The sequence below is a fragment of the Mesorhizobium sp. M0830 genome, assembly GCF_040319965.1.
GTDB lineage: Bacteria > Pseudomonadota > Alphaproteobacteria > Rhizobiales > Rhizobiaceae > Mesorhizobium.
In genome coordinates, this window is the sequence record NZ_JAMYOR010000002.1 from 1 (window position 1) to 57,671 (window position 57,671).

The following is a 57,671-nucleotide window of genomic DNA, read 5'->3' on the forward strand; positions in this document are numbered from 1 at the left end:
CCTTTCCCGCTTTTGTGTCTGCTCCTCCCGCCCCCGCCCCTGGGCCTCGCTGGCCCCGTCCCTCCCCCCCGTTTTCGGTGTGGCCCCCCCCCCCCCGGCAGGCAGATGAGGTGCAGCGCGAACCTGTCGAGGCATGGCGCCGCCCCTCATCCGGCCCTATCGGGCCACCTTCTCCCCGTGAACGGGGAGAAGGAAGAAAAGGCGCTTACTTCTTGTTCTTCGCCAACCAGTCCTGCTGTTCCTTGGTCAGGAAGGCAGCCCATTGGTCGGCGACATCCTTGGCCGTCTTCTGGCCAAGAAGCACTTCCTGGAAGTTCTTGATCGCCACCTGGTCGACGAAGTTGCCGAGATTCTCCAGATGCGTCGGCGGCGTCACCATTTCATATTTGGAGCTGTCGCTCAGCTCCGTGAACCAGCCCTTGAACTGCTCGGTCTTGAAATGGGGATCCTGGTCGGCGCCGTTGTGGATCGGGACGACCCCGACTTCCTTGGCCCATTCCAGATTGTCCTTCGGCGACAAAAGCGTCGCCATCAGCTTCCAGGCGTCGTCCTTGTGCTGCGAGTTGGCAAACATCGCCCAGCCGGCATAGCCGAGTGTCGGATAAGACTTACCGCTCGGCCCGACCGGCAATGGCGCCACGGCGAAGTCGTCGGCGCTCATCTTGTCGGCAATGCCGAGCAGCGCGTCCGGATCCTGGTTGAGCATGGCGCAGGTGCCGGAATAGAAGCCGGTGACCGTTTCGTTGAAGCCCCAGCTCACCGAATCCTTCGGCGCCAGGCCGTCCTTGTACATGTCGGCCAGCATCTGCAGGCCCTTGACCGAACCTTCTTCGTTGATCGTCGAGGTGCCGTCCTCGTTGAAGTAGCCACCCTTGCCGGCGGCGATGTTCATGAACATGTGCATGCCGTTGAAGGCGCCCGGCCCGCCGCGCAGGCAGTAGCCGTACTTGCCCGGGATCGCGGAAATCTTCTTGGCATCGGCGATGAAATCATCGAGCGTCGCCGGCGGGCCATCGAGGCCGGCCTGCTTGAACAATTTCTTGTTCCAGAACAGCGCGTTCACATAGTAGCCGTAAGGGATCATGTACTGGGTGTTGTTGACGGTCGAGCCGAACTGTTTGGCACGGTCGCCGAGCGTCTTGGCGTCGTCCCATTTGGCCATGTAGGGCCCGAGATCCTCAAGCTGGGCATTGTTGGCATAGAGGCCCATCCAGCGTTCCGGCATTTCGACGATGTCAGGCGTATCGCCGGCCTGCACCATGGTCAGGAATTTCTCGAAGGCCTGGCCCCAGGGCAGCGAGATCAGCTCGACCTTGACGCCGGGATTGGCCGTCTCGAACTCGGCGATCTGCTTCTTCAGGAATTCGGTGCGCGGTGGGCTGGTGATGACTTCGACCATTTTCAGGGTCGAATCGGCCAAAGCGCTTCCGGCGGAAATCGCCAGTCCCGCAACGGTAGCAAGCATGACGGTCAGTTTTTTCATGTTCAAGACTCCCATTTTGAACCCGCATGTTATTTTCTGGCTTTTTCGAAGGCCTGGGCGACGTCAGCCCATAGATCCTCGACACTCTCCAATCCGACATTGAAGCGGATGGTTCGGGGGCTGACGCCGAAGCGCGCCATCGAATTCAGGCCCGGCGTCTGCTCCAGCGACGCCTTGGCCGGTACGACCAGGCTTTCATGCCCGCCCCAGCTGACGCCGATGCGGAAATATTTCAGCGCGTCGACGAAGATGGGAATGTCGATATCGTCCGTCACCTCGAAGGAGAACAATCCGGCATAGCCTGCCAGCGTCGCCTTGCCCGGATGGTTCGAATAGACGGGGTGATTGACCCGCTCGACATTGCCATGAGCCTTCAGCCGTTCGGCGATGGTCAGGCCACTCTTCATGTGATGCGGCAAGCGCAGCGGCAGTGTGCGCAGGCCGCGCAGCAGCAGCCAGGCCTCGAACGGCGACAGCTTGCCGCCGAGATAGGAATAGGTCTGCTCGTTGATGTGCTTGATATGAGCAGCGGAACCCGCCACCACGCCGGCCACGGTGTCGCTGTGGCCGCCGAGATATTTCGAGGCCGAGTGCAGCACCAGATCAACGCCATGCGTAATCGGTTTCTGGAACACCGGCGTCGCCCAGGAATTGTCGATCGTGGTGACGATGCCTTGCTCCTTGGCCAGCCGCGTCAGATGCGCGATGTCCTGCACCTCGAACATCATCGAGGTCGGGCTTTCCAGGTAGAGCAGCTTGGCGCCGGGAAGAGCTGCCGTGACCGCATCGGGGTCGGAACCGTCGACGTAATCGACCCTGATGTTGAGCCGCGGCAACAGCCGCTCGAACAGCCGATAGGCATCGCCATAGCAATTGCGCACCGCCACGATGCGCTCGCCGGCACCGACAAAGGCAAGCACCGTGGCGCTGATCGCTGCCATGCCGCTGGAAAAGCCGCGCGCCGCCTCGGCACCCTCGAGTGCGGCCACACGCGCCTCGAACTCCATCACCGTCGGATTGTCGCCGCGCGAATAGATCGGCTGCTTTCGTTTGCCGGCAAAAGTGTCGGCCATTTCGGCATAGTTGGCGAAGGTAAACAGCGAGGTTTGATAGATCGGCGGCACCACGGCACCCCCGGGGAACGGCTCGTCATGCGCCAGCAATGTCGCCGCCTCGGCAAGATAGTCGTGATCGAAACCGGATGGATGCTCGTTCATGTCTGGCTCGAAAGCTTGAGTTTGGCGGCACCGCGCTTCAAATCATCCTCGACGGTGGCGATCAGCTTGAGCGCCTCGGCACGGGCGCCCTGCGGGTCGCGGGCGGCGATGCGTTCATAGATGGTTCGGTGATAGGGAAAGCTGGCGTGGCCGAAATCACGAACGCCCAGCGGATGCTCCCAGAAGCGATGGAACAATTCATGCATGGCGGCGATGATCTGCTCGAACAGCGGATTGCCCGAGACCCGGTAGATCGCCTGGTGGAACTCCCAATCCTCTTCCGACGACATGCCTTCGCGCGTGCGGAACGCCTGCTCCATGATGTCGAGCTTGCGCGCGATCTCGGCGATATCGGTCTGGCTCGCACGTTCGGCGCAAAGGGCCGCGGCTTCCGCTTCCAGCGCCCGGCGGATCTCCAGTGTCTGCATCAGGCTGGTAAAATCATTGCCGCCCGCCAGCGTCAGCGGCATGTGCAACATGTCGGGTGAGACGGCCGCCTTGAGGTAAGTCCCGCTGCCTTGCCGGCGCTCGACGAGGCCGAGCCCTTCCCAGCGAGTCAGCGCCTCGCGCACCGTATTGCGGCTGACTTTCAGCCGCTCGGCCAGGATACGCTCGGTCGGAAGTCTCTCGCCGGGCTGCAAGGCCTCGGCGCGAACAAATCCCACCAACGCCTTCAGCACGGCGTCATCGCGCGCCGTCGTCTGAATGGGTGGCAGGCTGTTCTGGTCCACACTCCCTCCAAGTGGTCCAATGGTCCAACCAATTTCTGCATAGATGAAAGATCCTGTCAATCGATTGTCAGGACATCCGTCCGTTTTCATGCTGTTGACGGTTGAGACAATCCGTTTCAGCAGGTCGTGCCAGCCAGTTCCAGCCTTCTGCTAATCCACAGCGGCAGGCGTCACTCCCGCTTTGCGCACCTTGGTTCGGGCGGTTTTACGGGAGCCGGGTCTTGCCGCAAGCCCCTTGTGCGCCATATGTATGAAATGGAGGGGTACCCCGATGTTCGGTTGCCACGAAAAAGCTTGTCGCGCCATCCATAGCGACTAAGGAACGGCCGTCGCCGCGCCAAGACAGTACCAGATCTTCACACGCAAAAAAGCAGAGCCCCGTCTTTGGTACGGAGCTCTGCTGTTCTTTTGGAAGGAAGGGGGCCGGACGGCGTTTGGCAGCGGTACGAGGAGGCCACTATGTGCCAGCGCCGGCCGGCCGACCCCACGGACCCAGGAGATGCGGCGGACCTGAGCATCATGGGGTATTCCTGGAGATCGGAGCCGGTTGTCTATCCTCGTGCCGACTTCGTCTTGGCCTTCACACTTGCGCAAGAGCTTATGAAAATCAACAGTTTCTTAACCAAGGCTCGCGAATCGCTTGGATTAAGGTAAACGGGTAACCCTGTCGGCTTGACTGGATAATTGGGGCTGAACCGGTTATGCCGCCTTGGCAACGACTCGGTTGCGGCCGCCGCTCTTGGCTTCGTAGAGCGCGACGTCGGCACGCTTCATCAGCGCCGCCACCGTATCTACCCCCTTCAGCACCGACGACACGCCGACGCTGACGGTGACTTCGATCTTCGTGCCGTCCTGGCCGATGGCAAAAGGCGCTTGGGCGATTTCGGCGCGAATGCGTTCGGCCACCTTCTCGGCCACCGCGCCTTCGGTGTCCGGCATCACCACGACGAACTCCTCGCCGCCAAAGCGGCAGGCAAGGTCGATACCCCTGACATTCTTGCGCAGCCGTCGCGCAAATTCCCGCAACACCTCGTCGCCGCCGTCATGGCCGTGCGTGTCGTTGATCGCTTTGAAGCGGTCGAGGTCGGTGATCATCACCGACAGCGGCCGGCGCCGCGCCACGGCGCGATCGAACAATGTCTGCAGATGGCTGTCGAGATAGCGGCGGTTGTGCAGCCCGGTCAGCCCGTCGGTCACCGCCATTTCGATGGTCTGGGTGACGCTGGCGCGCAGCTGGTCGTTGTAGCGCTTGCGGCGCACCTGGGTACGCAGCCGTGCCGTCAACTCCTGCTGGTCGATCGGCCGCATCAGATAGTCGTTGATGCCGAGCTCGAGGCCGCGGATGATGCGTTCCTCCTCGCCCTCCTCCGCCAGCAGGATGATCGGCACAAAGCGAGTGCGGTCCAGCGAGCGCAATTGCGAACACAGTCTCAGCGGATCGAAATCGGCGAACGCCGTCGAGATCATCACGCATTCATAGGACGTCTCGGCAGCCTGGAAGAAGCCGGCATGCGGATCACTGGAGATGTCGAGGTCGGCACGGTCGCGCAGCATTTTCTGGATGCGCTCGACGGATGTTTTGCGCTCGTCGATCAAAAGCACTTTCGGCATCGTGTCTTCGGCTGCGAAATTGCGGCTCAAGAGTTCTTCGATGCCGATGTTGCGCGTCGTCGAGGCGCGCAGCCGCAACTCGTCGGTCAGCGATTTCAGCCGGACAAGGCTCTTGACGCGCGTCATCAGCTGCAGATCGTTGACCGGCTTGGTCAGGAAGTCGTCGGCGCCGGCTTCGAGCCCGCGCACCCGGTCGGAAACCTGGTCGAGCGCTGTGATCATCACCACCGGAATATGCGATGTCGCCGGATCGCTCTTCAGCCGCCGGCAGACCTCGAAGCCGTCCATATCCGGCATCATCACGTCGAGCAGCACGACATCGACCTTGCCGTTCTCGCAGGTCTCAATCGCATCCGGCCCGTTGCTGGCGGTCAGCACCTCGAAATATTCGGCCAGCAGCCGGACTTCCAGCAGCCGAACATTGGCAGGGATGTCGTCGACGACGAGGATCCGTGCAGTCATTTCACAAAGCTCCGGCTCGGCTGAAAAGGTACATCACGCATCGCCCAAATAGGATTTGATGGTTTCGATAAAACGCGGCACCGAGATCGGCTTCGAAATATAAGCCTCGCAGCCACCCTGGCGGATGCGTTCCTCGTCGCCCTTCATCGCGAAGGCGGTCACCGCGATGACCGGGATGACGTGCAACTCGTCATCCTCCTTCAGCCATTTCGTCACTTCCAGCCCCGACACTTCAGGCAGCTGGATATCCATCAGGATGAGGTCCGGCCGGTGCTGGCGCGCCAGGTCGAGCGCTTCCAGACCGTTTCGGGTGCGCACGGTCTCGTAACCGCTTGCCTCGATGAGGTCCCGAAAGAGCTTCATGTTGAGCTCATTGTCCTCGACGATCATGACCTTCTTCGGCATCGATATCCCGTCCCGGTCGTCCTTCCGCTCAAAGGCGACCGTCATGCGCCCACGTCCAGACGCACCAAACCCTGCTTCACTTTACGGCAATATCATTGACGAAACGGAAATCCGCGGCTGGAAAACTGCGCAAATTCCACCCCGTCCTCGCGCGTCCAAAGGGCGCGCCACGCTCTAATGGCTTGCCGCAAGCAACTCTTGCCATTACTGCGGGAGAGACTCATTCCACACCGAAGGTAGTGATGGCAAACGCAGCGTCAATGCGTGAAGAGGCGGAAACCATTGCCGTGAAGGCCCTGGGCTTTGTCGCCTCCGATCCGGAATTGCTGCCGCGCTTTCTGGCGATCACCGGCATCGAGGCGCATTCGATCCGTCAGGCTGCCAGCGAGCCGGGATTCCTGGCCGGTGTCCTGCAGTTCATTCTTGCCCATGAGCCGACGCTGATGCGCTTTGCCGAGGAAACCGGCACGCCGCCGGCTGCCGTAGGCAAGGCCTTGCGGGCGCTGCCGCTAGGTGACGACAACCACGAGCATTCCATATGAGCGATGATCCTGAAACCGCGCGTCAGATCGAGGAACTGATGGCTGACGACCGCCCGCTGCTGGTGCTTGATGTCGACGACGTGTTGCTCGAATTCATCCGCCCGTTTCCGAATTTTCTCAGGGCGCGCGGCTATGATCTTACGCTGGCCTCCTTCCAGCTGACCGGAAACATCGCCGAAACGGCGAGCGGCCGCCTGATCGAACAGCCCGAAGTCACCGCACTTCTGGGCGATTTCTTCGACGCGCAGGCCGACTGGCAGAGTATCACGGAAGGTGCTGCGGAAGCCTTGGCAGAACTCGGCGACCGCGCGCAAATCATCTTGCTTACGGCTATGCCGCATAGGCACCGGGCCGTGCGCCGCGCCCATCTCGATGCCCTCGGGGTGAGCTATCCCCTTCTGACCACGGAAATGGCAAAGGGGCCGGCGGTGGCCAAGCTTCGCGGCAAAGGGGGCCGGCCGGTCGTCTTCGTCGACGATCAGCCGCGCAACCTGGCGTCGGTACAGAATGCCGTCGCCGATGCCGAGCTGTTTCACTTGATGGCTGACAATTCGCTGCGCGCATTCCTGCCGCCAGTCCCGGACGACGTCATCGTCGTACAGGATTGGCATGAAGCCGCCCCAAGGATCACGAGCGCGCTGGGGCTCTAAAGCCCCCGGCCCCTCATGGATTCAGTTTCGCTCCTGCCCCGCCGCTGTCGTCTCCGCTGTCATCGTTCCCGCCGTCACCATCATCCACGCTGTCGTCGACCGCCGGATCGGCAGGCTTCAGCATGACGCCGTTGACGGTAACCGAACCATCGGCCTTGGCGTTGACGACCCATTCCAGCCGGCCGTCGGGCAGCGCCTTGCCAAAACCCTTCGCCATGAGCGCAACCGGCACATATTGCGCCACCTCCGGCTCCGACTTTGCCGCCTCCTGCAAACCTTCGATCATCTTGTCGAAGCCGGTGACATCGACCGTCACGTTTCCTTCGGGCTTTTCGCCGGGGAACGTCATCTCGCCTTCCAGCGCGATCTCCGTGTCTTTGTTCTTCACGGTGCTGTGGCCGAGCACGACCTTCGGCGTCTTGGCCATGAAGTCGGCTTTGAGCTGCTCGCCGAATTCAGGCGACAGCGGCGGATCCCGATTAAGATCAAAGGCTTCGATTGTCTTCTTCGCCATGGTGTCGAGATCGATATTGGCGCCGCCGAAGTTCAGATCGATATCGGTGGGCAGCAGCGCGACGCTCCAGCTCGGCAGAAGCTGCTGCGGCACGGTTAGCCCCGATGCCTTGATGCCATAGGTGATTTTGCCGCTCTGGGCGACGCCGTCGGTGCCGAACACGGTGGAGAGCTGGGTGGCGCCGAAATTGCCGACCGGGCTTTCCACCACGAAATCCTTGAAGCCGTAGGTTCCCTCCACACGGTCCCAAAGCGGCAATGCCGCGCGCAGAAGCGATTTGAGTTGCGCCTGGTTGGCCTTCAGCGTTGCCTCGTTCTCATTGGCCACGGCAAATGCCAGGAGATCAAGCAGCGGCTTTGTCCGCACACCCTTGCCGCTGGCTTCGACCGACAGTTCCGGCGACCTGAGGGTGACCGGGAATTTCAGCCCGCTCTCGGGATCGTCGAAATTGAGCGCCTCGACAAAACTCGACACCTTTTGCGAGCTTGTGAAATCGATGCCGCCGGTCGCGGACTTGCTCGCGGCAATAGTCGCGGTGCCGGCGCCGGTGCTGGCTTCGATGTGCTGCTTGGTATCCTTCGATGCCATCGTCATGCCGGCGATGGAGCTGGTGCCGCTGGTAAAAGCCGCCAGATTGGGATCGTAGACGCCCGTCCCCTTGCCGTCCTTGATGGAAAGCTGCGTGCTTTGCAGCCCCTCGGGCCCGTTGAACTCGAAGGATGCGTTTTGCGAAAAGTCCATCGAGACATCCCAGGACCCATCGCTGCGCGGCTTGACCATGAGCGCATAGGGCGCGAAGTCGAATTTCACCAGCTTCTGGTCCGGAAACGATGCGGCAAGTGCCTTGAAATCAAACAGGATCTTGTAGGCATCACCTTCGAGCGAAACCTTCACAATGCCTTTGTCGATCGCCTGTTTGCCAACATAGCGGGACAAGTCGCCGGACAATTGCTTCGCACCCTGACTGTCGACGGTCTGACCGAAAGCAGGCGCACTCAACGCAAGAAGGAACACGAATGGCAGGGCACGGTTCACGTGAATTCTCCGTTTTGGCGTAATGCATGTCACCCAGAAGTGCGCCCCGGTTTCGGGAGAATGACATGCATCAAACAAACAACCTAAAGCGCATGCGCTTTAGAAGAAACGCTTTATTCGTCTGGTATGAAATTACCGTCACGACCGCAAGGCGGGATCAACTACAACGCTGCCAAGCAGAATGCCTCGATCAAAGCACGAGCCGCATCAATGGCCGGCCCACCTTACGTTCCACAAGCCTTTCGAAGCCGGCCTTCTCGAACACCCGCGACGAGCCGACGAACAGGCCAATCGAACGCGAATCGCGAGACAGGTCCATCGGGCAGGCCTCGACCAGCCGGGCGCCATTCCGGCGGGCGAAATCAATGCCGCCTTCGACCAGGCGATGCGTCATACCCCTGCCGCGCGCCTTGCTGCGGATGAAGAAGCAGGAGATGGCCCACACGGCCGGATCCATGGCGTCGGCGGGATCGACCGGCGCCGACCCCCTGCCCTGATTGTTCCATTCGGGCACGTCGGCGCGCGGTCCGATCTGCATCCAGCCGACCGCCTGACCATCCTCGAATGCCAGCAGACCCGGCGGCGGGCCGGCTTCGATGCGCGCCTTGATGTGATCCTTGTTGCGCTCCCGGCTGCTTTCGCGGCGCATTGCCGGCGCCATGCGGAAATGCGTGCACCAGCATCCGTAGCAGGCACCCTGCTTGCCGAAGAGGTCCTCGAAATCCGCCCATAGCGCGGGCGTCAACGGCGCTATGGTCGTGCTCATGCGTTCTCCCCAGACCACCCTTGTCGCTGGTCTTGCGCTGTCGTAATATTGCGTTTGTTCTCTGTATGTTCCCACAAATGGCGGCTCCTGTCAACAATCCCGACCACGGTTTTTGCCGCGACTGCCTGACATTTCAGCGCAGCGAGGCGCGCCGTTGCGAGCGCTGTGGTAGTCCCAGGCTCGCGCGTCATCCCGAGCTTTACCGGCTGCATCTGGCCCATATCGATTGCGATGCTTTTTATGCGGCGATCGAAAAGCGCGACAATCCGGCGCTCAAGGACAAGCCGCTGATCATCGGCGGCGGCAAGCGCGGCGTCGTGTCCACCGCATGCTACATCGCCCGTATCCAGGGCGTGCGCTCGGCAATGCCGATGTTCAAGGCGCTCGAAGCCTGCCCCGAGGCGGTCGTCATCAGCCCCAACATGGAAAAATACGTGCGCGTCGGCCGCGAGGTGCGCGCCATGATGCAGGCGCTGACGCCGCTGGTCGAGCCGCTGTCGATCGACGAGGCGTTTCTCGACCTCGCCGGCACCGAGCGTCTGCACGGCCAGCCGCCGGCAGTAGTCTTGGCGCGCTTTGCGCTCGCAGTCGAGAAGGAGGTCGGCATCACCGTGTCGGCCGGCCTGTCCTATTGCAAGTTTCTCGCCAAGATAGCGTCCGACTTCCGCAAGCCGCGCGGCTTCTCGGTCATCGGCGAGGCCGAGGCGGTCGGCTTCCTGGCGGTGCAGCCGGTCACCATGATCTGGGGCGTCGGCAAGGCGTTCAACGCCACGCTGGAGCGCGACGGCATCCGCACCATCGGCCAGCTTCAGAAAATGGATCGTGGCGACCTGATGCGGCGTTACGGCACCATGGGCGACCGGCTCTACCGGCTTTCGCGTGGCGAGGACGTCCGTCGCGTCGATCCGGATCAGGACGCCAAGAGCGTATCGGCCGAAACCACCTTCGACACAGACATCGCGTCGCTGGAAGAGCTGGTCGCGGTGCTGAGAGGGCTTTCGGAAAAGGTTTCGGCACGGCTGAAGAAATCCGGCATCGCCGGGCGCACCGTGGTGCTGAAGCTGAAAACCCAGGATTTCAAGCTGCGCACGCGCAACCGCCAGCTCGGCGACCCGACCCGGCTCGCCGATCGCATCTTTCAAACCGGGGTAGAGCTTCTGCGAAAGGAAGCCGACGGCACGAAATACCGGCTGCTCGGGATAGGCGTCAGCGACCTCTCGGACGACGACAAGGCCGACCCGCCCGATCTGGTCGATGTCCAGTCGCGCAAGCGTGCCATGGCCGAAGGCGCCATCGACGCCCTGCGCGACAAGTTCGGCCGCAAGGCAGTGGAAACCGGCTACACATTCGGTAAAGGCCGCGATGCCCACCCGCCTGAGCCCCTTGAGGAGTGACGCTGCATATCGCCGTGTTGAAATTCAACTGCGCTGCAGGTCTATCCTGCTTGTCACTACGCTCTTGCCGGTTTTCGGATCGGTGTCGATGACAGTCAGCCGCATGCCGTTCTCGCCGCGTTTCTCGACCGTCATCTGTGCCCTTCGGTCACCATTGACCTCCTTGGCCCAGCGGATGCCGAGATTGATCGCGTTGCCGGAGCGGCTGCCGTTGAGTTGCGCCGGCCCGGTACGAGAACCGACATACGTGCCGCTATACTTGGCACCGCTGGCTTTCAGGTCCGCGCTGATGGCGCGCGTCACCACAATCAGTCCGCGGCAATTGCCGTCGAGCGACAACGAGGTCGACGTCGCGTTCGACTTGAAGTTACAGGACACATTGACCGTTGGCGTGTCTGTGGTCACCTTGACGATACCCTTGCCGGTAAAATCGCCATTGAACGACTGGAGAAATCTGGTCTCGTCGGCATGCGCGGCGCCTGCCGCAACCAACAGACATCCAGCAAGGCCGAATTGCGCGAATAATCTCATCGAAACTCTCCTTGACGATCTCGCAAAAGTGGGACAGTTCACGACACAGGCACGGTCGGCTACCCGGGCTCAACGCCCCTCGCCGTTTCAGGTTCCGCCTGTCTGACAACATCCGTCCGACTGGCCCAGAAGAATGCAGCGACTAGTGATTGCGGCAAAAGCTGCGGCCTGCGACACAGCCGGCATGGCACCTACCCCTTCGATTCCAAAGGCCGCGTTCTGGATGGCATTGTCGATCGCCTCGTTCCTGGCGATGTCGGTCGCCGGCCGCGCCACGACAGCCGAACTCAACGTCTTCCAGGTGCTGGAACTGCGCTCGGTGATCGGCTTTTTCATCCTTCTGCCGCTGGTGATGATGAGCGGCGGCTTTCCAGCCATGCGCACGCAACGCCCCGTCGCCCACCTCGCCCGCAATGTCATCCACTATACCGGCCAGGCGGCCTGGCTCTACGCGCTGACGCTGATCCCGCTGGCCGTGCTGATCTCGATCGAATTCACCACACCGATCTGGACGGCTATCCTGGCGGTGGCTTTTCTCGGCGAAAGGCTCTCGCGGCCAAAGCTTGCGGCGATCGTGCTGGGGCTGGTCGGCGTCATGATCATCGTGCGCCCCGGTGTCGGCTCGGTCGATCCGGGACATCTCGTCGTGCTCGGTGCCGCGGTCTGCTTCGGTATCTCCGTGGTCATGGTCAAGTCGCTGACGCGGACGGACAGCGTCGTGCGCATCATCTTCTGGATGCTGATCATCCAGTCGGTGGTCGGTCTGGTTCCGGCACTCTATGACTGGCGCAATCCGCCGCTGGAGCTGTGGCCATGGATCGTGCTGATCGCCTTCACCGGCATGTCGTCGCATTTTTGCATGGCGCGCGCACTTGGCTATGCCGATGCGACAGTCATCTCGCCGATGGATTTCCTGCGCGTGCCACTATCGGCGCTGATCGGCTGGCTGCTCTATAGCGAGCAGATCGACGCCTTCACCGCCGGCGGCGCGTTGTTGATCCTGATGGGCAATCTGCTCAATCTTCAGCGAAAAGCGCCGCAGCCGGCGGACATCGCCGCGTCTTAGCCCGATGCATTGGTCTGGCCTGGTGACGCCTCCGGTGAAGATCTTGGCTGCGCAAATTTATGCGCTGACCTGAGATTGTCGCCTTGCCGCCGCAGCGGCGGGGTGAGATGGTCCGGAGACGAAGAGCAAGAAAGTGCCAGCGTGAGATCGTGCAACGATGCGTGTCGTGATCGTCGCTATTTTATTGGTGTCGACGGTGCTGGCCACCAGCAAGGCGCAAGCCGAAGCGGCAACGCATCTTGACGTGCCGGACAATCTTACCGCTTCTGCCTTTGGTCCGAAGATCGTAGCCGACTATTCCGCGTCCATGCTGCATTATCGAACAAGCCTGAGCACGCATTTGCAGAATGGTCTTATCGGCGATTTCGTTTCCTCGATGCGCATCCCCTGGGCTTGGCGTTCAGACGATGGAAGCACGGTTCGGCGCATCGGCGATAGGCTGTTCCTGCTTACGCAGGGCGATTGCCTTAGCCGAATGTGCCAGGAGGTCTATTGCCAACAGACGGAGTGGCCGGTGTTCGACTGCCGCGATGGCCACAAGCGCAAGATGGCGGCTCCCGGCCCGTCGGACATCATTTTCGACGGTATCAGCTACAGTCAGATAGGCAGTCCGCAGTTCTGAGCGAATTGGGCCTCGACTGCGGCGGGATGGGCTCGCCGTCAATTGCCGTCATCGGATATCTTGAGGAGGTGCCGCCGGCATTACAGCGATATGCCGTGATCACACCAGCTCCACTTCGACCACGCCCGGAACAGCCCGCATCGCCGAGGCGATCTGTGGCGAGATCCGGTAGCGGTTCGGCAGCTCGATCTCGATTTCCCCCTCGCCTTCTTCCTTGATCAGCACGAAGCTGACTTGGCCCTCGCCCTTGACGATCAGTTGGCCGGCCAGCGTGTTGATCGGCGCGGCGTTGCGCACGAAGATGCGCAGTGCCTTCTGGACGCGGCTTGCCTCGTCCTCCAGCGATTGCACCGAGTTGATGCGCAAATTGACGCCTTCCGGCCTGTCCTCGGCCGCAACGGTGATGACGACGGAGCGGCCGGCCTCGAGCAGGTCGCGATACTGCGCCAGTCCTTCCGAAAATAGCACGGCTTCGTACTGGCCGGATGTATCGGAAAAGGCGATGACGCCCATCTTGTTGCCGGTGCGCGTCTTGCGCTCCTGCTTGGACGTCACCGTGCCGGCTAGACGCCCGGCGGCGGCACCACGCTTGACGGCCGCCGAAAATTCGGCCCACGTCTGCACCCGCATCTTCTGCAGGGCCGCCTTGTATTCGTCGAGCGGGTGCGCCGAGAGATAGAAGCCGACCACCTGGAATTCGCGGTGCAGCCGGTCGGCGGCAAGCCACGGTTCCGTCGTCGGCAGATTGAGTGCCTGCGACTGGGCGCCGAGCGAGGCGCCGAAAATGTCGTGCTGACCGGAAACCGCGTTCTGCTGCGCCAGCGATGCCAGCCCCATCATGCGTTCCACGCCTGCCATCATCGAGGCGCGATCATGGCCGAAGCAGTCGAGCGCGCCGGCCATGATCAAGCTTTCGAAGACGCGCTTGCCGACGATCTTGGGATCGACCCGCTCGCAGAAATCGGCGAGATTCTTGAACGGCTTTTCGCCACGCTGGGCAACGATGTGCTCGACCGCTGCGTCGCCGACGCCCTTGAGCGCTGCCAGCGAATAGTAGATCCGATTCTCACCGACCTCGAACGGACGAAAGCTCGATATTACCGACGGCGCCAGAACCTCGATGCCGAGGCGCAGCGCGTCCTGGCGGAAATCGGCGAGCTTGTCGGTGTTGCCCATGTCGAGCGTCATCGACGCCGCCAGGAACTCGACCGGATAATGCGCCTTGAGGTAGGCGGTCTGGTACGACACCACCGCGTAGGCGGCGGCGTGCGATTTGTTGAAACCATAGTCGGCGAACTTGGCCAGCAGGTCGAAAATGAAGTCGGCTTGCGGCTTGCCGACACCGCGCTCGACCGCGCCCGACACGAAGCGTTCGCGCTGCTTGTCCATCTCGGCGCGGATCTTCTTGCCCATGGCGCGGCGCAGCAAATCGGCTTCGCCGAGTGAGTAGCCGGCAAGCTCCTGCGCGATCTGCATCACCTGTTCCTGGTAGACGATGACGCCTTGCGTCTCTTTCACCAGATGGTCGATCTTGGGATGGATCGACGCCATCTCCTCCTCGCCATGCTTTCTGGCATTGTAGGTCGGGATGTTCTCCATCGGTCCCGGCCGGTAGAGCGCCACCAGCGCGATGATGTCCTCGATGCAGTCGGGCCGCATACCGATCAGCGCCTTGCGCATACCGGCACTTTCCACCTGGAACACGCCGACCACTTCGCCTCGCGACAGCATGGCGTAGGTCTCGGGATTATCGAGCGGGATCGTCGCCAGGTCGATCTCGATGCCGCGCCGGCGGATCAATTTCACTGCCGTTTCGAGTACGGTCAGTGTTTTCAGGCCGAGGAAGTCGAATTTCACCAGCCCGGCCTGCTCGACATATTTCATGTTGAACTGGGTAACCGGCATGTCCGAGCGCGGATCGCGGTACATCGGCACCAGTTCCGACAGCGGCCGGTCGCCGATGACGATGCCGGCTGCGTGGGTCGAGGCGTGACGGTAGAGGCCCTCCAGCTTCTGCGCCATGTCGAGCAGCGTCTGGACGATCGGCTCCCTTTCGGCCTCTTCGGCAAAGCGCGGCTCATTGGCGATGGCATCGGCGAGCTTGACCGGATTGGCCGGATTCTGCGGCACCATCTTCGAGAGCTTGTCGACCTGGCCATAGGGCATCTGCAGCACGCGACCGACGTCGCGCAGCACGGCGCGTGCCTGCAGCGTACCGAAGGTGATGATCTGGCCGACCTGGTCGCGGCCGTATTTCTGCTGGACGTAACGGATGACTTCCTCGCGGCGATCCTGGCAGAAGTCGATGTCGAAGTCGGGCATCGACACGCGGTCGGGGTTGAGGAAGCGTTCGAACAGCAGGGAAAAGCGCAACGGGTCGATGTCGGTGATGGTCGTCGAATAGGCGACCAGGGAACCTGCGCCCGAACCACGGCCCGGTCCGACCGGAATGCCCTGTGACTTGGCCCATTTGATGAAGTCGGCAACGATCAGGAAGTAGCCGGGAAACTTCATCTTGGTGATGATGCCAAGCTCGAAATTCAACCGATCGCGATATTGCTCGACCGTGTAGCCGGCAGTCGGGCCATGCGCGGCCAGCCGCGCGTCGAGCCCCTCATGCGCCTGACGGGCCAGTTCGTCGGCCTCCGCCTGCACGGCGGCATCATTGTCGGCGACATCGCCGCCGGTAAAGCGCGGCAGGATCGGGTTGCGGTTCCTGGGATAGTAGGAGCAGCGCAGTGCGATCTCGACGGTGTTGTCGATCGCTTCCGGCAGATCGGCGAACAGCCGCGCCATATCGGCCTGGCTGCGCAGGAAATTGTCCGGCGACAGGCGGCGGCGATTGTCGACAGCGACGACAGAGCCCTCGGCGATGGCGATCAGCGCATCATGGGCGTCATAATCGTCGCGCGCCAAGAAGAACGCCTCGTTGGTGGCGACCAGCGGCAATTCATGGGCATAGGCAAGATCGATCGAGGATTTCTCGATCGTCCGATCATAACCCGAAACCCGGTCCAGTTCGACATAGAGCCGGTCGCCGAACATCGACTTGAGGGTCAAGAGCCGTGTTTCGGCCAGATCGCGGCGATCTTCCTTGAGTGCGATGCCGATCGGTCCGCGCGGCCCGCCACTGAGGCAAATCAGCCCGTCACAATAGCCTTGCATCATTTCGGTGGTCAGGTGCACGGCCTCGCCCGGCGGCGTTTCGAGGTAGACGCGGCTGACCAGCCTGACCAGATTGGAATAGCCGGCCTCGGTCGCGGCAAGCAGGACGACCGGCCGCATGTCCGGCCCTTGCCGCCTGCGGTCGCGCTGGCCATCATTGCTTTCGCCGGAAAATGCGAGCGCAGCCTGGCAGCCGATGATCGGCTGGATACCGTCCTTCACTGCCTTCTGCGCGAATTCCAGCGCGCCGAACAGATTGTTGGTGTCGGTTACGGCAATGGCGGGTGCTCCGTCCTTGACCGCGTGAGCCACCACCGTGCCGATCTGTAAGGCGCCCTCCAGCAGCGAATAGGCCGAATGCACACGCAGATGGACAAAGGGCCGTGCGGGCGCCTCCGGCCGCGCCGCCGCAATCGCTGCTTCGCGCTTCAGGGGATCGCGGGGAAGTTTTTCGTCGGCCATGGTGCTGCGTGAAGGTCCTTGAGTCGATGGAGATGTATTGTCCGGGACCGCGCGCTGCCAGTCCAGCACAAACCACTGCTGATCACCGGCTGCCTGCCCGGCTAGTCTTACGCAAACTCCATGATCACCGCGTCCACCGCCAGGCTGTCGCCCGGCCTGGCGTTGAGTTTCGACACGACAAGGTCGCGTTCGGCACGCAGCACGTTTTCCATCTTCATCGCCTCGACCACCGCCAGCGTCTCGCCGGCCTTGACCTCCTGGCCCTCGGCAACGGCAATCGACACGACAAGGCCAGGCATCGGGCAAAGCAGCATTTTCGACGTGTCCGGCGCCATTTTTTCCGGCATCAGCCTTTCAAGCTCGGCGATGCGCGGCAGCATGGCGCGCGCGGTCACCGACATGCCCTTCCAGGCAATGCGAAAGCCGTTGGCAACAGGCCTGATCTGAGCAGTAACCTTGCGCTTACCGACCGTGCCGCGCCAGATCAGGTCGCCCGGCCGCCAGTCGGATGCGACGGTCAGCGCCTTGCCGCCCTCGATCGACAGATCGATTTCCAGCGGAATGGAAATCATGCCCTCGAGGATCGACGCCGACAGATAGTCGTCGCCGATCTTCACCACCCAGTCGCGCTTCAGCGCTCCCGAATGCGGCGCCAGCCGCCCGCCAAGCCGGTCGAGCCGGTCGCGGCGCAGCAGTTCAACCGCGGTCGCAATCGACGCCAGCACGGCTTTCTCGTCGTCGTTCGGCACGACGGGCGCAAAACCGTCGGGATATTCCTCCGATATGAAAGCGGTCGATATCAGCCCTTGCCGCCAGCGCGGATGCTGCATCAAGGCGGCAAGAAACGGAATGTTGTGCTCGATGCCGTCGACGACAAAGCTGTCGAGCGCTTCCGACATTGCATCGATAGCGGCGAGCCGCGTGGGCGCCCAGGTGCACAGCTTGGCGAGCATTGGATCGTAGAACATCGAGATTTCCGAGCCTTCGGTGACGCCGGTGTCGTTGCGGATGACGACATCGCCGAATTGTCCTTCCTCCGGCGGCCGATAACGTGTCAGCCGGCCGATCGAGGGCAGGAAATTGCGGTACGGGTCCTCGGCATAAAGCCGGCTTTCCACCGCCCAGCCATTCAACTTGATATCGCCTTGCTTCAGGCCAAGCCTTTCGCCGGCGGCAACGCGGATCATCTGCTCAACCAGATCGATGCCGGTGATCAGCTCGGTTACCGGGTGCTCGACCTGCAATCGTGTATTCATTTCAAGGAAATAGAAGTTCTTATCCTTGTCGACGATGAACTCGACCGTGCCGGCGCTCTGGTAGTCGACGGCCCTGGCCAGCGCCACCGACTGCTCGCCCATCGCCTTGCGCGTATTAGCATCTAGGAACGGCGACGGCGCCTCTTCGGCGACCTTCTGGTTGCGGCGCTGGATCGAGCATTCACGCTCGCCGAGATAGAGCGCGTTACCACGCGCGTCGGCCAGCACCTGGATTTCGATATGGCGTGGATCAACAATGAATTTCTCGATGAAGACGCGGTCATCGCCAAACGAGCCCTTGGCTTCCGAGCGCGCACGATCGAAGCCGTCGCGCACTTCCGCCTGGCTCCAGGCGATGCGCATGCCCTTGCCGCCGCCACCTGCCGAGGCCTTGATCATCACGGGATAGCCGATCTCGCCGGCGATCCTTTCGGCATGGTCGGCATTTTCGATGACGCCGAGCCAGCCGGGCACGGTGGAAACCTTGGCGGCGTTGGCGAACTTCTTCGATTCGATCTTGTCGCCCATCGCCTTGATCGCTTTGGCCTTCGGGCCGATGAAAACGATCCCTTCCGCTTCCAGCGCCTCGCAGAAAGCCGCCCGCTCGGACAGGAACCCGTAGCCGGGATGCACGGCCTGGGCGCCGGTCTCCTTGCAGGCGGCGATGATCTTTTCGGGGACGAGATAACTCTGCGCCGCGGGCGAAGGTCCGATATGCACCGCCTCGTCGGCCATTTCGACATGCACGGCATCGCGATCGGCGTCTGAATACACGGCAACCGTGGCGATGCCCATTTTGCGCGCCGTCCTGATGACGCGGCAGGCGATCTCGCCGCGATTGGCGATCAGGATTTTGGTGAACATGCGGAATGTCATCCCTCGGTCGGCTGTTCCTTTTATGGCCTGTGCTTGCAGGGTCAAGCCGACCATGCAAATCGCTGCCTTTCAATCGATTTGCGATTCCAATTCATCGCTGTGGCCCAGTCCAGGCATCAGCTTCCAGTTGATCGTGTCGACAAAACCTGAAACCTTGGAAAAAAATTCGTATTGGAGGACGCCTGATGAAAACCCGCGCCGCTGTCGCTGTCGCCGCCGGAAAGCCGCTGGAGATCATGGAGGTCGACCTCGATGGTCCGCGCGAGGGCGAGGTGCTGGTCGAGATCAAGGCGACCGGCATCTGCCACACCGACGAATTCACGCTGTCGGGTGCTGATCCCGAAGGCCTGTTCCCGGCCATTCTTGGCCATGAGGGCGCCGGCGTCGTCGTCGACGTTGGCAAGGGCGTCACCTCGGTCAAGAAGGGCGATCACGTCATCCCGCTCTACACGCCCGAATGCCGGCAGTGCCCGTCCTGCCTGTCGCGCAAGACCAATCTATGCACGGCGATCCGCGCCACGCAGGGCCAAGGGCTGATGCCCGATGGTTCGTCGCGCTTCTCGATCGGCAAGGACAAGATCTTCCACTATATGGGCTGCTCGACCTTCTCGAATTTCACTGTGCTGCCCGAGATCGCGCTGGCCAAGGTCAACCCGGACGCCCCCTTCGACAAGATCTGCTACATCGGCTGTGGCGTCACCACCGGCATTGGTGCTGTCATCAACACGGCCAAGGTCGAGATCGGCGCGACCGCCGTCGTCTTCGGCCTCGGAGGCATTGGCTTGAATGTCATCCAGGGCCTGAAGCTCGCCGGCGCCGACATGATCATCGGCGTCGATTTGAACAACGACAAGAAGGCGTGGGGCGAAAAATTCGGCATGACGCATTTCGTCAATCCGAAGGAGATCGACGGCGACATCGTCCCCCACCTCGTCAACATGACCAAGCGCGGAGCCGACCAGATCGGCGGCGCCGACTACACATTCGACTGCACCGGCAACACCAAGGTTATGCGCCAGGCCCTGGAAGCCTCGCACCGCGGCTGGGGCAAGTCCGTCGTCATCGGCGTCGCCGGCGCCGGCCAGGAGATCTCGACGCGGCCGTTCCAACTGGTCACCGGGCGGACCTGGATGGGCACTGCCTTTGGCGGCGCGCGCGGCCGCACCGACGTGCCGAAGATCGTCGACTGGTACATGGACGGCAAGATCCAGATCGACCCGATGATCACCCACACGCTGAAGCTTGAAGACATCAACAAGGGCTTTGACCTCATGCATGAGGGCAAGTCGATCCGGAGTGTGGTTGTTTACTGAAGAAGACCACAAGCCGCCGACCAATCGGCCTGCGACCTCTGTGGTTCACAACTGGGAGGAGAAAAACATGGCGGAGAAACTGCATCCGAAAATCGACAATGGCTTGCCCCGGGAAAGCGCAAGCTTTGCCGGCGGCACGCTGGTCTGCGCCTGCACCAGCAATCCGGTCAAGGTTAAGGTGAAGGGCCAGATCGCGCACAATCACGCCTGCGGCTGCACCAAATGCTGGAAGCCGGAAGGCGCCCTGTTCTCGGTCGTCGCCGTGGCAGGGACGGGCGACGTCACCGTGACCGAGAACGGCGACAAGCTCAAGGTGGTCGACCCATCAGCGCTGATCCAGCGTCATGCCTGCACCGGCTGCGGTGTGCACATGCACGGACCGGTCGAGCGCGACCACGCGTTCAAGGGCCTGTCCTTCATCCACCCCGAGCGTTTCGCCGAGGATGGCTGGTCACCTCCGGGCTTCACCGCTTTCGTCTCGTCGATCATCGAATCGGGTGTCGATCCGAAGCGAATGGAGGGCATTCGTGCCCAGTTGAAGGGCATCGGGCTGGAACCCTATGACTGCCTCAATCCCGGCCTGATGGACTATATCGCCACCTGGACCGCCAAGAAGTCCGGGGCCTTGCCGGCCTGACAGCTGTAAGATTTCAGCGACGGGGCCGGACACGTTTCCGGCCCCTGTCCATTTTGGAGAGACAATGCCGGCACCTGCCATTTACGTCGATGCAGACGCCTGCCCGGTCAAGGCCGAGGTCGAAAAGGTCGCCGAGCGCCATGGCGTCGTCGTCACCTACGTCTCCAATGGTGGCCTGCGGCCGTCGCGCGATCCGATGATCCGCAATGTCGTTGTCTCAAAGGGCGCCGATGCCGCCGACGACTGGATCGTCGACAACGCGAAATCCAACGACATCGTGATCACCGCGGACATTCCGCTCGCCGCTCGTGCGGTTGCCCTTGGCGCGCACGTGCTTGGGCCGACCGGACGTCCGTTCACGCCGGAAACGATCGGCATGGCGGTGGCGATGCGCGACCTCAAACAGCATCTGCGCGAGACCGGCGAGAGCAAGGGCTATAATGCCAGCTTTGCCCCACAGGACCGTTCGCGCTTTCTCGGCGAACTCGACCGCATCTTGCGGCGGGCGCTCAAATCCGTCACATCGGATTGATCCAAACGCCTTTCAGAGGCTGGGCCATGGCCACCGACACGTCAATGAAACCGCCGATGCACCGACATACGCAGTTTGTCATGGCATTCTGCGTGGGCGTGACCGCGCTGGCGATCGCGCTCTTGTCTGGCCTGCTGCCTGCCCATTCGATTTCGATCGGCGCCAACGCGTTCTTCGTCACCTATCTCGCACTGGTCCTGGCGCAGATGCCGCATCTGAAAGCAAGTTATCTCAGCCACAACGCTCGCGACGCGGACCTTCCGGTGCTGGGCATCTTTGTCATCACGCTCGCCGTCGTCGGCGTCGCCATTTTCCTGCTGTTCAACGCCCGCGGCACTGCGCTCGTCTGGCTTTTGATCACACTTGTTTCGGTGCCGCTTGGCTGGTTCACGATCCATGTGATGGCGGCACTGCACTACGCCCATGTCTACTGGATGGACGGCGATGCGTTCGATGCCGACGCCAAGAAGATCCCGGTCGGCGGGCTGCTGTTTCCGGGCGGCAAACGGCCGGAAGGCTGGGATTTCCTCTACTTCTCGGCGGTCATCGGCATGACCGCGCAAACCGCCGACACCAACATCACGACCTCGCATATGCGACGTGTCGTGCTTATCCATTCGATCCTTTCGTTCTTCTTCAATACGGTCATCGTCGCCGCCGCCGTCAATCTCGCCATCAACCTACGCTAATCGCAATAAATCCGTGATCGGATGAAACATCGCTATGGCTGACGACGTATCAGGAGAACAATAAGCGCGCTGGCCACGCCGCGAGGCCGGAGACGAGACAAGATGGAAACGATTGCCAGAAGCCAATCCACCACCGAACCGGACATCTCCGCTTCGAGCGACAAAACGCTGATCTACCGTCAGTCGCGCTGGACGCGGCTGACACATTGGCTCTGGGCCATCTCGCTGTTCTTCATGCTGCTGTCAGGCTTGCAGATCTTCAATGCCCGTCCGCAGCTCTACATCGGCAAGCAGTCGGGTTTTGGCTACAACAACACCATCTTCGCCATTGGCGCGGAAAATACCAACGCCGGTCCGCGCGGCTACACCGAAATCCTTGGGCGTCGCTTCGACACCACAGGCGTACTTGGCTGGTCGGGTCCGGCAGGCCAGGAGACGTCCCGCGCCTTTCCATCCTGGGCGACCATACCGTCTTACTATGACCTCGGCACCGCCCGCGTCGTCCACTTCTTCTTCGCCTGGATACTGACGACGACCTTGATCGTCTGGCTGGTTGCCAGCCTAGTCAATGGCCATATCAGGCGCGATCTCGCGCCACGCCTCGATGATCTCAAGCGCCTGCCGCGGGACATCGTCGACCACGCGAAGCTGAAATTCCATCATACCCGTGAATACAACACGTTGCAGAAGATGGCTTATGGCGGCGTGCTGTTCGTGCTCTTGCCGCTGATGATCGTCACCGGCCTGGCCATGTCGCCCAGCATGAATTCGGTGCTGCCGTTTCTCAACGATCTGCTCGGCGGACGGCAGACGGCGCGCACCATCCACTTCACCGTCATGGTGCTGCTGGTCGCATTCTTCATCGTTCACATCCTGATGATCCTGGCCGCCGGCCCGATAAACGAACTGCGTTCGATCATCACCGGCTGGTACCGCATCGACCCACCCGCACAGGACGACAAGACAACCGAGAGGAGTGCGTGACATGGCGAAGTTTGAGATAAGCCGCCGCAAATTCCTGACGGGTGCCAGTCTCGGTGCCTCCGGTATCATGCTGTCGGGCTGCGACGCCTTCGACAGCCAGCTAAGCGTTGGCAGTGGCTTGCGCAGTTTTCTCGAAAACGCCAATGACCTGACATACCGGGCACAGCGCCTGCTCGCGGGACGCGACGCGCTGGCGCCGGAATTCACCGAGGCCGACATCCGCCAGCCGCAGCGGCCGAATGGTGTGACTGCGCCGGACGACGATGTCTACAAGGGTCTGCTTGCCAACAACTTCGCCGACTGGCGGCTGGAAGTTTCAGGCCTGGTCGAAAAGCCGCTGTCGCTCAGCCGCGAGCAGTTGATGAACATGCCGAGCCGCACCCAGATCACCCGCCATGACTGCGTCGAAGGCTGGAGTTGCATCGCCAAATGGACCGGGACGCCGCTGTCGCTGGTGCTGGACCAGGCGGTGGTCAAGCCGCAGGCGCGCTACGCAATGTTCCATTGCCTCGACACGATCGACCGCAGCCTGTCGGGCGACATCAAATATTACGGCTCGATCGACCTGATCGATGCCCGTCACCCGCAGACGATCCTTGCCTATGGCGTGAACGGCAAGCCGCTGCCGGTTGAGAACGGCGCGCCGCTGCGCGTCCGTGTCGAGCGGCAGCTCGGCTATAAGATGCCAAAATATCTCTACAAGATCGAGTTGGTCGACGGCTTCGCCAGTATCGGCGGCGGTCGCGGCGGCTATTGGGAAGACAATGGCTACGACTGGTATGGCGGCATCTGACACCTGGGGAAATAATGCCCTGAGATCAGTGGTTTAATCCTCAGCACGTCAGGCAACCTTGTCGAGCAGCGGCCTGAGCGCCGGATGGATTTCCGGCGATGCCTGCTTGATCAGGGTAAGCAGGGCGCGTTCGTTCTCGTAGAGAGGCCGGTCCAGGCCGATATGTTCGACCAGCCAGCCGGCTTCGCCGGCATCGATCGTCTCGGCGCGGCGAGCAAGCGCCTCGGCCGCCCTGTTCTTGGCTTCCCAATCGGCCTCGATGTCATCAGGGGACCGATAGGCCTCCATGATGCCGGCGAGGCCGCCGGAGATCATGCGGCTGAAGAAACCGCCGATTTCCGGATCGGCGTGTTCGAGGAAGGTGTCACGGCGTAGTGCCACATCGCGCGTCGGCGCTTCATAACCGGCCGAGCACATGACGAAATTGGCGATCGCCTTGACGAACAGCTCGTTCCAGGACGGATCGTTGCTGGCATGGGCGGTGCGCTCGTTGATCTTGAACAGCACTTCTGCCTCGGCGCGCGTGACGGCAATGTTGCCGTCGCCACCGTGCGCATAGAGGATACGGCGCAGCAGTTCGACCTCCGCTTTGGCGATCAGCCCGGGAACCAGTGCGCCACCGAGCATAAGCGGCCCCTTGCCATCGATGACGGCGTGGGCGACCTGTTGCAGCGCATAGACACAAAGCTGGCCCGGCGACGATCTCGCCTCTTCCAGCACGTGCACCAGCAATTCGAGTTCGGTGCGGCTGTCGACCATGCCATCGCGCGAGATCGTGCGGATCAGCCAGTCGGCATTGTCCTGCGAGATATAGCCCGACGGCTTCTCCTGGTGGACGATGTAGTCGGTGACCGCCTCGATGAAGAAAAGCGGCCATTCCGGGCATTTGTCCTTCGCCGTGGCATCGAGCGCAAACAGCGCCTCGGCCTCGCCGCGCGTCACCACACCGTCGCCGAACACCTCGCGGCGCAACATCGTCACGTCCTCCGCGGCGATGCGGCTTTTCGAGGTCAGCCCCGCCACCGGCGCGCTCATGATCAATTCGCCCATTTGTCGTCCCCGTCCGCCGCCGTCCAATGCCGGCCCAAAGCGTCATGGCTGCCAAGATATCAGCAGTGTCTTGAAAAACCGGCAAACGGCGTGGTTAGCGAAGACTTGTCGGCCAATGCATGTCGCCCAAGGTGTGCCGCGGGCTTGAGAGAACGACATGCGTCAACAAAGCATCTAAAGCGCATCGCCAACGCGGCGCACTTTAGATGTCGCTGACAGGTGACAAGCCGTCGCGCACAAGCTATGGATGGCGCGTCGAGGACTCAGGGTCTGAGTCCTACCTGTTTGCGGGAGAGAGCAGCGAACGCTGCCGCCGAAGGGGAAATCGCCCGAAATCTCTCAGGCAAAAGAACCGTAGACGGGAAAGACACTCTGGAAAGTCGGGGCTTGCCCCCGCGCCGAAGGTGTAAGCGCCGCTGACAGAGTTCCGGCTGCGCAAGTCTCTCAGGCTTCAGACAGAGGGGCACGGACTGGTCGCCATTCGCGACCGATTGCGTGCGACTCTGGAGATGACATGACGGGCGACGACAGCAAACACCTTCCCCTCGAAGATATCCATGTGGCCGCTGGTGCGCGCTTTGGCGCCTTTGCCGGCTGGTCGATGCCGCTGACCTATCCGGCCGGCGTCATGAAGGAACACCTTCACACCCGCGAACAGGCCGGCCTGTTCGACATCTCGCATATGAAACTGTTCGAGGTCAGCGGGCCGGAGGCGGTTTCACTGCTCAATCGCGCCTGTCCGCTGGACGCTGGCGCTCTCGAAATCTCACAATCCAAACTGTCCTTCTTCCTCAACGAAGCAGGCGGCATTCTGGACGATCTGATCGTCACCAGGCTCGGCGATATCAGGTTCATGGTGGTCGCTAACGCCGGCAATGCCGTCGCCGACGAAAAGCATTTGCGTGCGCTTGCCGCGGATTTCGACGTCCGGGTCGAGGCGCTCGACCGCGTCTTCCTGGCCATCCAGGGTCCTGAAGCCTGGGCGGCCCTTTCCCGAGCCGGCATCGAGACCGGCTCGCTGCTGTTCATGCATGGTGTCGAACCGCGCAGGAACTGGTTCATGAGCCGCTCCGGCTATACCGGCGAGGACGGCTTCGAAATCGGGCTGCCGGAGGCCGATGCGCGCGATCTCGTTGCGAAGCTGCTTGGCGATGAACGCGTGCTGTGGATCGGGCTGGCCGCTCGCGACAGCCTGCGGCTGGAGGCAGGACTCTGCCTGCACGGCCAGGACATCACGCCCGAGAACGACCCGGCCAGCGCCGCACTGATGTGGGCGATCCCAAAGGAGGTTCGCGCTTCCGGCACTTTCATCGGCGCCGATGCGCTCCGCGCTGCCGTGGAACGGGGGCCCGCGCAGAAGCGCGTCGGGCTGAAGCCGGAAGGCCGCCAGCCGGTGCGCGCCGGTGCTGCGCTCTTTGACGCCGACGGCAAGCCCGCCGGCCATGTCACGTCGGGCGGGTTTGGCCCGTCAGCCGGCCATCCGGTCGCCATGGGCTATGTCATGGCACCCCTGGCCAAGCCCGGAACACGGGTTTTCGCCGATGTTCGCGGCACGAAGATCCCCGTCGATATCAGCTCCCTGCCCTTCACGCCGCATCGCTACCGCAAAGGATAATTTCAATGGCAAAGATCTATTTCACATCAGATCACGAATGGCTCCGCGTCGAGGGCGGCATCGCCACCGTCGGCATCACCGATTACGCGCAGGAACAACTCGGCGATCTCGTCTTCGTCGAACTGCCCGAAACCGGAAAGAAGCTGAGCAAGGGCGATACCGCCGTCGTCGTCGAATCCGTCAAGGCGGCTTCCGATGTCTATGCACCCGTCGACGGCGAGATCACCGAAGCCAACGCCACGCTGTCGTCGGATCCGTCGCTGGTCAACTCGGCGGCAACCGGGGCCGGCTGGCTGTGGAAGATGAAGCTCGCCGACGAAAGCCAGCTCGCCGGCCTCATGGACGAAGCCGCTTACAAAGCCCATATCGGCTGACATCAGGACTCGAAAGACATGACCGCAGCACCCTACCCCTTCTCGGCCCGCCATATCGGCCCCGGCCTCAACGACACCAGAGCGATGCTGGCCACTATCGGCGTGCCCTCCGTCGAGACGCTGATCAGCCAGTCGGTGCCGAGGTCGATCCGGCTCGACCGGCCGCTCGCTCTGCCGGCACCTGCAAGCGAGGCGGAGGCGCTGGCCGAGCTTTCGGCTGTCATGGCAGGGAATACGGTGCTGAAGAGCTTCATCGGCGCCGGCTACCACGGCGTTCATGTGCCGCCCGTGATCCAGCGCAACCTGTTCGAGAACCCGGCCTGGTATACGGCCTACACACCCTATCAGGCCGAGATCAGCCAGGGCCGTCTGGAAATGCTGTTCAACTTCCAGACGCTGGTCACCGAATTGACTGGTCTGCCGGTGGCATCGGCATCGCTGCTCGACGAAGCGACGGCGGTGGCTGAAGCCGTCGGCATCGCCTTGCGCCACCACCGCGACAAGCGCACCAAGATCGCATTTGCCGGCACGCCGCATCCGCAGACGCTGGACGTGGTGCGCACGCGCGCCGAGCCGCTCGGCATCGAGATCAATGGCGACACGATCGACGACAACACCGCCGCCCTGCTCGTCTCCTGGCCGGATACGTTTGGGGTCTATGGCGACCACAAGGCAGCGATCGACAAGGCGCGCGCCACTGGCGCCATCGTCGTCTTCATCGCCGACCCGCTCGGCCTGACGCTGACCGATGCGCCGGCCAAGCTTGGCGCCGACATTGCAGTCGGTCCGATGCAGCGCTTTGGCGTGCCGATGGGCTTTGGCGGTCCGCACGCCGCCTATTGCGCAGTCTCCGACAAGTTGACGCGGCTGATGCCCGGCCGCCTTGTCGGCCAGTCCACCGATAGCAAGGGCCGGCCCGGCTACCGGCTTGCCTTGCAGACACGCGAGCAGCATATCCGCCGCGACAAGGCGACTTCCAACATCTGCACTGCTCAGGCGCTGCTCGCCAACATGGCGACCGCTTACGCCATCTGGCACGGCCCCGTCGGGCTGCAGGCGATTGCCGGGCGCATCCATGCGCTGACCAACCGTCTCGCAAGCGGCCTCAATGCGGCAGGCGTGTCGGTGATCGGTGCGAGCCGTTTCGACACTGTGACCGTGAAGACCAAGGGCAAGGCGGCGCAGATCGCCACTGCGGCTGAAAAGACCGGCCGGCTGCTGCGCGTTATCGATGCCGACCATGTCGGCATCAGCTTCGACGAAACCTCGACCGATGCCGATCTCGACGCGATCGCGGCCCTGTTCGGCGCCAAGGCCGGCGCCTCCGCCGACCGCACGGTGCCGGGCAAGCCGCGCGGCAAGGAGTTTCTGACCCAACCTGTTTTCCATGAAAACAAGTCTGAAACCGAGATGATGCGCTTCCTGCGCAGACTGGCCGACAAGGATCTGGCGCTTGATCGCGCCATGATCCCGCTGGGCTCCTGCACCATGAAGCTCAACGCTGCCGCGGAGATGATGCCGGTGAGTTGGCCAAGCATCGCCAATTTGCATCCCTTCGCGCCGGCCGCGCACTCGGCCGGCTATCGCGCCATGATCACCGAACTGGAAGCCTGGCTGTCGGAGATCACCGGCTTCGACGCCGTCACCTTGCAGCCCAATGCCGGCAGCCAGGGCGAATATGCCGGCCTGCTCGCCATTCGCGGCTATCACCGCTCACGCGGCGACAATCACCGCACCGTCTGCCTGATCCCCTCGTCGGCGCATGGCACCAACCCGGCAAGTGCTGCGATGGCCGGCATGAGCGTCGTCGTCGTGCGCTGCACCGATGATGGCAACATCGACATGGACGACATGAAGGCCAAGGCGGCCGAGCACGCGCCAAATCTTGCCGCGCTGATGTTCACCTATCCCTCGACGCACGGTGTGTTCGAGGAAGGCGCGCGTGATCTCTGCGCGCTGATCCATGAGCATGGCGGCCAGGTCTATTTCGACGGCGCCAACCTCAATGCGCTGGTTGGGCTTGCCCGTCCAGGCGACATCGGCGCCGACGTCTGCCACATGAACCTGCATAAGACCTTCTGCATTCCGCATGGCGGCGGCGGGCCCGGCGTCGGCCCGATCGGCGTCAAGGCGCATCTGAAGCCGTATTTGCCGGGCCATGTCACCGAAGGCTCGGGCCATGCCGTTTCCGCTGCTCCCTTCGGCAGCGCCTCGATCCTGCCGATCACCTGGATGTATATCCGCATGATGGGCGCGTCGGGCCTCAAGCAAGCGACTGAAACGGCGATTTTGTCCGCCAACTATATCGCGACGCGGCTCGATGCGCATTTCCCGGTGCTCTACAAAGGCAGCCAGGGGCGCGTCGCGCATGAATGCATCCTCGACACCCGCGTGCTCAAGGACAGCGCCGGCATCAGTGTCGATGACATCGCCAAACGCTTGATCGACTATGGTTTTCACGCGCCGACCATGTCGTTCCCCGTCGCCGGCACGCTGATGGTGGAGCCAACCGAGTCCGAGCCCAAACGCGAACTCGACCGCTTCTGCGAGGCGATGATCGCCATTTCTGGCGAGGCAGCGAAAGTGGCCAGGGGCGAATGGCCTTTGACGGACAATCCGCTGGTCAACGCGCCGCACACCGCCGCCGAGGCGCTGGCCGGCCAGTGGACCCATCCCTATTCGCGCCTGGAAGCGGCCTATCCTGCCGGTGACGCCGATACGGCGGCCAAATACTGGCCGCCGGTGTCACGCATCGACAATGTCGCCGGCGACCGCAACCTGGTCTGCTCGTGCCCACCTCTGTCGGATTATCTGGGCGCGGCGGAATAATTAAGCGGAGCGCAAGGCCGGCTCGACCGGGTCGGCCTTGCCTAGTGCCGCCCCACCGATGACGCAATTTCGACCGGCGCGCTTGGCGGAATAGAGCGCCGCGTCGGCTTCGGCAAGCACGTCATCGAGGGTGCGGCCGCTTACCTCGCCAAAGCCGAGGCCGCCGCTGACCGTGCTGCGCAACTTGCCGAGTTGGGTGGCGACGATCTCGGTGCCGAACGCCACACAGATCTTGCTGGCGAGGTCATGGGCCTTCTCTTCCGTCATTCGCGACATGACGACAGCGAATTCCTCGCCACCCAGGCGAAAGGCGTCGACGCCGGTCCTGGCATATCTCTTGATCACCGCGGCGAAGCGGCACAGGACCTGGTCCCCTACCGGGTGACCATAGACATCGTTCGTCCGCTTGAAGTGATCGAGGTCGAACATGACGACGGACATGAACGGACCGAAACTCCGCTCGCCGTAGAGTGACTTCAACGCCCGGCGGTTCATCAATCCCGTCAGCGGGTCGGTCATGGTCTCGGCCTTCAGCTCGATCTGCGCCTGCAGATGGTGGAGCGAGAGCGTCAAGGCACCGAGCCCGGTCATGCAGGCCACGGCCACGACGGAATTCAGCCGTTCGGCCCAGTTGTCGGGCGCGACCGCGAGCGTCCATTGCCCTTTGGTCAGCAGAACCACGCCGCAAAGCGCAAACGAAACCGCGCAGGTGCCGCTCAGGAACGAAACCACAAGCAGGATCCGGCGATCATGGCTGCCGTTGATCCAGAACATGGCGCCGATCGCCGACAGCAGCGCCGTCACCATGGTGTAGGTGACGATGAAGCCGACGCCGTCAAGGCCCAGAAAGGTGACGGCGGCGCAGACAGCCATGGCGGCAAGCGCCGGCGCAACGGCACGTCTGTAGCCGGGCACGCCCAGATATTGCATGGCCGACACGCAAATAATCAGGAAACCCAGGCTGAGCAACGCAAGCACGATCTGGCAAAGCAGTGGATCGGGATCCTTGGTGTATTGCCAGAACAGGACCACATGCGCGACGAGCACCAGAATGCCGCACGCCACCGTCAGCACGAAGCCTGCCTTGGGCGCGGTGAACCAGATCGCAAACATGGTGACGCTAAGGCAGATGCCCGACAGCGCGGCTGCGAGCAGGAGCGAACTGAAGTCCAGCATATCGGGCGAAGGCCTCTCGAGCGTCGGCGGGTTGCGCTGTATTCTAGGTTAGCCGCAGCTCTCAGACATGGTTTTCAGCCGATCTTTCGACGCAACCTGCCGATAGGGTTTACAAAGCGTCGATGCCTTATGTCCCGAAACCGGACCCCTACAGCAATTCCAGGAAAAGTGTGAAACGGTTTTCCCGGGAAAAGCGTATAGCGCTTTCCCTCGGGAATTGCGTCAAGACAAGGAGTAGGAAGCAACGACCAGATCAACCCTTGTTCAGCAAGGCCAGATTGGCGTTGACGACCGTGGCATCGGTCATGCCCGCCTTCGCTTCGAGCAGCAACGCCTTGGCCATCTTGCGATTGCCGCGCAGCAGTTGCGAATAGCCCATGTTGTTGACGATCTGTGGCTTACGGCCGGCGACTTTCAAAAGCTGGCCGTAGGCGCGATCGGCGAAGTCGAAGCGGCCGAGTTCATCATAGGAAGCGGCGAGCCCCATCCAGGCCTCCGCATCGTCCGCCTTCAACTCGACGGCCTTGCGGAAGTGCTTTTCGGCGAGGCCGTAATTGGCGTCACGAAACTGCGCCTTGCCTTGCGCCAGATCGGAGGTGTCGATGTCCTTTGCCACCGGTTGGATAGCGGTGGTCTTGGTGGTGTCGACGCCACCCGTCGTGCAGCCAGACATCATCAAGACGGCCGCCATGGCGGCCATTGCCGTGAAGTTATTGCGACGCATGCCCCTGCCTCATCGCCCGATTTGCCGGGTCGTTCTCCAGGAAACAAACTACATTAGCGGCAATTAAACTTCGGTGCCAAAATGCCGCTAAAATTTGGTTTCGAGCACACCAGCCATTAACCACCCAGGCATAAGTGGAAGGCTTCACGGCTCCAAGGCTTTGAGCCCCTCGGGAAACTGGTAGCGACTGCCGTCATAGCGCAGCCGGTAGGTGCGCTTCACGGACTTGCCGGGATGAGACTGGCACTCACCATTCTCATCGGCGGACCAATTGTCCATATCCACCCGCTCGACCACGGTGATGTCGTGATAGCCATGGTGGCTTGCCGGGCTCATCGCCAGGCTGACCTGGCTCGACTGAAAGGATCCCGCGCAACTGCCGTCGCCTTCGCCGCCAAAGCCGGCCACGTCGATGCCGTCGAGCACCAGGCGCAGGGCATCGCCGGCGAGGGCATAGAGCCGCAGGTCGGTTTCCCTGAAGGGGTTGGGCTGCGAACGGTTTGCCATTTCGATGCGCAGGCCGAAGGCGCCGACATTGGGCGCCAGCCTGTAGCGGCCGGTATCGAATTCGATCTTGCGGATGTCGATGGCATCATCGGTGATCAGCCCTGGCTGGAGCAAGCGCTGGCGCACCTCCAGGCTGTTCCTGTCGACGACCAGAAGCTCGATATCGCCGACATGCCCGTCGTCGCGGGACTGGGCGCTGTCGGTAAGCGGCACCGCGACCAAGAGCAGGTCGTCATGGGCGGGCCAGATTTTGCAGACCAGGCCAAATGGCGCATCGCTATCCGTCAGGGCGATGCTGATATGGGGTTCGAGCGTGAACGAGGCGCCGTCGGCGCTCTTTTGAGCCTTGGGATAGGCCTGCTGCACCAGTGCGGCGGCATCGCCGCAATCGTCGGCAAAGGCCAAGGCGGGCGACAAGCCGGCGCCGACAAGACCGAGAAAGAGGGTGCGCAGCAGAATTCGCATGGGCTTCTCACGTTGCGGCGTCGAGTTCGGTAGAGTAACCGGTGGTCAGCCCCTCGCTAGGGCTCCCGTGAGCACTCGCTAGTGCGCCGTCATTTTGACGATGACTGGAATGGCTGCAATCATCAACACCACCGGCAGGATGCACACCACCACCGGAACCGACATCTTGGCCGGCAACGCATGTGCCTTTTCCTCGGCCAGCGACATGCGCTTGTGGCGCATGTCGTCGGAAAAGACGCGCAGCGCCCCAGACAGACTGGTGCCGAGTTCCTTGGACTGTTGCAGCAGCGTCGCGAAGGAACGCACCTCGTCCAGGCTGAGGCGATCGGCGAGTGCCTTCAGCGCATCGTCAAGGCTGCGCCCGGCCCGCAGTTCCAGCGACACCAGCTGCAGGTTTTGGCTAAGCGCGGGGTAGGTCTTGGCGAGTTCCTTCGAGACGCGCTCGATGCCGGCCTCCATGCTCATGCCGGCATCCGAGCAGACGATCATCAGGTCCATGAAATCGGGAAAGCCGTTGCGGTACTCACGCCTGCGTTCCCGCACTTTCTGGCTCAGCACCAGGCCGGGCAGGAAATAGCCGGCCGCTCCTGACAGGATGACGAATGTCCAGCGGCTGGCCATCGTCGCGTCGGGGCTGGCCATCCACCGGTTGAGCACGAACACGCCGATTGCCGTGCCGACCATCGCGGTGAACCGGATCAGGAAGAACATGCCGACAGCGCGCGGCTCCATATATCCCGCCTGGATAAGCTTCATGCGCAGCCGGGCGACATTTTCCGGATCGCTCTTGGCGTAGAATTCCTGCGCCCTCTTAACCGCCTTCTCGCGCACGACGCCGGTATTCTTCTTCTGCACCGGCTCGGGTTTCGCGGCCATGGGACCGTCATCGACCTTGAGCCGGCGCTTGACCTCGTTGCGATCGCCCTTCGCCGCCATCATCGGCCAGGCGAACGCGGCAGCACCCGCAGCCAGCAGCAGGATGGCCACCGGCATCAACGAGTTCGGCGCAAGCGAGGCGAGGAATTCGATAAAGCGCTGCATGTCAGAACTTGAAATTCGACATCTTGAACATCATCAGATTGCCGAGCATCAGCCAGGTGATCGAGCCCCCCATCAGGTACCATGTCTTTGGCACGTCCCAGACGTCGCGGTAGAAGCCCGGCATCAGCGCCATGATGGCGGTAAACAGCAATACCGGGACCGCCGTCAGGATGTAGGCCGACATCCGGCCCTCTGTCGCGATGGCGCGCACCTTGCGGCGCAGCTTGCCGCGCTCCCGGATCGTCGTCGCCAAGCCATCGAGGATCTCGCGCAGATTGCCGCCCGAACTGGTCTGGATCGAGACGGCGGTGACGAACAGCGGCAGATCCTCCTGACCGACCCGGTCGAAGAGCGAGTTCAGCGCCGACACCAGATCGGAGCCATAAGTCACTTCGTCGGCGATGACGCCGAATTCGGAGCCGATCGGGTCCGGCATCTCGCGCGCCACCATGGCGATCGCCACCGGCACCGGGTGGCCGGCCTTCAGACCACGCGTGATCAGCTCCAGTGCCTCCGGCAGCTGTACGCCGAATCGCTTCAGCCGCCGCTTGCGCTTGAAACGCAGCGTCAGCACCGGCAGAATCGGCACAAGCATCACAAACAGCACAAGCCCCATCAGCGGCGGCAAGCCGTACCAGATGGCGACCAAGGCCATGGCCATCGCCAGGCCGCAGGTAATCATCAGGAATTTCGGCACCGGCATGATCATGCCCGACTGGATTCGCAAAGCGCGGAACCGGTCCGGCGAAAACAGCGGCGTGCCCGCTTCAAGGCCGCGCTCCTTGCGCAGCTGGACGAGCACCTGCTCCTGGCTGATCTTGTTTTCCTGCAGTTTCATGCGCCGGTTGATGGCTGTGCGCTTATCGCTGCGGCCGGCATAAAGCAGGTAGCAGGCCTCGGCGATCAGGATGCCGGTCAGTGCTGCCGCGGCATAGACGACATAGATCGCGCTGATTCCGTCGAACACTTGGCTACTCCTGCGGCCGGCCGGGTTCGAAATATCGTCCGGGGAACTCGATGCCCATGGCCCGCAAATCCTCGAGGAATCGCGGCCGGATGCCGGTCGCCTCGTAGTGGCCGAGGATCCTGCCGTCGGCCTCCATGCCGGTGCGCACGAAGCGGAATATCTCCTGCATCTGGATGACGTCGCCTTCCATGCCGGTCACCTCGGCGACACTGGTCACCTTGCGCTTGCCGTCGGACAGGCGCGTGAGCTGGACGATCAGGTCGAGCGCGCTGGCGATCTGGCTGCGGATCGACTGTACCGTCATCGGCATGCCGGTCATGCCGAGCATCTGCTCAAGCCGCGAAATGGCGTCGCGCGGCGTGTTGGCATGGATGGTCGCCATTGAGCCTTCGTGGCCGGTGTTCATCGCCTGCAGCATGTCGAAGGCCTCCTCGCCGCGGCACTCGCCGAGGATGACGCGGTCGGGACGCATGCGCAGCGCGTTCTTGACCAGGTCGCGCTGCTTCAGCTCGCCATTTCCTTCGATGTTGGCAGGGCGTGTCTCCATCCGCGCGACATGCGGTTGCTGCAGCTGGAGTTCGGCCGCGTCCTCGATGGTGATCAGGCGCTCATCTTCCGGTATGAAGGCCGACAGCGCATTGAGCATGGTCGTCTTGCCGGTACCGGTGCCGCCCGAAATGATCGTCGTCTTGCGGGCATGCACGGCCGCTGCCAGCACTTCGGCCATGTTCTGTGTGATGGCGCCGAATTCGACCAGTTTGTGCAGGCCGAGCTTGTTCTTGGAGAATTTTCGGATCGAGACCAGCGGCCCGTCGACCGCAACCGGACGAATGGCCGCGTTGAAACGCGAGCCGTCCAGCATGCGTGCATCGACCATCGGCTGCGATTCGTCGACGCGACGCCCGACCGCGGCGACGATCTTGTTGACGATGCGCAAGAGATGCGCCTCATCCTTGAACGGAATGTGGACCGGCTGCAGCTTGCCCTTCTTTTCGACAAAACAGTTCAGGTGGCCGTTGATCAGGATGTCGTTGATGTCGGGGTCCTTGAGCAGTGGCTCGAGCGGACCGAGGCCGACCATCTCGTCGACGATGTCGTCAACCAGCGCGTCAAGCTCGACGGTGTTGATCGCCATGCGCTCCTGTTTGGTCTTTTCCGACACGAAATCATGCACTTGCCGGCGCATCTCATCCCTAGGCAAACGCTCCAGCGCGACAAGATTGATCTCCTCGAGCAGCAGCCTGTGGATACGCACGCGCGCATCGAGCACCTTGTTGGCATTCTTTGCTGGCGCTGCGTCCGGCTTGGCCGGCAACGCCTTTCGGCTCGTCGGAATGACGACAGCATGATGGGCGACGGGCGTCGGCTCAGGCGCGCGCTGCGGACGTGAATCGCGGTTCTGCAGGGTGGAAAAGCGGCTGGTCATCCGGCTTTCCTCTTCAGCAATCCACGGCCCATGCCAAACAGCGAGCGCGATTTTGCCCGGGTTGGGATTGCCTCCTCAGGCAGGATGATCTTCTTCAAATCATTGATGACATTGGCGTTCGGATCGATCTCGTGCAACGGCACGCCGCGATCGACCGCCTCGCGCACCAGCCGGTAGTTGTTGGCTATGCCGCCGACGAAATGCTCGCCCAGGATTTCCTGGACGTCCGCTTGCTTGATGCCGTTGTCGAACATCTTCTGTTCGAAACGGTTGACGATGACGTTTGGCTTCACTTCCTTCCCGGCGGTCTCGTAGACCGCCTGGATCAGCCGCTGCGTGTGGCGCAGGCACGGCACCGTCATTTCCGCGACGATGTAGAGCTTGTTGGAACCGAGCAGCACGGTCTCCGTCCATGGAAACCAGGTGCGCGGCATATCGATGACGACATTGTCGAAATAGGCCGAGACGAGATCGAGCATGCGCACCACGACATCGGTCTTGAACGAGCGCATTTCCGACGGATGTGTGGGGGCAGCCAGCACGCAGAGCCCGCTCGCATGCTTGGACAGCATCACATCCAGCAGTTGCCGGTCGAGGCGTTCGGGCTGGCTTTCGATCTCGGTGATGTCGAATCGCGGTTCGAGGTCGAGATATTCGGCACAGGCGCCCTGCTGAAAATTGAGGTCGACGACGCAGGTTGACGCGCCCCGCGTCACCGAGTGATGCAGTTGGAAGGCGGTTTGCAGCGCCAGCGTCGTGGTGCCGACGCCGCCGGCTGCCGGCATGAAGGTGTAGATCTGCGATTCGGTGTTTTCCTCGCGCCCGGGGCCTTGCAGCGCCCGCACCACGGAGCGCACGAGATCGGCGGTCGTGATCGGCTTGACCAGAAAATCCGCGACCTTGAGCTGTACCAGAATGCGCACCGCGGCCGCGTTGAACTCCTGCGTGACGACAACGACCGGCACCTTGTCCTCCAGCCGGCGCATGATGCGCTGCAGCGACTCGACCTCCTCCAGCCTTGCTGCATCCATGTCGACGATGATGGCGCCGAAGTCGGCTTCCTGGATCTCGCCGCGCAGCTCGGTGACGTGCTTCTCCACTGTCGAGAGCTGGATGACCTCGGAAGCCGCGAACGCGGTTCGGGTGTCCTGCACAAAGGTCCTGTCGGTCGATACGAGCAGGATCTTCCTGGTCTTGATGCCGTTTGCCATTCTGTCAGCCTGTCAGGTCGTCGCGTTGGGTCAGTTGGTTGTGCCGCTCTGCGACGCCTTCGCATCGGCCGCCTGATCGGGTGTAGCGGGGGGGTCGAGGTTGCCTCGCTGGGCGGGCACCTTAAGCCTGGTGTTCTGGACCCCATATTTCCAGGGATCGACCATCTGCATGACAGTGTTGGCGGCCTGCGCCTCCCCGGCGCCCGTCGTCGGCCCCTCGCTGCGCACATAGTCGTCGCTGGTGCAGCCGGCGGCAAGGCCGGCCAGCAGCAAGGCGATACTCGATCTCAAGACCAGATGCATGGCTTCAGTCCTTCGGCAGGTCGAGGAAATGCCCCGCGGAAGCGGACGCAGCAGGTTGGGTGACACGGCCGTCGGCCAGCGCCACGGTGCGACCGGTATCGGAGCCCTTCACTTCCTCGGTGTTGTTGAGGAAATAGTCGGCGTTGCTGGCCGGCTGCGTGCCGTCGGTCGGTTCCACGAGCTTCTTAGACGGATCGACCGGCTTGACCAGATAGGGAGTGACGATGATGACCAGGTCGGTCTCGCGCCGCTGATAGGATTTCGACGAGAACAGCGCCCCAAGCACCGGCATCTTGCCGAGGCCCGGAATGCGCGACGTGGTGATGTCGTTCTGCGACTGCAGCAATCCGGCGATCATGAAGCTCTGGCCGTTCTTCAGGTCGACCGACGTCCTGGCGCGGCGCACGATGAAACCAGGCACTGCAATGTTGCCTATGTTGTAGGACGCGGACGCGTCGATCGAGGAGACTTCCGGCGCGATGTCCAGGCTGACCAGCCCGTCCTTCAGCACGGTCGGTGTGAAATCCAGGCTGACGCCGTATTTCTTGTAGCTGACCGAGATTTTGCCGTTGTCCTCGGAGACCGGGATCGGGAATTCGCCGCCAGCGAGGAAGCTCGCCGTCTGGCCGGAACGGGCGATCAAATTCGGCTCGGCCAACCGCCGCGCCAGGCCGCGTTCTTCCAGCGCCTTGATGGCGATATCGATCGACACGCCGTTCGACAACAGCCGTCCGATGATCTCGCCGGTGCCGGCGGTCGGCACAGTACCCGGATCGATCGTCACATCACGGCCACCAAGGCCATAGGCAAAATTGGCTGCGTATTTGGCGCCCAGATCCTGGCCCGCCTGGCGGTTGATCTCGACGAAGCGGACATTGAGCTGGACCTGCTGCGACGACGAGATATTGACCGAGTTGATAACCTCTTCGGCGCCGGAAAAGCGCGTCGCGATCTTGTTTGCCTTGTCGGCGGCGACCGCGTCATCCGCCTCGCCCGACAGCACGACACGACCATTGGCCGAGCCGACCTTGATCCTGGCATCCGGCACGCTGGCGCGGATGGTGCTGGCCAGTTGGTCGGTGTCGAGCGTCACCTCGATGTCGACGGTGCCGACAAGCTGCTTCTTTTCGTCGAACAGGGCGATGCCCGTGGTGCCGAGATTGTTGCCCAGCACATAGAAGGATTTATCGGTCAGCGGATTGACGTTGGCGATGTCCGGATCGCCGATGACGATCTGGTAGAAGGCGGCACTGGTCATGATCGTCTTCGGCTTGCCCTTGGCAACCTTGATGGACGCATTCTTGGTCGACGACACATAGACGATGTCGTTGTCCGCCCTTGCCGAGGTGCCGAAGGCCAGCATCGCGGCGGCAGCCAACGAAGCCGCGACAGCCATGGTGCGCAAAACGCGCAACCGCCCCGCGACCCGAAATGTAATCAACGCCAACATCGTCCCGTTCCTCGCCCAGTCCCCACTGGCTTCTATTTTTGGTCCCGCGAAGGAACCTGGTATTCCTCGGCCTTTGTGCCGCGCGTCACGATGACGGTCTTGAACTTCGGTTTCTCCGGCTCTTTCACCACGGCATCGAACAGCGAACCGGCAGCAGCCTGCACGTTCGAGGCGACCGATCCGCCGAACGAAGAGATGGTGGTGACGCCGCCCTTGCCGTCGCCACCTTCGCTGGCCGAGCGCAGCGACAGCGACAGCGTGCCGACAGTGCGGGCCAGCGCCACTTTCTGCGCGCCGTCAGTCGTCACCTCGATGGTCACCGAATTGGAAATCTGCGGTGTCGTCTGGCGCTCATCGGCACCCTGCCCGACGCTCAGCACCTTGGCATCGGCAACGACGATCTCGGAGGTGACCGTCGACCCGGCCGCTCCCTGTGCATTCTTGGCCACTTCCTGGATTTCGCCGGCGTCGCGCGTCAGCACGACATCGACACGGTCGCCTGGCGTGACGAAGCCGCCGACACCGGCGATCTCATCGGTGCGGATCGTCACCGCCCGCATCCCGGGCGTCATCATATTGGAAAGCGTCGCGCGGCCGTTTGGCCCGGACAGCTTGGTCAGCAGCAACGGTTCGTTGACCTCGATCGGCGACAGCACCACGCGGCTGCCCTCGCCGAGCAAACCATCTATGGTGGCGAAGGCGCCCTGCGGCAGGGAGTCCTGCGGCCAGGGGATTTCACTGAGCTTGGTGCGGTCGAGTTCCATGCCATAGCGCAATGGGGCATTCGCCACCACGATGGTCTTGAATGCGACCTTAGGGGCGACGGGTGCTGCAATCGACGCCGTCTTTTCGGAATCGGCCTTGGCTTGACTCTTGACCCAGAAATCCGCGGCAAAGATCGAGATCGCGCCGAAAACGGCGGCGATGCCGATCATCGATATGGCCTTGCCCCTCACGCCGAAACCCCTGATGCCCGCAGTTTCTTGTTTTGTTGGGCTCACGCTAGGCGGCATTGTTAAAGAATCAGGAATCTTGCGCGGAGGCATTTGACCTATTTCCGCCGGCTTGGTTATCGAATGGTTTTGGGGTAAGAGGGGCCGGATCCCCGAACGGAACAGGAACCTCGGTCGCTTGGCGCTGAAAAGCGTGGCAGTATCGCGAGGTGATTCGCAGCACCGGACCCTATGGCAGGCATGGACGACAGCAACGATCTTTTCGGCAATATGGACAAGCAGCCGCAGCCGGTTCGCACGCCGGTGCGACCGGCGGATCCGCTGGTGCAAGCCACCAAGCGTCCTGCCGCGATAAAGGACGGCAGCGAGGGCTATAGCGCCGCCGACATCGAGGTGCTGGAGGGGCTGGAGCCGGTGCGCCGCCGGCCAGGCATGTATATCGGCGGCACCGACGACAAGGCGATGCACCATCTGTTCGCCGAGGTCATCGACAATTCGATGGACGAAGCGGTTGCCGGCCATGCCACCTTCATCGATGTCGAACTCTCGGCCGACGGTTATCTCGCCGTCACCGACAATGGCCGTGGCATTCCGGTCGATCCGCATCCGAAATTCAAGAAGCCAGCGCTCGAAGTGATCATGACGACGCTGCATTCGGGCGGCAAGTTCGACTCGAAGGTCTACGAAACATCCGGCGGCCTGCATGGCGTCGGCGTGTCCGTGGTCAACGCGCTGTCGGACCATCTCGAGGTCGAAGTCGCGCGAGGCCGCCAACTCTATCGCCAGCGCTTCTCGCGCGGCGTCCCGGTAACCGGCCTCGAGCAGTTGGGCGAGGTTCACAACCGACGCGGTACAAAAATCCGCTTCCACCCCGACGAGCAGATTTTCGGCAAGGGTGCGGCATTCGAACCGGCGCGGCTCTACCGCATGACGCGCTCAAAGGCCTATCTGTTCGGCGGCGTCGAGATTCGTTGGACCTGCGACCCGTCGCTGATCAAGGAAAAGGACCAGACGCCGGCCAAGGCGGAGTTCCATTTTCCCGGCGGCCTGAAGGACTATCTCAAGGCATCGCTCGGCGACGATTTCCAGGTGACGCGCGAAATCTTTGCCGGCAAGAGCGAGAAGCAAGGCGGCCATGGCTCGCTCGAATGGGCGGTGACCTGGTTCGGCGGCGACGGCTTCATCAATTCCTACTGCAACACAATCCCGACCGGCGAAGGCGGCACGCACGAGGCCGGTTTCCGCAACGTGCTGACGCGGGGACTGCGCGCCTATGCCGATCTCGTCGGCAACAAACGCGCATCCATCGTCACCTCAGAAGACGTCATGATCTCGGCGGCGGGCATGCTGTCGGTGTTCATCCGCGAGCCGGAATTCGTCGGCCAGACAAAGGACAGGCTGGCGACGATAGAGGCGATTCGGATTGTCGAGACCGCCATCCGCGATCCGTTCGATCATTGGCTGGCCGACAATCCGCAGGAAGCATCGAAGCTGCTCGAATGGGTAATCGCGCGCGCCGACGAACGGGTGCGCCGGCGCCAGGAAAAGGAAGTTTCGCGCAAGAGCGCGGTGCGCAAATTGCGGCTGCCCGGCAAGCTCGCCGACTGCACGCAGAATGCCGCGGCCGGTGCCGAACTCTTCATCGTCGAAGGTGACTCGGCGGGCGGCTCGGCCAAGCAGGCGCGCGACCGCGCCAGCCAGGCGGTGCTGCCACTGCGCGGCAAGATCCTCAACGTCGCCAGTGCCGGCAACGACAAGCTCGCCGGCAACCAGCAGATCTCGGACCTGATTCAGGCGCTCGGCTGCGGCACGCGGTCGAAATACCGCGATGAGGATTTGCGCTACGACCGCGTCATCATCATGACGGACGCCGACGTCGACGGCGCCCACATCGCCTCGTTGCTGATCACCTTTTTCTACCAGGAAATGCCGGCGCTGGTGCGTGGCGGCCACCTTTATCTGGCGGTGCCACCGCTTTACTCGATCAGGCAAGGCGGCAAGGTCGCCTATGCTCGGGACGACGCGCACAAGGACGAACTGCTGCGCACCGAATTCACCGGGCGCGGCAAGGTCGAGCTTGGCCGTTTCAAGGGTCTGGGCGAGATGATGGCCGCGCAGCTCAAGGAAACCACCATGGACCCGAGGAAGCGCACGCTGCTTCGGATCGATGTGATCGACGCCGAGACGGCGACCAAGGATGCCGTCGATGCGCTGATGGGCACCAAGCCGGAAGCGCGCTTCCGCTTCATCCAGGAACGCGCCGAATTCGCCGAGACGGAAGTGCTGGATATCTAGCCGCCAGCCGGTTTAGCCTGCGCTTCTCATACGGAGACCAGTGTGTGATCTGGGCGCGGCTGACGAGCTATTTCGAGGCAAGGTTTTCCGGGTTGGCGCAACCTACGCGCTCGGACTGGATTTTTGCCCTGCGCACCGTTTCGGCCGGCCTGATCGCGCTGCTGGCCGCCTATGCGTTGAAGCTCGACCACCCGCAATGGGCCATGATGACGGTGTTCATCGTCGCCCAGCCGGTTGCCGGCATGGTGCTGGCGAAGGGCTTCTACCGGTTGCTCGGCACGCTGGTCGGCGGCATGGCTGCGATAGGCATCACCACGGTGTTCGGCACCGGCCCCTGGGTATTGGTGACGGTGCTTGCCCTCTGGATAGGCATCTGCACCTTCGTCTCGTCGCTGCTGCGCAATCCCGAAGCCTACGGTGCCGCCCTTGCCGGCTACACCGCGATGATCATCGGCCTGCCCGCCTTCGGACAGCCGCACCTCGTCGTCGACCTCGCAGTCGCGCGCTGCGCCGAGATCGTGCTCGGCATCATCTGCGCCGGCCTGACCAGCCGGCTGATCCTGCCAAGACTGGCCAGCAACGCCATCGTCTCGCGGCTGAAACGCTGCATTCTCGATCTTGCGACTTACGCCGGCGGCGCATTCTCCGGCGGCGATCCGGCAACGCTGTCCGGCCTGCACCGAAAGCTGGTCGCCGACACCCAGACGCTCGGCGAGATGCGCGCCTATGCCAGGCTGGAAGCGCCGAGCTTTGCGCCGCGCTCCCATCCGGTCCGACGCACCATCGGACAGCTGCTCTCGGCCCTCTCGGCGGCACGCGCGCTGCATTCGCACGCTGCCCCTAAGAACGCCGCACTCATCCCGGTGCGATCGGAATTGCACGCCCTTGTCAGCGAACTGGCTGCGAAACCCGGCGCGCTGGACGACACCGCGCCCTGGATGACGCGACTTGACGCCATTTCAGCCAAGGCCCGGCAAATGCCCGATGCCCCGACCGATCAGGGCGACGACTGGGTCGGCACCATCACCCGCCTTACTATCGCCGCCGATTTCGCCGAGGCGTTCAAGCAGGTGCTGCGCGGCCTCGATGCCTTGCGCGCGCCCGCCACGCGCCCGGTCCGGGGCAGCAGGCAGCCCGCGCTGGTGGTGCATCGCGACTACTCCGGCGCATCGCGCAATGCCGTGCGCGCTGCCTTGGCCACCTTGCTGGTCGCCGCCTTCTGGCTGACGACGAAATGGTCGGAAGCGGCCGGCACGGTCATTCTCGTTGCCGTCGTATCCAGCCTGTTTGCGGCCCGTCCCGACCCTGTGCAGGTCGCCTGGGGGTTCTTCAAGGGAACGCTGCTGGCTTTGCCCTTTGCCTTTCTTGTCGGCCAGATCGCGTTGCCCGCCTTGCCCGGTTTCGGCTGGTTCATGCTGTTTGTTGTGCCGATCCTGGTGCCCACGGCGCTGGCGATGGCCAATCCACGTTATGTCGGCGTGGCGACGGCCTTCGCCATCAACTTCCTCGCCTTCCTCAGTCCGCATCAGGCGATGACCTACGATCCCGGCCCCTTCTTCGCCGGTTCGGCATCGATCCTGGTCGGCATTCTGCTGGCGATCGGCGTCTTCATCGTCGTGTTGCCCGCCGATCCGTGGCTCGCGGCCAACCGCATCGTGCGCGCCATGCGCGAGGATTTGGCGCGGCTTTGCCTGCATGAGCGTGTGCCGAGGCGCTCGGCCTTCGAGAGCCTCGCCTATGATCGCATCAACCAGCTGATGCCGCTGGTGCAGAATGCCGGCGGCAAGGGCGATGCTGTTTTAGGCGGTGGCGTCGCCGCCGTCACCGTTGGCTTGGAGATCCTCCGGCTGCGCGGAGCAAGCCAAAGCCATGCCATCCCATCGGAGACCGGGCTTTCGATCACCAACTTCCTGCGGGCGCTGGCGCGCGAACTGCTCTTTCGCGCCCCCGGCGATCCGCAGACGTCGACCGTCGCCGTCGCCCGCCAATATGCGGCAAACATCGCCCAGCGAAACGGCGCCGGCGACATGCTGCAGATCGCGGCATCGCTACGCATCATCGCCGCGGCGATGGAGGATTTTCCGGATTTTTTCGCGAAGGATCGAAACTAGCGTGCCCAAGTGTGTCGAGATTCAGGTCAGGCCGAGCCGAGAATGGCGGGTTCCGAGAACCGGAGCGGAGCGTACTTTTGTGAGCACCGGAAGCGCAGGGAACCGTCATTCGCAGGCCGGCATCACTTGAATATCGATACACTTTAGGCGGCGGCGATCGCCAGCGCGTGGCCCCGCGCGTTCTCGCGCAGCGCGTCGAGATGGATCGACTTGACCAGCGCGGCCAGATCGCCTTCCGCCGACTGTCCACCCACTTCCTTGAGCATCAGCCAGCTGACCTCCTGCACACCGGCGACGCGCTTGCCGTTGGCGACCTCGCGCCAGATCTTCAATGCGCGCAGGATGATGGCGTGTGTGGCGGCGGCGAGGCCGGCGCTGCGGAACAACGCCTGCAGGGCGACATCGTGCCCGCCGGCAAGCAGCGCCCTCACCCTTTGTTCGGACTGCTGGCTGAGCGCGACCAGCGCCGAGCCGAAGAAATCGACCTTGCCGTGCGCGATGGTGCGGATGAGGAAGCTGGCGGTGAGATCGCCGCGCAGCCTGAGATGCTCGATCAGTGCGGCATGTTCTTCCTGGCGCGTGCCCTCGATCAGCGTCACCGAAGCCTTGACGCAGGCATCGCGCATGACGCGGTCGGCGCGCGCCGCGCCCATCATTGCCATGACCAACGGCGACGTTTTCAGCATCTCGCCGAGCTTGACGAGCAGCATATGCCGACAGTCGGCAGGCAGCCGGGCGTCCGATATCAGCGCCTCACGAACCAGAGGCAGATGGCCGTGGCGTTCAGCCATGCGGCGGAAGCTGAGCGAGGCGATGTCGGCGCCGCTGTTGGCGAGCAACACGGCGCAGGCTTCGGCCTCGCCGATCTCGGCGATCGCGGCCGACAGCGCCATCGAGACGACCGGCCGGTCGGCGATCAGTCTCTGCGTCGCCTTCGGACTTGAGGCCACGCGGTTGATCAGATCGGCGTCGGTAAGCAGCGGCGAACGCGCCAGTACCATGCCGGCGACTTCCGGCTGGTCGGAGGCCAGCACACTGATGATCTGCAATGGCGCGTGGTGGCTCATCGACAGTGCCTCGGCCATCGCCAGACGCACCTTCGACGAAGCATCGTCGAGCAACAGCGTCAGCGCCGCCTCCGCGGCGCAACGGTCCTCGAACGGCAGATCGGAATTGACGTAGGCTCGGGCAAGTGCGCTTGCCGCGGCGGCGCGCTCTGTCACCCTGGCCGTGCAAATCCATCTCAAAAAATGCGAAACAACCATGCCGCCTGCTTACGCCCCTTGCCAGAACGGTCCTGGCCCCGTGGAGACGGTAGGCAGAAATGGTTTACGAACGGTTCACCATGTTCATTAACTGGCTTGCGAGCGCTGGGTGCAGCGCATATCAACCGTCAGCTAGTGGAGGCGAGAGAAAATGGCCGGGCTTTATCTCCAGGAGTTCGTTGTCGGCCACGTCTTCCAGCACACGCTGCGCAAGACCGTCACCGAAAGCGACAACATGCTGTTTTCGGTCATGACGCTGAACCCGCAGCCGCTGCACATCGACTTCGACTTCGCCACCAAAAGCGAGTGGGGCAAGCCGCTGGTCAACTCGCTGTTCACGCTCGGCCTGATGATCGGCATTTCGGTCAACGACATCACCGTCGGTACAACGGTCGCCAATCTCGGCATGAAGGAAACCGTGTTTCCGCATCCGGTCTTCCATGGCGACACCATCCGGGTCGAGACGACAGTAATCTCGGTGCGCGAGTCCAGGTCGAAACCCGATCGCGGCATCGTCGAATTCGAGCATCGCGCCTACAACCAGCACGGCGATCTCGTCGCCAAATGCACGCGGCAAGCGATGATGCTGAAGAAGGCGACCTGAAACATGCGTTCACTGCTATTTGTCCCCGGCGATTCCCAGAAGAAGCTGGAAAAGGGTTTTGGAGCCGGTGCCGACGTGGTCATCGTCGACCTCGAGGATTCCGTGGCGCCGCACAACAAGGCGCTGGCGCGCGAAGTGGCGGCGCGCTTCATCGTCGAACGCAGGGCGCAAACCAGCTCAGTCATCTATGTCAGGGTCAACGATCTGTCGACCGGGCTGACCGATGACGACCTGGCGGCATTGGTGCCGGCAAGACCCGACGGCATTATGCTGCCCAAGTCGAACAGCGGCCAGGATGTGCAGCATCTCTCGGCAAAGCTCAGGGTGCACGAGGCCGAAAACGGCCTGGCCGATGGCGCGATCAAGATCCTGCCGATCATCACCGAAATGCCGGCAGGCGTGCTGGCGGCCGCGACCTATGCCGGAACAAGCGCGCGGCTTGCCGGTCTCACCTGGGGAGCGGAAGATCTGTCGGCGGCGATTGGTGCACGTGCGGTCCGCGACGAGCATGGCCGCTACACCGACGTTTTCCGCCACGCTCGTATCATGACCATACTCGCCGCTGCCGCGGCAGAGGTTGCGGCGATCGACACCGTCTTCCCGAATTTTCGCGACATGGCCGCCTTCAAAGCGGAATGCACTGAAGCCGAGCGCGACGGCTTCACCGGCAAGATGGCGATCCACCCCGATCAGGTGCCGGTCATCAACGCCGCCTTCACGCCGTCGGTCGAGGCGGTGAGGCAATCGACGGCAATCGTCGCGGCGTTCCAGGCGGCGGGAAATCCCGGCGTCGTCGGCATCGACGGCAAGATGTACGACCGCCCGCATCTGCGGCTGGCCGAGCGGCTTCTGGCGCGTGCCAGGGCGGCCGGCGTTTCCGCTTAGAGCGATTTTCAGGAAAAGTGTGAAACGGTCTTTCCGAGTTGCGTCAAAACAGGGCATTCGACCGGTTTGGCGTTTTCGTGAAACGATGTGGATCGCCCTGCTGTCAGTCCCGCGCCAGCACGATGATCCGGTCCTCCGGCAGATAGGCCAACGCCTCGGACTTTAGCGGGTTGACGGTGACGCCGCCCAGCGCCCGCTGGTCGGCTTCTCCGGCGCGAATGCGCCGGTAACCCAAGGCGATCTCGCCGCGCAACCGCGCCGATTCCGCGATCGTCCAGAAGGTCACCGGCTGGTCGACTGCGACATAGTCGGCGACGGGACGCATGTAGATTTCGGAGCCCTTCTCGTCGAGCAGGTCGTCGAAGATCGCGGCAAGGTGCTGGTTCTCGGACGCCTGCGCCAGCATCAGGCTGACCAGCCTGTTGCTGACGACGAAATCATCGGCCTTGGTGACTGCCGCAAGATCTCGGTTGCGCACGTCGATCATCTCGCTGACGATGCTGATGTGCATACCGGCGTCAACCGCGATCTTGCGCAGATGCAGGAGCGTTACCAGCGTGCGCGTATCGGCGGGCTGCGCTGCCATGGTTTCGCTATAGCCGAGGACGAGCACATGGTCGTAGGAAGGCACGTCCAGGCTTGCCAGAGCGGAGCTGCTCGATGTGTCCGTGACGCGACAGTAAACCGACAGATTGTCACTGGCGACCGGCAGGCCGGCAACCTCCTGCTCAAGGTCGGGCGTATCGGCCGCTATGGTCAGGATCGAACCAGGCGCGACGTAGCGCGACAGTTCGTAGGTTATGATCGGACCGCGCCGGTTCCAGCCCAGGACAAGCGTGCGCTCCGGCTTCGTCTCGACGGGCCGCGGCTCGAGGATCGCCGCCGCGTCGATCTTGATGCCAGCGCCCCGCAGCTTTATCGCCGCATCGTCCTCGGCGATGATGATGGCGCGCATGTCCTTGCCGATCACCAGGTCCGACGGCGGGTTGAGATTGACGCGTCCCTTTTGGTCGCAAAGCCCGATCAGCGCACAGTGTTCATACGCCATCACCGCCTCGCCGAAGGTCTTGCCGGTGAGGTCCGGCTGCTCGGTCGTGTAGATTTCGCAGCCGTCGAAATCGAGCAGCTCCGAATAGACGCCGCTGAGGCCCGACTGCCGACTCGAATGCACGACGATGCGCGAGATCAACTGGTCGGCCAGCACGAGCTGCACCTCGGCTCCGCCGACGACGCGCGCGACCTCGGCGTTCTTGCCATCGCGGATCTCGGCGGCGATGTTGTAGGGTGCGGTGCGCCGGTTCGGGTCGTTGACCAGCGCCAGCACCGTCTTGATGACCTGTGAATCCGGATCGTCGCCATCCGGCGACAGCACGATGACCGACCGCGAGGTCTGCGGATTGACGATGGCAAGGTCGTAAAGATCGGTCGGGTCGCCGCTGCGGCAGATGATACGCGTGTTGCCCAGCTTGCCGACCTTGGCCGCGATCTCGTCCTCCATCTCGACCTTGTCCATATTGGCCATGACCACAATGCGCGGACGTCGGCGGCTGGCATTGGCAATGACGAGCTCGGAGATGACGTCGAAGATCGACGGCGACCAGTTGAGGATGACCGTGTGATCCGTCTCCAGCACCCGCGAACGGCCCTTGCGCAATTCGTCGAGCTTGCTGTCGACGCCGGCGCTCAGCACGCCGATGAGCGCCGAAACGACGAAGATGCCGGCAAGCGTGACAAACAGCATGACGAGACGAAAGGCCCAGCCAGTGTCGCCGCCCATCGTACCGGAATCGAGCGTGCGCATCAGCGATTCCCAGAACGCTTCGACAAAGTTCAGTGGCTCGCCGCCTTCGGGCGCGATGCGGGTCACCGCAAGGAAACTCGCGGCGACGACGATGATCAGCAGCGAAACGACGGCAAGCCAGCCGATCAGCGCGATCGGGCCGGCGGCCATGCTCTTGTCAAACCCGTAGCGTAGCCGGATTCCCAGCGAGTCTCGTTTCTTCATTTAGCCGATGCCCCGCAATATCCCCAAGGTCGATGCGCCGACTCCAGCGCATCGCCGAAGCAGCTCTCTTAGCCTGCGTTCAAATAAAGGGGAATCGCTTTCGCGTGCCCACGGCCAGGGAATCCGCCGACGCGGCGGACGGCGGCCGACCCAAGGATTAGTCCTTGTCCCAGCGCGGACGGCGCATCGAAAATACCTCGTCGACGCTGGCATACTCCATATAGCCGAGGCGAGCGACATTGCCTGCCTTGGTGATATCGAACAGACCGTCTGTCAGGAAGGCGTCGTCGATGTATACGCCGACCACTTCGCCGGCGACAACGACAGCGCTTGTCGGCGATCCGTCCAGCGCCTTTGGCCGAAAGACCTCCGTCACCCGGCATTCGAGTGCGGCCGGCGCTGCCGCCACACGCGGTGGCGCGACCAGGCGCGACGGCGCCATCGCAAGATCGGCATAGATGAACTCATTGACGCCGCGCGGTGCATTGACCGATGTGCGGTTCATCTTGTCGGCGAGATCGCGGCTGACCAGATTGGCGACAAACTCGCCCGTCTCCTGGGCAAAGGAAGCGCTGTCCTTCTCGCCCTCAGAGGAGAACCAGACAATGAACGGCCGCGTCGAAACGGCATTGAAGAAAGAATACGGGGCGAGATTGATCTCACCAGCCCCGTTCAGTGTCGAAATCCAGCCGATCGGACGCGGCGCCACGATCGCCTTCGATGGATCGTGCGGCAGCCCGTGGCCCTTTGACGGCTCGTAGAACATTCAGCCGTTCCATGGTCCCGAATAATCGGCATAGAGCGTCGCCAGATCAGGTCGTGGTCGCTCCGGCGCCGGCCCTGCATAGGAGCCGATATGGATGAAGCCGACGACGCGCTCCTGCGGTGCCAGCCCGAGCAGCGCCCTACCCTCCGGCACATCCGAATACCAGTTGCTGATCATGTTGGTGCCATAACCCAGCGCGTTGGCTGCAATCATCAGGTTCATCGCCGCCATGCCGCCCGACAGGAACATTTCCCATTGCGGGATTTTTGGGTTCTCCCTTGGGATCGATATCACGCCTATCACCAGCGGCGCGCGCGAGAACCGCGCCAGTTCCTGGTTGCGGCGGCCTTCCGGCAATGGACCCTCCCGCTGCTCGGCAAGTGCTGCCAGTTGTCTGCCGATCTCGATACGAGCATCGCCACGATAGAGGATAAAGCGCCAAGGCTCCAATCGGCCATGATCGGGCACTCGCGAGGCGGCGGCGATCATCGTCGCGATCTCCACATCGCTCGGCGCCGGCTCCTTCAAATCAGGGATCGGCGCGGAGTTTCGGCTCAGCAGAAAGTCGATGATCGGCGACGCCATGGGCGCAAGTCTCCTGAACAGTCTGTCTTGAGCTGAAGCGCACCATCGGAAATTCGGGCGGCTCGGGCATTGGCGCGGAATATACGCCGGATGGGAGAGTCGTATCGATCGGACTCTTAAGCCTTGAAATTGCCACCGCCATGGGCTTCAACGCAAGGCATGTTTGAGGGGACTATCCGTCTTTTCCTGGTCTGGCTCAGCGCCCTGCTGTTCATGGCGCCGGTTTCGTTCGCCATGGCGCAGAACGTCGATGGCGTAAGCGACCTGAAGCTTCCCGGAATCTCAAGCTATGCGACGCCGAAAGGCGAGAGGTCGCTGGCGCTGAGCGGCGGCGGCGCCATCACGCTTTCCGCGCAGTTGACCGACAAGGGTTCCGACATCACCCGCGGCATCGTCTGGCGGGTCTTCAAGCCCGAAGGCGTCAACGGAAAATTGCCGATGGTCGCCTCGGCGCATGGCGGCACCGCCGTCTTCCAGCTCGAACCCGGCAGCTATCTGGTTCATGCCTCCTACGGTCGGGCCGGCGCCACCAAGCGCATCACCGTCGGCAAGGACGCCAAGCGCGAGAGCCTCGTGCTCGATGCCGGCGGCCTCAAGCTGGACGCCGTGCTGTCCGGCGGCCTGCGCATTCCGCCGAAGAAGCTGCGCTTTTCGATCTACGAGGGCACGGCAGAGGCCAATGGCGACCGCGCGCTGATCATTCCCGATGTCGAACCCAACAGTGTCGTACGGCTCAACGCCGGCATCTACCATGTCGTCTCGACCTATGGCGCGGTCAATGCGGTCATCCGCTCCGACATCCGCGTCGAGGCCGGCAAGCTGACTGAAGCCACCGTCGAGCACCACGCCGCCGAGATCACGATGAAGTTGGTGCGCGAGACCGGTGGCGAGGCGATCGCCGACACGTCATGGTCGCTGCTCAACGAATCCGGCGATCCGATCAAGGAAACCGTCGGCGCCTTCGCCTCTATGGTGCTGGCCGAGGGCGACTACACCATCATCGCCAAGAACCGCGACCGCATCTATCAGAAAGATTTCACGGTCGTGGCCGGGCAGAACCAGGAGATCGAGGTTCTGGCCACCGAAGCGGCGGCGATGGATCCCGAAGAAGGTGCGGACTGACCTTCAACTGATTTCAAGCAGCCAGCTTGGTCCGCCCCGGCAGGAACGGAATCCGGCGGCGCGGCAAAGTCGGCGCCAGGTCGAACACGCCGCGATAAAGCCGGTGAAGCAATGCCTTGCGGTCACGCAATGGCTCCAGTTCGCTCCAGCTCAGCACCTCGCCGACACGCACCTCGATCGCCTTGCCGGACAGCCGCGCGAATTCGTGGATGAGCAGCGACGTCCGCAAAGTCAGCGACGCCTTGCCGACGAACTTCGCCAGGCGGCCGTCGCGCTCGGCCATGTTCATCGGCCCGCTGACCAGATGGAAAAGCCTGCCATTCTGCCCGGAAAAATGCATCGGGATGACCGATGCCTTTGCCTCCTGAATGAGGCGCGCCGGAAACATCTTCCACGGCAAGTCGCGCGCCTGGCCAAAACCTTTTGGCGCGGTGGCGACGCCACCGGCGGGAAACACCACGATGGTGACGCCTTCCTTGAGCAGCCGCACCGCCTCGTGGCGCACGGCCATGTTGTTCTTGAGCGCGTCCTTGGTCTCGGAAAAGTCGATCGGCAGCGAGTAAGGCTCCATCTCGCGGATCTTGAGCAGATCCTTGTGGATCATCACCCGGAACGGGCGTCCGAGCTGCTCGGCCAATGACAGCACGGCAATGCCGTCACCGATGCCGAACGGATGATTGGCGACGATCACCAGCGGCGTATCCGGCAATCGTGCGGGTGGCCATTGGTCTGATGTCCGCACGCGTACATCGATCAGGTCGAGCATGCGACCGAACACGCGCTCGCCTGTCGGCACGACCTGACGGCGCCAGAAATCATAAAGCGCGGTGTAGCGGTCACGGCCCGACAGGCCTTCGACCGAATGGATGAACCAGCGCGCCAGCGCCGGCTGGCGCGGATTGGCATAGGACAGCTCGGGAAAGGGTCGTTCGCGCAATTTCAGCTTGAGCATATGGGCTCGTTACAAGGTCGGCGTGACAAGGATATGAAATGGCGGTGGATCGCTCCACCGCCATTTGGCCGGAACTATGCCGATCAGGCCGCGCGTTTGCGCTTGCGGTCGGGCGTAACAACCTCTTCGGTCAGTTTCGCGATCGCCTGGTCAAGGCCAAGCGATTCCTGGTCGCGTGAGCCCAACCGGCGCATATTGACCGTCTGCTCCTCCGCCTCGCGCTTACCGCAGACGAGGATGACGGGAACCTTGGCCAGGCTGTGCTCGCGGACCTTGTAGTTGATCTTTTCGTTGCGCAGATCCGCTTCCGCCAGCAGCCCTGCGGCCTTCAGCTTTGCCACCACTTCGGTCGCATAGCCGTCGGCATCCGACGTGATCGTCGCCACCACTACCTGCAGCGGCGCGAACCACAGCGGGAAATGGCCGGAATAGTTCTCGATCAGGATGCCGAGGAAGCGCTCCATCGAGCCACAGATGGCGCGGTGCACCATCACAGGCTGCTTCTTCTCCGAATCCGACCCGATATAGAAGGCGCCGAACCGTTCCGGCAGGTTGAAATCGACCTGCGTCGTGCCGCACTGCCATTCGCGGCCGATGGCGTCCTTCAGCACATACTCGAATTTCGGCCCGTAGAAGGCGCCCTCACCCGGATTGATCGAGGTCTTGATACGATTGCCGGACCGCGTCCTGATCGTTTCCAGCACGCTGCCCATGATCGCTTCGGCGTGGTCCCACGCTTCGTCGGTGCCGACGCGCTTGTCCGGCCGTGTCGACAGCTTGACGCTGATCTCGTCAAAACCGAAGTCGGCATAGGTCGACAGAATCAGGTCGTTGATGCGCAGGCACTCCGACGCCAGCTGCTCCTCGGTGCAGAAGATATGCGCATCGTCCTGCGTGAAGCCGCGCACGCGCATCAATCCATGCAGCGCGCCAGACGGCTCATAGCGATGCACATTACCGAATTCTGCAAGCTTTACGGGCAGATCGCGATAAGACTTCAACCCATGCTTGAAAATCTGCACATGGCCCGGACAGTTCATCGGCTTCAGCGCGAAGACCCGGTCGTCATCGGTATCGTCGCCGGCGACCGTCACCTTGAACATGGCGTCGCGATACCAGCCCCAGTGGCCTGACGTCTCCCACAGGCTCTTGTCAAGCACCTGCGGCGCGTTGACTTCCTGGTAGCCCTGCTCGTCGAGGCGGCGGCGCATGTAGTTGACCAGGTTCTGGAACATCTTCCAACCCTTGGCGTGCCAGAAGACGACGCCTGGGCCCTCTTCCTGGAAATGGAACAGGTCCATCTCGCGGCCGAGCTTCCGATGGTCGCGCTTCTCTGCCTCGTCGAGCATCATCTGGTAGGCTTCGAGCTGCGCCTGGTCGGCCCAGGCCGTGCCATAGATGCGCGTCAGCATCGGGTTATTCGAGTCGCCGCGCCAATACGCACCAGCCACCTTCATCAATTTGAAGGAATTGCCAATCTGCCCGGTTGAGGCCATGTGCGGGCCGCGGCAAAGGTCGAACCAGTCGCCCTGGGCATAGATCTTGAGATCCTGGTCCTCGGGAATGGCATCGATCAGTTCCAGCTTGTACTGCTCGCCCTTGTCGGCAAACACTTTCTTCGCCTTGTCGCGCGACCAGACTTCCTTGGTGAACGGCTTGTTGCGTGCAATGATCTCGCGCATCTTCTTCTCGATCACCGGAAAATCGTCCGGCGTGAACGGCTCGTTGCGAGCAAAGTCGTAATAGAAGCCGTTCTCGATCACCGGCCCGATGGTCACCTGCGTTCCCGGCCACAATTCCTGCACGGCTTCCGCAAGCACATGCGCCGCGTCGTGGCGAATCAGTTCCAGCGCGCGCGGATCGTCGCGGGTGACGATCTCGACCTTGCCGGACTTGCCGAGCGGATCGCTGAGGTCGCGCACGGTGCCGTCGATGGCGTAAGCGACGGCCTTCTTGGCCAGCGATTTCGATATCGATTCGGCCAAGCCAGCACCGGTCATCGCCGCGTCGTATTCGCGGACGGAGCCATCGGGAAATGTCAGGGAAACGGAATTCAGCATCATGTATCTCCTATCCAGTCCCGCAAACGAGCGCGGGTGGTCGTGGGTCAAGCCGGACGCGTCCGGCGGCGGCTGTCTTTTATGGACAGATTCCGCCGCCGTAAAGCCCGGCTCATGTCAGGCGTTCATTTGATGAGCAGCGGCAGGTCCTTCAGGAACGCGACCCGGGTCTTGAGGCCCTTGGGCATGTCGGTGCGGTTGGTATCGACGACCAGCCGCGCAAAGACGATCTGGCGGCCGTCCTTGTTCGCCCAGCCGACGAACCAGCCTAGCGAGCGCTTATCCCTGACCTTGTCGGCATCGTTAGCCAGCGTGGTGCTGCCGGTCTTGCCTCGCACCGTCCAGCCTCCTGCCTGGAAGGTCGGGATGATGGCTGATGTCATGTCGTACGCTTTGGCCGAGACCGGCAGCTTGCGGGCCAGAAACCTGCGCAGGAAATCGACCTGCTCGACCGGCGTGATCTTCAGGGAGGAACTCACCCAGGATTGGGTCAGGCCATCATTCTTGCCGGGATTGCCGGAAACATCGGCATTGCCGTAGTCGAATTTCGAGACATAGCCGGCAAAGCTTTGCGGCCCAAGCCGGCGGGTGATTTCGCGCGAATACCAGAGGATCGAATCCTTTTCCCAGATTATCGGATCGACGGTCTTCTGGTCCCGCTTCAAGGCCTTGAACTGCGGCTTGTAGTCCCAGCTCGGCGTGTGCTCGTCGCTCAAGATTCCGCTGTCATAGCCGATCAGTGACAGCGGCACCTTGAACGTCGACGCCGGGCTGAACCGCTGATCGCAAACCCCATCCTGGTAGAACGTCTTGCCGCTCGCCGCATCGGCGATCAACGTGCATTGGACGTCCTTCAGCGGCGCCGATTGCGCGCGCATCGGAAATCCCAGCAGCCAGGCGAGCAGAAACAGGACGCCGGCAAAGATGAAGGGAAGACGGTCGATGTTACGCATTTGATGCTCGCTCCAGAGGGGTTCGCGAGCGGCTTAGCGAGGTCTCTTGTCTCGATTTTGTCTCAAATGCGTAGTCTCTGTGCAGCCTGGCGTTAACCCTACCGGATCGTAAACTCGCAGGACGGCCGAGATTCCGCTGGCGCCGTCACCCCTGCGATTCGCCCGGCTTGCTGCCGATCCGCCAGTAGCGCCAGGGCGTGAACCAGACATAGCGCTTAGCCAGGGTTTCCGGCACGCGGTCGATGCCATGCGTGCCGAATGGGCCGCAACGCAGCACCCGAAAAAAGCCCATCCAGCCGCCGGCCCACAAGCCATGGCGGGCGATCGCCTCGTGCGCGTATTCGGAACAGGTCGGCAAATGCCGGCAGGAATTGCCGACAAAGCCGGACAGTGTCAGTTGGTAAATGCGCACGAGCGTCGTGCCTAGGACACGGCCGGGCGTCTTGCGCCACGGGCCGGGCCAGTTGCGCCCACGCCTTGGCGGTCCGGCGCTATGCACATGTCCATGCTGGTCGCCCACTGCGGTCTCCGTATCGCGCTCCCACGCGATAGATGTGGGCTTCGTCAGGAGAACGCAATCCCACTCCTTGTGCGCCTCCCGCCGTCACGGACGGTGTGTGGCGCCATAAGCGACCGACAGCGCGGCCTGGTGCTTGAGGCAGGTGGTGGCGTTGAGCAGCCGGACAACCTCGTCGCGGCTCAGGACCACCGGCAGCTTGCGCGGATGCGCCAGGGGTGGTTCGGCGGCAGCGGCAGAGCATCACGGGCAGTTCACCGGGAAAGCGACGCTGGCCCTTGCGCCAGCCGGCCTCGTGGCTGACGGTGACGATGCGCTCCTCGATGCGGCCATGGACCTTGTCGAGATCGACGGCGCTGTCGAGGCAATCGGCGGGAGCGTCGTCGAAATAGTGCTCGATCTCGGCTCTGAGTGTGGGTTGGTTGGCCTTGACGGCCAACAGATAGTCGCCCCCCTTGATCGCGGATGGCTTGGGCGATCGTGGCATTGGTGGCGATGGCGTCGATCGAGACCAGCGCGCCTTTCAAGCCCTCATTTGCTCCCAGCCGCTGCAAGAGCACGGGAATGGCCGTCGTTTCGCTGCTCTTGTCGGGGACCGCTTCCCTCCTGCGGTTCCAAACTGGGGTGCGAGGTGTAACGCCGCACTCGGTAACAGCGCGGGGGATATGAACCAGCTGGGAGGCCCTTCATCGTCGTTGGCACGGTCTGGCCGCGCGGACCCCACCCGATGAAGGCGTTGAAATATCTCGTCGTGGTGCTGTGGGACGCATTCGTGGTCGCGCCACTCCTGTGGGCGCCGCCTCAGGGACGTAAGAAAACGTCATCCTATCTTTGGGTGGCATGCATCGGATTCGCACCGGCCTCAAGATATTGCGTGATTTTCCTCAAGGGCATCGGCCTGCCAAACAAATATCCCTGTTGGACGAAACAGCCGCAGCTGGTCAGCCGGAGCGCCTGGCTTTCGGTTTCAATGCCTTCTGCGATGATATGCAGGTCCAGGGCCTGTGCGAGTTGAACGATCGCTTTGACCACCGCTTCGGCCTGCCCGTCGGAGCTGATGTCCCTGGCAAACGAGCGATCGATCTTGATAACGTCCAACGGCAATCGCCTGATGTATGAAAGGCTTGAATAGCCCGCTCCGAAATCGTCGAGGGCAATTCGGATGCCGAGCGCGCGAAAGTGTGAAAGCCGCTCCTCAGCCTGTTCGAAATCAATGAGCAGCCGGCTTTCCGTGATTTCAAGCTGAAGCGCCGAGGGCGGAAAGCGATGACGAGCCAACGTCGCGGCGATCTGCTCGACCACCGAGGGCGAACGCAAGTGGCGCGTCGATAGATTGATCGACACATAGTTGAGACGACCTTCGCGGATGAGCGGATACATCTCCTGGCAGCAGCGGTCGATCATCGCCAGGCCGAGTTCGATGATCAACGAACTTTCCTCGGCCAGCGGGATGAACAGCCCGGGAAGAATGAGCCCGCGCTCGGCATGCTGCCATCGTGCAAGCGCCTCCACCCCGACGATCCTGTTGCTCTGGGTGGAGATAATCGGCTGATACCAGGGCTCGATCTCTCGCGCCGCCACGGCGCTGCGCAATTCTGCTTCCAATCCCTGGAGGTGCTCAAGCTCTGCCGCCATCGTTTCGTCAAATTCCGTCCATGTCGAGCGCCCCGCCGACTTGGAGCGGTACAGAGCTATATCGGCGAAGCGCTGCAGCGTTGGCGAAT

49 protein-coding genes, 2 pseudogenes and 1 riboswitch (1 of these 52 running past the window's edge) are annotated in these 57,671 nt (G+C 62.5%); of the genes and pseudogenes, 19 read left to right on the forward strand and 32 right to left on the reverse strand.

Features of this window, described 5'->3' with window-relative positions:
• Nucleotides 1-205: 205 nt before the first annotated feature.
• The 5 genes from NKI20_RS01405 to NKI20_RS01425 all read right to left on the reverse strand — a co-directional run bounded on the left by NKI20_RS01405 (nt 206) and on the right by NKI20_RS01425 (nt 5,954).
• A complete protein-coding gene (locus tag NKI20_RS01405) occupies nt 206-1,483 on the reverse strand; it encodes an ABC transporter substrate-binding protein (RefSeq protein WP_352827658.1) in 1,278 nt (425 codons plus the stop codon).
• A gap of 29 nt (nt 1,484-1,512) precedes the next feature.
• On the reverse strand, nt 1,513-2,700 hold the full coding sequence (locus NKI20_RS01410; protein ID WP_352827661.1) for a PLP-dependent transferase: 1,188 nt from the start codon (nt 2,698-2,700) through the stop codon (nt 1,513-1,515).
• Complete coding sequence (locus tag NKI20_RS01415) at nt 2,697-3,431, reverse strand: FadR/GntR family transcriptional regulator (RefSeq protein WP_352607282.1); 735 nt, start codon at nt 3,429-3,431, stop codon at nt 2,697-2,699. Before NKI20_RS01415 ends, NKI20_RS01410 begins: the two co-directional genes overlap by 4 nt.
• A gap of 699 nt (nt 3,432-4,130) precedes the next feature.
• The gene (locus tag NKI20_RS01420; protein ID WP_352726892.1) at nt 4,131-5,504 is read right to left on the reverse strand and encodes a PleD family two-component system response regulator; all 1,374 of its coding nucleotides are present in this window, start codon (nt 5,502-5,504) and stop codon (nt 4,131-4,133) included.
• Nucleotides 5,505-5,537: 33 nt separating this feature from the next.
• The gene (locus NKI20_RS01425) at nt 5,538-5,954 is read right to left on the reverse strand and encodes a response regulator (protein WP_280948933.1); all 417 of its coding nucleotides are present in this window, start codon (nt 5,952-5,954) and stop codon (nt 5,538-5,540) included.
• Nucleotides 5,955-6,151: 197 nt separating this feature from the next.
• Here NKI20_RS01425 and NKI20_RS01430 point away from each other — a divergent pair, with 197 nt between their 5' ends.
• Nucleotides 6,152-6,451: a DUF3572 domain-containing protein gene (locus NKI20_RS01430; RefSeq protein WP_023757514.1), complete on the forward strand. Its 300-nt coding sequence runs from the start codon at nt 6,152-6,154 to the stop codon at nt 6,449-6,451.
• On the forward strand, nt 6,448-7,101 hold the full coding sequence (locus NKI20_RS01435; protein ID WP_023757515.1) for a hypothetical protein: 654 nt from the start codon (nt 6,448-6,450) through the stop codon (nt 7,099-7,101). The genes NKI20_RS01430 and NKI20_RS01435 overlap by 4 nt, the downstream gene beginning before the upstream one ends.
• Before the next feature lie 13 nt (nt 7,102-7,114).
• On the opposite strand, the gene NKI20_RS01440 is transcribed toward NKI20_RS01435, so the two are convergent.
• Nucleotides 7,115-8,650, reverse strand: a complete 1,536-nt coding sequence (locus NKI20_RS01440) for a hypothetical protein (RefSeq protein WP_023757516.1) — start codon at nt 8,648-8,650, stop codon at nt 7,115-7,117.
• Between the two features lie 190 nt (nt 8,651-8,840).
• Nucleotides 8,841-9,416 carry a GNAT family N-acetyltransferase gene (locus NKI20_RS01445; RefSeq protein ID WP_023757517.1) on the reverse strand — a complete coding sequence of 192 codons (576 nt, stop codon included), beginning with the start codon at nt 9,414-9,416 and terminating at the stop codon, nt 8,841-8,843.
• A gap of 65 nt (nt 9,417-9,481) precedes the next feature.
• Here NKI20_RS01445 and NKI20_RS01450 point away from each other — a divergent pair, with 65 nt between their 5' ends.
• Nucleotides 9,482-10,810, forward strand: coding sequence for a DNA polymerase IV (locus tag NKI20_RS01450; protein WP_352827667.1), 1,329 nt, complete (start codon nt 9,482-9,484; stop codon nt 10,808-10,810).
• 24 nt (nt 10,811-10,834) lie between these two features.
• Here the strand turns inward: NKI20_RS01450 and NKI20_RS01455 are convergent, their stop codons facing one another.
• Nucleotides 10,835-11,341, reverse strand: a complete 507-nt coding sequence (locus NKI20_RS01455; RefSeq protein ID WP_023757519.1) for a hypothetical protein — start codon at nt 11,339-11,341, stop codon at nt 10,835-10,837.
• 184 nt (nt 11,342-11,525) lie between these two features.
• Between NKI20_RS01455 and NKI20_RS01460 the strand changes: the two genes are divergently transcribed.
• Together NKI20_RS01460 and NKI20_RS01465 are read left to right on the forward strand one after the other, a co-directional pair.
• Nucleotides 11,526-12,407: a DMT family transporter gene (locus NKI20_RS01460; protein ID WP_352827670.1), complete on the forward strand. Its 882-nt coding sequence runs from the start codon at nt 11,526-11,528 to the stop codon at nt 12,405-12,407.
• 157 nt (nt 12,408-12,564) lie between these two features.
• Nucleotides 12,565-13,029 (forward strand): hypothetical protein, encoded by a 465-nt coding sequence (locus tag NKI20_RS01465; protein ID WP_352607264.1) that lies wholly within the window; start codon nt 12,565-12,567, stop codon nt 13,027-13,029.
• Between the two features lie 99 nt (nt 13,030-13,128).
• On the opposite strand, the gene dnaE is transcribed toward NKI20_RS01465, so the two are convergent.
• Both dnaE and NKI20_RS01475 read right to left on the reverse strand, forming a co-directional pair.
• Nucleotides 13,129-16,656, reverse strand: coding sequence for a DNA polymerase III subunit alpha (dnaE, locus tag NKI20_RS01470; RefSeq protein ID WP_352827673.1), 3,528 nt, complete (start codon nt 16,654-16,656; stop codon nt 13,129-13,131).
• Nucleotides 16,657-16,763: 107 nt separating this feature from the next.
• Complete coding sequence (locus tag NKI20_RS01475; protein ID WP_352827676.1) at nt 16,764-18,776, reverse strand: acetyl-CoA carboxylase biotin carboxylase subunit; 2,013 nt, start codon at nt 18,774-18,776, stop codon at nt 16,764-16,766.
• Nucleotides 18,777-18,973: 197 nt separating this feature from the next.
• On the opposite strand from NKI20_RS01475, the gene NKI20_RS01480 reads away from it, so the two are divergent.
• The 6 genes from NKI20_RS01480 (at nt 18,974) to NKI20_RS01505 (ending at nt 23,736) form a co-directional block, all read left to right on the forward strand.
• Nucleotides 18,974-20,101 carry an S-(hydroxymethyl)glutathione dehydrogenase/class III alcohol dehydrogenase gene (locus NKI20_RS01480; RefSeq protein WP_352827678.1) on the forward strand — a complete coding sequence of 376 codons (1,128 nt, stop codon included), beginning with the start codon at nt 18,974-18,976 and terminating at the stop codon, nt 20,099-20,101.
• Nucleotides 20,102-20,168: 67 nt separating this feature from the next.
• Nucleotides 20,169-20,738, forward strand: a complete 570-nt coding sequence (gfa, locus tag NKI20_RS01485; protein ID WP_352827681.1) for an S-(hydroxymethyl)glutathione synthase — start codon at nt 20,169-20,171, stop codon at nt 20,736-20,738.
• A gap of 64 nt (nt 20,739-20,802) precedes the next feature.
• A complete protein-coding gene (locus tag NKI20_RS01490; RefSeq protein ID WP_352827684.1) occupies nt 20,803-21,270 on the forward strand; it encodes a YaiI/YqxD family protein in 468 nt (155 codons plus the stop codon).
• 26 nt (nt 21,271-21,296) lie between these two features.
• The gene (locus NKI20_RS01495; RefSeq protein ID WP_352827686.1) at nt 21,297-21,959 is read left to right on the forward strand and encodes a DUF1345 domain-containing protein; all 663 of its coding nucleotides are present in this window, start codon (nt 21,297-21,299) and stop codon (nt 21,957-21,959) included.
• A 102-nt stretch (nt 21,960-22,061) separates the two neighbouring features.
• On the forward strand, nt 22,062-22,943 hold the full coding sequence (locus tag NKI20_RS01500; RefSeq protein ID WP_352827689.1) for a cytochrome b/b6 domain-containing protein: 882 nt from the start codon (nt 22,062-22,064) through the stop codon (nt 22,941-22,943).
• Nucleotide 22,944: 1 nt separating this feature from the next.
• The gene (locus NKI20_RS01505; RefSeq protein ID WP_352726871.1) at nt 22,945-23,736 is read left to right on the forward strand and encodes a molybdopterin-binding protein; all 792 of its coding nucleotides are present in this window, start codon (nt 22,945-22,947) and stop codon (nt 23,734-23,736) included.
• 48 nt (nt 23,737-23,784) lie between these two features.
• Here NKI20_RS01505 and NKI20_RS01510 read toward each other — a convergent pair whose 3' ends face one another.
• The gene (locus NKI20_RS01510) at nt 23,785-24,786 is read right to left on the reverse strand and encodes a hypothetical protein (RefSeq protein ID WP_352607246.1); all 1,002 of its coding nucleotides are present in this window, start codon (nt 24,784-24,786) and stop codon (nt 23,785-23,787) included.
• Nucleotides 24,787-25,064: 278 nt separating this feature from the next.
• Nucleotides 25,065-25,151: riboswitch (glycine riboswitch) on the forward strand.
• 149 nt (nt 25,152-25,300) lie between these two features.
• Here NKI20_RS01510 and gcvT point away from each other — a divergent pair.
• The 3 genes from gcvT to gcvP are packed head-to-tail and all read left to right on the forward strand — an operon-like array spanning nt 25,301 to nt 29,604.
• Complete coding sequence (gene gcvT, locus NKI20_RS01515) at nt 25,301-26,401, forward strand: glycine cleavage system aminomethyltransferase GcvT (protein ID WP_352827692.1); 1,101 nt, start codon at nt 25,301-25,303, stop codon at nt 26,399-26,401.
• 5 nt (nt 26,402-26,406) lie between these two features.
• Nucleotides 26,407-26,775 carry a glycine cleavage system protein GcvH gene (gene gcvH, locus NKI20_RS01520; RefSeq protein ID WP_023757533.1) on the forward strand — a complete coding sequence of 123 codons (369 nt, stop codon included), beginning with the start codon at nt 26,407-26,409 and terminating at the stop codon, nt 26,773-26,775.
• Nucleotides 26,776-26,793: 18 nt separating this feature from the next.
• Complete coding sequence (gene gcvP / locus NKI20_RS01525; RefSeq protein ID WP_352607240.1) at nt 26,794-29,604, forward strand: aminomethyl-transferring glycine dehydrogenase; 2,811 nt, start codon at nt 26,794-26,796, stop codon at nt 29,602-29,604.
• On the opposite strand, the gene NKI20_RS01530 is transcribed toward gcvP, so the two are convergent.
• From NKI20_RS01530 to cpaB, 10 genes are all read right to left on the reverse strand, one after another.
• Nucleotides 29,605-30,780: a GGDEF domain-containing protein gene (locus NKI20_RS01530; protein WP_352827695.1), complete on the reverse strand. Its 1,176-nt coding sequence runs from the start codon at nt 30,778-30,780 to the stop codon at nt 29,605-29,607.
• Between the two features lie 253 nt (nt 30,781-31,033).
• A complete protein-coding gene (locus NKI20_RS01535; protein WP_352827697.1) occupies nt 31,034-31,504 on the reverse strand; it encodes a hypothetical protein in 471 nt (156 codons plus the stop codon).
• Between the two features lie 144 nt (nt 31,505-31,648).
• The gene (locus NKI20_RS01540; protein WP_352827700.1) at nt 31,649-32,476 is read right to left on the reverse strand and encodes a PA3715 family protein; all 828 of its coding nucleotides are present in this window, start codon (nt 32,474-32,476) and stop codon (nt 31,649-31,651) included.
• Nucleotides 32,477-32,554: 78 nt separating this feature from the next.
• A complete protein-coding gene (locus NKI20_RS01545) occupies nt 32,555-33,517 on the reverse strand; it encodes a type II secretion system F family protein (protein WP_352827703.1) in 963 nt (320 codons plus the stop codon).
• Between the two features lies 1 nt (nt 33,518).
• Nucleotides 33,519-34,484, reverse strand: a complete 966-nt coding sequence (locus tag NKI20_RS01550; RefSeq protein ID WP_352827705.1) for a type II secretion system F family protein — start codon at nt 34,482-34,484, stop codon at nt 33,519-33,521.
• Between the two features lie 4 nt (nt 34,485-34,488).
• Nucleotides 34,489-35,910, reverse strand: coding sequence for a TadA family conjugal transfer-associated ATPase (locus NKI20_RS01555; protein ID WP_352827708.1), 1,422 nt, complete (start codon nt 35,908-35,910; stop codon nt 34,489-34,491).
• On the reverse strand, nt 35,907-37,121 hold the full coding sequence (locus NKI20_RS01560) for a CpaE/TadZ family protein (RefSeq protein WP_352827711.1): 1,215 nt from the start codon (nt 37,119-37,121) through the stop codon (nt 35,907-35,909). Before NKI20_RS01560 ends, NKI20_RS01555 begins: the two co-directional genes overlap by 4 nt.
• A 30-nt stretch (nt 37,122-37,151) precedes the next feature.
• Nucleotides 37,152-37,424 carry a hypothetical protein gene (locus NKI20_RS01565; protein ID WP_352827713.1) on the reverse strand — a complete coding sequence of 91 codons (273 nt, stop codon included), beginning with the start codon at nt 37,422-37,424 and terminating at the stop codon, nt 37,152-37,154.
• A gap of 4 nt (nt 37,425-37,428) precedes the next feature.
• Nucleotides 37,429-38,820, reverse strand: coding sequence for a type II and III secretion system protein family protein (locus NKI20_RS01570; RefSeq protein ID WP_245266455.1), 1,392 nt, complete (start codon nt 38,818-38,820; stop codon nt 37,429-37,431).
• Nucleotides 38,821-38,906: 86 nt separating this feature from the next.
• Nucleotides 38,907-39,830, reverse strand: coding sequence for a Flp pilus assembly protein CpaB (gene cpaB, locus NKI20_RS01575; RefSeq protein WP_245266429.1), 924 nt, complete (start codon nt 39,828-39,830; stop codon nt 38,907-38,909).
• Between the two features lie 237 nt (nt 39,831-40,067).
• Here cpaB and parE point away from each other — a divergent pair, with 237 nt between their 5' ends.
• Together parE and NKI20_RS01585 are read left to right on the forward strand one after the other, a co-directional pair.
• Nucleotides 40,068-42,122 carry a DNA topoisomerase IV subunit B gene (gene parE / locus NKI20_RS01580; RefSeq protein ID WP_352827717.1) on the forward strand — a complete coding sequence of 685 codons (2,055 nt, stop codon included), beginning with the start codon at nt 40,068-40,070 and terminating at the stop codon, nt 42,120-42,122.
• Nucleotides 42,123-42,166: 44 nt separating this feature from the next.
• Complete coding sequence (locus NKI20_RS01585) at nt 42,167-44,233, forward strand: FUSC family protein (protein WP_352827720.1); 2,067 nt, start codon at nt 42,167-42,169, stop codon at nt 44,231-44,233.
• Between the two features lie 143 nt (nt 44,234-44,376).
• Here the strand turns inward: NKI20_RS01585 and NKI20_RS01590 are convergent, their stop codons facing one another.
• Nucleotides 44,377-45,498 carry a DUF2336 domain-containing protein gene (locus tag NKI20_RS01590; protein WP_352827722.1) on the reverse strand — a complete coding sequence of 374 codons (1,122 nt, stop codon included), beginning with the start codon at nt 45,496-45,498 and terminating at the stop codon, nt 44,377-44,379.
• Nucleotides 45,499-45,649: 151 nt separating this feature from the next.
• Between NKI20_RS01590 and NKI20_RS01595 the strand changes: the two genes are divergently transcribed.
• Together NKI20_RS01595 and NKI20_RS01600 are read left to right on the forward strand one after the other, a co-directional pair.
• Nucleotides 45,650-46,102 (forward strand): MaoC family dehydratase, encoded by a 453-nt coding sequence (locus tag NKI20_RS01595; protein ID WP_352827725.1) that lies wholly within the window; start codon nt 45,650-45,652, stop codon nt 46,100-46,102.
• A 3-nt stretch (nt 46,103-46,105) separates the two neighbouring features.
• Nucleotides 46,106-46,987: an HpcH/HpaI aldolase/citrate lyase family protein gene (locus NKI20_RS01600; protein ID WP_352827727.1), complete on the forward strand. Its 882-nt coding sequence runs from the start codon at nt 46,106-46,108 to the stop codon at nt 46,985-46,987.
• A 103-nt stretch (nt 46,988-47,090) separates the two neighbouring features.
• On the opposite strand, the gene NKI20_RS01605 is transcribed toward NKI20_RS01600, so the two are convergent.
• From NKI20_RS01605 to NKI20_RS01615, 3 genes are all read right to left on the reverse strand, one after another.
• The gene (locus NKI20_RS01605; RefSeq protein ID WP_352827730.1) at nt 47,091-48,992 is read right to left on the reverse strand and encodes a CASTOR/POLLUX-related putative ion channel; all 1,902 of its coding nucleotides are present in this window, start codon (nt 48,990-48,992) and stop codon (nt 47,091-47,093) included.
• Between the two features lie 157 nt (nt 48,993-49,149).
• A complete protein-coding gene (locus NKI20_RS01610; RefSeq protein WP_352827732.1) occupies nt 49,150-49,758 on the reverse strand; it encodes a flavin reductase family protein in 609 nt (202 codons plus the stop codon).
• Complete coding sequence (locus NKI20_RS01615; protein ID WP_352827735.1) at nt 49,759-50,343, reverse strand: nitroreductase family protein; 585 nt, start codon at nt 50,341-50,343, stop codon at nt 49,759-49,761.
• A gap of 159 nt (nt 50,344-50,502) precedes the next feature.
• Here NKI20_RS01615 and NKI20_RS01620 point away from each other — a divergent pair, with 159 nt between their 5' ends.
• Nucleotides 50,503-51,465: an RgsD C-terminal domain-containing protein gene (locus NKI20_RS01620; RefSeq protein WP_352827737.1), complete on the forward strand. Its 963-nt coding sequence runs from the start codon at nt 50,503-50,505 to the stop codon at nt 51,463-51,465.
• Between the two features lie 13 nt (nt 51,466-51,478).
• On the opposite strand, the gene NKI20_RS01625 is transcribed toward NKI20_RS01620, so the two are convergent.
• The 7 genes and pseudogenes from NKI20_RS01625 to NKI20_RS01655 form a co-directional block, all read right to left on the reverse strand.
• On the reverse strand, nt 51,479-52,417 hold the full coding sequence (locus NKI20_RS01625; RefSeq protein WP_352827739.1) for a lysophospholipid acyltransferase family protein: 939 nt from the start codon (nt 52,415-52,417) through the stop codon (nt 51,479-51,481).
• A gap of 83 nt (nt 52,418-52,500) precedes the next feature.
• Complete coding sequence (gene thrS, locus NKI20_RS01630; protein ID WP_352828080.1) at nt 52,501-54,477, reverse strand: threonine--tRNA ligase; 1,977 nt, start codon at nt 54,475-54,477, stop codon at nt 52,501-52,503.
• 125 nt (nt 54,478-54,602) lie between these two features.
• A complete protein-coding gene (gene blaOXA, locus NKI20_RS01635) occupies nt 54,603-55,430 on the reverse strand; it encodes a class D beta-lactamase (protein WP_352827741.1) in 828 nt (275 codons plus the stop codon).
• Between the two features lie 145 nt (nt 55,431-55,575).
• On the reverse strand, nt 55,576-55,950 hold the full coding sequence (yidD, locus tag NKI20_RS01640; protein WP_352827744.1) for a membrane protein insertion efficiency factor YidD: 375 nt from the start codon (nt 55,948-55,950) through the stop codon (nt 55,576-55,578).
• Between the two features lie 99 nt (nt 55,951-56,049).
• Nucleotides 56,050-56,163 (reverse strand): annotated as a pseudogene (locus tag NKI20_RS01645) (integrase); the annotation flags it as partial.
• Between the two features lie 34 nt (nt 56,164-56,197).
• Nucleotides 56,198-56,552 (reverse strand): annotated as a pseudogene (locus NKI20_RS01650) (ISAs1 family transposase); the annotation flags it as partial.
• Between the two features lie 220 nt (nt 56,553-56,772).
• Nucleotides 56,773-57,671 carry the 3' portion of a putative bifunctional diguanylate cyclase/phosphodiesterase gene (locus NKI20_RS01655; RefSeq protein WP_352827746.1) on the reverse strand. Its footprint extends 631 nt past the window's final position, so only the last 899 of its 1,530 coding nucleotides appear in the window; its start codon lies off the right edge, out of view; it ends in the stop codon at nt 56,773-56,775.

Coding starts and splice junctions, on each gene's coding strand:
- NKI20_RS01405 (WP_352827658.1), bottom strand. CDS start 1,483: ATGAAAAAACTGACCGTCATGCTTGCTACCGTTGCGGGACTGGCGATT.
- NKI20_RS01410 (WP_352827661.1), bottom strand. CDS start 2,700: ATGAACGAGCATCCATCCGGTTTCGATCACGACTATCTTGCCGAGGCG.
- NKI20_RS01420 (WP_352726892.1), bottom strand. CDS start 5,504: ATGACTGCACGGATCCTCGTCGTCGACGACATCCCTGCCAATGTTCGG.
- NKI20_RS01425 (WP_280948933.1), bottom strand. CDS start 5,954: ATGACGGTCGCCTTTGAGCGGAAGGACGACCGGGACGGGATATCGATG.
- NKI20_RS01430 (WP_023757514.1), top strand. CDS start 6,152: ATGGCAAACGCAGCGTCAATGCGTGAAGAGGCGGAAACCATTGCCGTG.
- NKI20_RS01435 (WP_023757515.1), top strand. CDS start 6,448: ATGAGCGATGATCCTGAAACCGCGCGTCAGATCGAGGAACTGATGGCT.
- NKI20_RS01445 (WP_023757517.1), bottom strand. CDS start 9,416: ATGAGCACGACCATAGCGCCGTTGACGCCCGCGCTATGGGCGGATTTC.
- NKI20_RS01450 (WP_352827667.1), top strand. CDS start 9,482: ATGTTCCCACAAATGGCGGCTCCTGTCAACAATCCCGACCACGGTTTT.
- NKI20_RS01455 (WP_023757519.1), bottom strand. CDS start 11,341: ATGAGATTATTCGCGCAATTCGGCCTTGCTGGATGTCTGTTGGTTGCG.
- NKI20_RS01460 (WP_352827670.1), top strand. CDS start 11,526: ATGGCACCTACCCCTTCGATTCCAAAGGCCGCGTTCTGGATGGCATTG.
- NKI20_RS01465 (WP_352607264.1), top strand. CDS start 12,565: ATGCGTGTCGTGATCGTCGCTATTTTATTGGTGTCGACGGTGCTGGCC.
- dnaE (WP_352827673.1), bottom strand. CDS start 16,656: ATGGCCGACGAAAAACTTCCCCGCGATCCCCTGAAGCGCGAAGCAGCG.
- NKI20_RS01475 (WP_352827676.1), bottom strand. CDS start 18,776: ATGTTCACCAAAATCCTGATCGCCAATCGCGGCGAGATCGCCTGCCGC.
- NKI20_RS01480 (WP_352827678.1), top strand. CDS start 18,974: ATGAAAACCCGCGCCGCTGTCGCTGTCGCCGCCGGAAAGCCGCTGGAG.
- gfa (WP_352827681.1), top strand. CDS start 20,169: ATGGCGGAGAAACTGCATCCGAAAATCGACAATGGCTTGCCCCGGGAA.
- NKI20_RS01490 (WP_352827684.1), top strand. CDS start 20,803: ATGCCGGCACCTGCCATTTACGTCGATGCAGACGCCTGCCCGGTCAAG.
- NKI20_RS01495 (WP_352827686.1), top strand. CDS start 21,297: ATGGCCACCGACACGTCAATGAAACCGCCGATGCACCGACATACGCAG.
- NKI20_RS01500 (WP_352827689.1), top strand. CDS start 22,062: ATGGAAACGATTGCCAGAAGCCAATCCACCACCGAACCGGACATCTCC.
- NKI20_RS01505 (WP_352726871.1), top strand. CDS start 22,945: ATGGCGAAGTTTGAGATAAGCCGCCGCAAATTCCTGACGGGTGCCAGT.
- NKI20_RS01510 (WP_352607246.1), bottom strand. CDS start 24,786: ATGGGCGAATTGATCATGAGCGCGCCGGTGGCGGGGCTGACCTCGAAA.
- gcvT (WP_352827692.1), top strand. CDS start 25,301: ATGACGGGCGACGACAGCAAACACCTTCCCCTCGAAGATATCCATGTG.
- gcvH (WP_023757533.1), top strand. CDS start 26,407: ATGGCAAAGATCTATTTCACATCAGATCACGAATGGCTCCGCGTCGAG.
- gcvP (WP_352607240.1), top strand. CDS start 26,794: ATGACCGCAGCACCCTACCCCTTCTCGGCCCGCCATATCGGCCCCGGC.
- NKI20_RS01530 (WP_352827695.1), bottom strand. CDS start 30,780: ATGCTGGACTTCAGTTCGCTCCTGCTCGCAGCCGCGCTGTCGGGCATC.
- NKI20_RS01535 (WP_352827697.1), bottom strand. CDS start 31,504: ATGCGTCGCAATAACTTCACGGCAATGGCCGCCATGGCGGCCGTCTTG.
- NKI20_RS01540 (WP_352827700.1), bottom strand. CDS start 32,476: ATGCGAATTCTGCTGCGCACCCTCTTTCTCGGTCTTGTCGGCGCCGGC.
- NKI20_RS01545 (WP_352827703.1), bottom strand. CDS start 33,517: ATGCAGCGCTTTATCGAATTCCTCGCCTCGCTTGCGCCGAACTCGTTG.
- NKI20_RS01555 (WP_352827708.1), bottom strand. CDS start 35,910: ATGACCAGCCGCTTTTCCACCCTGCAGAACCGCGATTCACGTCCGCAG.
- NKI20_RS01560 (WP_352827711.1), bottom strand. CDS start 37,121: ATGGCAAACGGCATCAAGACCAGGAAGATCCTGCTCGTATCGACCGAC.
- NKI20_RS01565 (WP_352827713.1), bottom strand. CDS start 37,424: ATGCATCTGGTCTTGAGATCGAGTATCGCCTTGCTGCTGGCCGGCCTT.
- NKI20_RS01570 (WP_245266455.1), bottom strand. CDS start 38,820: ATGGCTGTCGCGGCTTCGTTGGCTGCCGCCGCGATGCTGGCCTTCGGC.
- parE (WP_352827717.1), top strand. CDS start 40,068: ATGGACGACAGCAACGATCTTTTCGGCAATATGGACAAGCAGCCGCAG.
- NKI20_RS01590 (WP_352827722.1), bottom strand. CDS start 45,498: ATGGTTGTTTCGCATTTTTTGAGATGGATTTGCACGGCCAGGGTGACA.
- NKI20_RS01595 (WP_352827725.1), top strand. CDS start 45,650: ATGGCCGGGCTTTATCTCCAGGAGTTCGTTGTCGGCCACGTCTTCCAG.
- NKI20_RS01600 (WP_352827727.1), top strand. CDS start 46,106: ATGCGTTCACTGCTATTTGTCCCCGGCGATTCCCAGAAGAAGCTGGAA.
- NKI20_RS01605 (WP_352827730.1), bottom strand. CDS start 48,992: ATGAAGAAACGAGACTCGCTGGGAATCCGGCTACGCTACGGGTTTGAC.
- NKI20_RS01610 (WP_352827732.1), bottom strand. CDS start 49,758: ATGTTCTACGAGCCGTCAAAGGGCCACGGGCTGCCGCACGATCCATCG.
- NKI20_RS01615 (WP_352827735.1), bottom strand. CDS start 50,343: ATGGCGTCGCCGATCATCGACTTTCTGCTGAGCCGAAACTCCGCGCCG.
- NKI20_RS01620 (WP_352827737.1), top strand. CDS start 50,503: ATGTTTGAGGGGACTATCCGTCTTTTCCTGGTCTGGCTCAGCGCCCTG.
- NKI20_RS01625 (WP_352827739.1), bottom strand. CDS start 52,417: ATGCTCAAGCTGAAATTGCGCGAACGACCCTTTCCCGAGCTGTCCTAT.
- thrS (WP_352828080.1), bottom strand. CDS start 54,477: ATGCTGAATTCCGTTTCCCTGACATTTCCCGATGGCTCCGTCCGCGAA.
- blaOXA (WP_352827741.1), bottom strand. CDS start 55,430: ATGCGTAACATCGACCGTCTTCCCTTCATCTTTGCCGGCGTCCTGTTT.